The sequence below is a fragment of the Campylobacter showae genome (genome assembly GCF_963515975.1).
GTDB classification, from domain to species: domain Bacteria; phylum Campylobacterota; class Campylobacteria; order Campylobacterales; family Campylobacteraceae; genus Campylobacter_A; species Campylobacter_A showae_F.
In genome coordinates this window covers 1-55,114 of sequence record NZ_CAUPZM010000015.1, presented here as the reverse complement: position 1 = coordinate 55,114, position 55,114 = coordinate 1, and the positions used below count along the sequence as shown (strand labels likewise).

52 protein-coding genes, 1 other RNA gene and 1 CRISPR repeat array are annotated in these 55,114 nt (G+C 45.8%); of the genes, 33 read left to right on the top strand and 20 right to left on the bottom strand.

Going from position 1 to position 55,114, the window contains the following annotated elements; genetic code table 11:
- From RWM02_RS06765 to cas1, 3 genes are all read left to right on the top strand, one after another.
- Positions 1 to 264 (top strand): Dna2/Cas4 domain-containing protein (locus RWM02_RS06765; RefSeq protein ID WP_314070409.1); only part of this gene is annotated, 264 nt, incomplete at its 5' end.
- Positions 265 to 269: 5 nt separating this feature from the next.
- Positions 270 to 548 carry a CRISPR-associated endonuclease Cas2 gene (cas2, locus tag RWM02_RS06760; protein ID WP_314070415.1) on the top strand — a complete coding sequence of 93 codons (279 nt, stop codon included), beginning with the start codon at positions 270 to 272 and terminating at the stop codon, positions 546 to 548.
- 66 nt (positions 549 to 614) lie between these two features.
- A complete protein-coding gene (gene cas1 / locus RWM02_RS06755) occupies positions 615 to 1,613 on the top strand; it encodes a CRISPR-associated endonuclease Cas1 (protein WP_314070407.1) in 999 nt (332 codons plus the stop codon).
- A 388-nt stretch (positions 1,614 to 2,001) separates the two neighbouring features.
- Positions 2,002 to 3,669: a CRISPR direct-repeat array (repeat unit 30 nt; unit sequence GTTAAAATTTACTCCGTTGGAGTTTGAAAC).
- A 172-nt stretch (positions 3,670 to 3,841) separates the two neighbouring features.
- Here cas1 and RWM02_RS06750 read toward each other — a convergent pair.
- The 3 genes from RWM02_RS06750 to typA all read right to left on the bottom strand — a co-directional run bounded on the left by RWM02_RS06750 (position 3,842) and on the right by typA (position 6,406).
- On the bottom strand, positions 3,842 to 4,108 hold the full coding sequence (locus tag RWM02_RS06750) for a heavy-metal-associated domain-containing protein (RefSeq protein ID WP_009494797.1): 267 nt from the start codon (positions 4,106 to 4,108) through the stop codon (positions 3,842 to 3,844).
- Positions 4,105 to 4,365 carry a heavy-metal-associated domain-containing protein gene (locus tag RWM02_RS06745; protein ID WP_122862304.1) on the bottom strand — a complete coding sequence of 87 codons (261 nt, stop codon included), beginning with the start codon at positions 4,363 to 4,365 and terminating at the stop codon, positions 4,105 to 4,107. The genes RWM02_RS06750 and RWM02_RS06745 overlap by 4 nt, the downstream gene beginning before the upstream one ends.
- Before the next feature lie 232 nt (positions 4,366 to 4,597).
- A complete protein-coding gene (typA, locus tag RWM02_RS06740; protein ID WP_314070402.1) occupies positions 4,598 to 6,406 on the bottom strand; it encodes a translational GTPase TypA in 1,809 nt (602 codons plus the stop codon).
- 118 nt (positions 6,407 to 6,524) lie between these two features.
- On the opposite strand from typA, the gene fliK reads away from it, so the two are divergent.
- The 7 genes from fliK (at position 6,525) to RWM02_RS06705 (ending at position 13,216) form a co-directional block, all read left to right on the top strand.
- Positions 6,525 to 7,913: a flagellar hook-length control protein FliK gene (gene fliK / locus RWM02_RS06735; protein WP_314070399.1), complete on the top strand. Its 1,389-nt coding sequence runs from the start codon at positions 6,525 to 6,527 to the stop codon at positions 7,911 to 7,913.
- A gap of 47 nt (positions 7,914 to 7,960) precedes the next feature.
- A complete protein-coding gene (locus RWM02_RS06730; protein WP_314070397.1) occupies positions 7,961 to 8,665 on the top strand; it encodes a flagellar basal body rod modification protein in 705 nt (234 codons plus the stop codon).
- Between the two features lie 4 nt (positions 8,666 to 8,669).
- The gene (locus RWM02_RS06725) at positions 8,670 to 10,301 is read left to right on the top strand and encodes a flagellar hook-basal body complex protein (protein WP_314070396.1); all 1,632 of its coding nucleotides are present in this window, start codon (positions 8,670 to 8,672) and stop codon (positions 10,299 to 10,301) included.
- A 143-nt stretch (positions 10,302 to 10,444) separates the two neighbouring features.
- Positions 10,445 to 11,467 carry a ribonucleotide-diphosphate reductase subunit beta gene (locus tag RWM02_RS06720; RefSeq protein ID WP_002950951.1) on the top strand — a complete coding sequence of 341 codons (1,023 nt, stop codon included), beginning with the start codon at positions 10,445 to 10,447 and terminating at the stop codon, positions 11,465 to 11,467.
- On the top strand, positions 11,454 to 12,224 hold the full coding sequence (locus RWM02_RS06715) for a carbon-nitrogen hydrolase family protein (RefSeq protein ID WP_314070393.1): 771 nt from the start codon (positions 11,454 to 11,456) through the stop codon (positions 12,222 to 12,224). The genes RWM02_RS06720 and RWM02_RS06715 overlap by 14 nt, the downstream gene beginning before the upstream one ends.
- A complete protein-coding gene (locus tag RWM02_RS06710; RefSeq protein ID WP_314070390.1) occupies positions 12,221 to 12,853 on the top strand; it encodes a protein-L-isoaspartate(D-aspartate) O-methyltransferase in 633 nt (210 codons plus the stop codon). Before RWM02_RS06715 ends, RWM02_RS06710 begins: the two co-directional genes overlap by 4 nt.
- A 144-nt stretch (positions 12,854 to 12,997) precedes the next feature.
- Positions 12,998 to 13,216, top strand: coding sequence for a hypothetical protein (locus tag RWM02_RS06705; RefSeq protein WP_314070387.1), 219 nt, complete (start codon positions 12,998 to 13,000; stop codon positions 13,214 to 13,216).
- Positions 13,217 to 13,482: 266 nt separating this feature from the next.
- Here the strand turns inward: RWM02_RS06705 and RWM02_RS06700 are convergent, their stop codons facing one another.
- The 4 genes from RWM02_RS06700 to RWM02_RS06685 all read right to left on the bottom strand — a co-directional run bounded on the left by RWM02_RS06700 (position 13,483) and on the right by RWM02_RS06685 (position 19,325).
- Positions 13,483 to 15,480 carry a TonB-dependent receptor domain-containing protein gene (locus RWM02_RS06700; protein WP_314070384.1) on the bottom strand — a complete coding sequence of 666 codons (1,998 nt, stop codon included), beginning with the start codon at positions 15,478 to 15,480 and terminating at the stop codon, positions 13,483 to 13,485.
- 230 nt (positions 15,481 to 15,710) lie between these two features.
- Complete coding sequence (gene recJ, locus RWM02_RS06695) at positions 15,711 to 17,282, bottom strand: single-stranded-DNA-specific exonuclease RecJ (protein ID WP_314070412.1); 1,572 nt, start codon at positions 17,280 to 17,282, stop codon at positions 15,711 to 15,713.
- Positions 17,272 to 17,424, bottom strand: coding sequence for a hypothetical protein (locus tag RWM02_RS06690; RefSeq protein WP_314070381.1), 153 nt, complete (start codon positions 17,422 to 17,424; stop codon positions 17,272 to 17,274). Before RWM02_RS06690 ends, recJ begins: the two co-directional genes overlap by 11 nt.
- Before the next feature lie 236 nt (positions 17,425 to 17,660).
- Complete coding sequence (locus tag RWM02_RS06685; RefSeq protein ID WP_314070378.1) at positions 17,661 to 19,325, bottom strand: CTP synthase; 1,665 nt, start codon at positions 19,323 to 19,325, stop codon at positions 17,661 to 17,663.
- Positions 19,326 to 19,457: 132 nt separating this feature from the next.
- On the opposite strand from RWM02_RS06685, the gene RWM02_RS06680 reads away from it, so the two are divergent.
- The 5 genes from RWM02_RS06680 (at position 19,458) to RWM02_RS06660 (ending at position 23,677) form a co-directional block, all read left to right on the top strand.
- Entirely contained in the window at positions 19,458 to 19,673 is a 216-nt protein-coding gene (locus tag RWM02_RS06680; protein WP_314039462.1) for a DUF4492 domain-containing protein, read from the top strand.
- Between the two features lies 1 nt (position 19,674).
- A complete protein-coding gene (locus RWM02_RS06675) occupies positions 19,675 to 21,204 on the top strand; it encodes a cytochrome ubiquinol oxidase subunit I (protein ID WP_314070375.1) in 1,530 nt (509 codons plus the stop codon).
- Entirely contained in the window at positions 21,197 to 22,315 is a 1,119-nt protein-coding gene (locus RWM02_RS06670; protein ID WP_390887744.1) for a cytochrome d ubiquinol oxidase subunit II, read from the top strand. The genes RWM02_RS06675 and RWM02_RS06670 overlap by 8 nt, the downstream gene beginning before the upstream one ends.
- A gap of 8 nt (positions 22,316 to 22,323) precedes the next feature.
- Entirely contained in the window at positions 22,324 to 22,452 is a 129-nt protein-coding gene (locus RWM02_RS06665; protein ID WP_002943393.1) for a hypothetical protein, read from the top strand.
- Between the two features lie 79 nt (positions 22,453 to 22,531).
- A complete protein-coding gene (locus tag RWM02_RS06660; RefSeq protein ID WP_314070368.1) occupies positions 22,532 to 23,677 on the top strand; it encodes an iron-containing alcohol dehydrogenase in 1,146 nt (381 codons plus the stop codon).
- Between the two features lie 276 nt (positions 23,678 to 23,953).
- On the opposite strand, the gene ilvD is transcribed toward RWM02_RS06660, so the two are convergent.
- Both ilvD and RWM02_RS06650 read right to left on the bottom strand, forming a co-directional pair.
- A complete protein-coding gene (ilvD, locus tag RWM02_RS06655) occupies positions 23,954 to 25,627 on the bottom strand; it encodes a dihydroxy-acid dehydratase (RefSeq protein WP_314070366.1) in 1,674 nt (557 codons plus the stop codon).
- Between the two features lie 234 nt (positions 25,628 to 25,861).
- Entirely contained in the window at positions 25,862 to 26,680 is an 819-nt protein-coding gene (locus RWM02_RS06650) for a CsgG/HfaB family protein (RefSeq protein WP_314070363.1), read from the bottom strand.
- A gap of 113 nt (positions 26,681 to 26,793) precedes the next feature.
- On the opposite strand from RWM02_RS06650, the gene RWM02_RS06645 reads away from it, so the two are divergent.
- From RWM02_RS06645 to RWM02_RS06625, 5 genes are all read left to right on the top strand, one after another.
- Positions 26,794 to 27,204: a hypothetical protein gene (locus RWM02_RS06645; RefSeq protein WP_314070360.1), complete on the top strand. Its 411-nt coding sequence runs from the start codon at positions 26,794 to 26,796 to the stop codon at positions 27,202 to 27,204.
- Positions 27,205 to 27,288: 84 nt separating this feature from the next.
- Positions 27,289 to 28,629, top strand: a complete 1,341-nt coding sequence (locus RWM02_RS06640) for a Na+/H+ antiporter family protein (RefSeq protein ID WP_314070358.1) — start codon at positions 27,289 to 27,291, stop codon at positions 28,627 to 28,629.
- A gap of 284 nt (positions 28,630 to 28,913) precedes the next feature.
- Positions 28,914 to 31,265: a flagellar hook protein FlgE gene (gene flgE / locus RWM02_RS06635; RefSeq protein ID WP_314070356.1), complete on the top strand. Its 2,352-nt coding sequence runs from the start codon at positions 28,914 to 28,916 to the stop codon at positions 31,263 to 31,265.
- A gap of 89 nt (positions 31,266 to 31,354) precedes the next feature.
- A complete protein-coding gene (thyX, locus tag RWM02_RS06630; protein ID WP_314070353.1) occupies positions 31,355 to 31,975 on the top strand; it encodes an FAD-dependent thymidylate synthase in 621 nt (206 codons plus the stop codon).
- Positions 31,976 to 32,069: 94 nt separating this feature from the next.
- On the top strand, positions 32,070 to 33,086 hold the full coding sequence (locus tag RWM02_RS06625) for a DUF6892 domain-containing protein (RefSeq protein WP_314070351.1): 1,017 nt from the start codon (positions 32,070 to 32,072) through the stop codon (positions 33,084 to 33,086).
- A gap of 93 nt (positions 33,087 to 33,179) precedes the next feature.
- Here the strand turns inward: RWM02_RS06625 and ruvC are convergent, their stop codons facing one another.
- Entirely contained in the window at positions 33,180 to 33,653 is a 474-nt protein-coding gene (gene ruvC, locus RWM02_RS06620; protein ID WP_314070349.1) for a crossover junction endodeoxyribonuclease RuvC, read from the bottom strand.
- Between the two features lie 113 nt (positions 33,654 to 33,766).
- Here ruvC and dnaA point away from each other — a divergent pair, with 113 nt between their 5' ends.
- The 6 genes from dnaA (at position 33,767) to RWM02_RS06590 (ending at position 41,945) form a co-directional block, all read left to right on the top strand.
- Entirely contained in the window at positions 33,767 to 35,077 is a 1,311-nt protein-coding gene (gene dnaA, locus RWM02_RS06615; protein ID WP_314070347.1) for a chromosomal replication initiator protein DnaA, read from the top strand.
- A gap of 137 nt (positions 35,078 to 35,214) precedes the next feature.
- A complete protein-coding gene (dnaN, locus tag RWM02_RS06610; protein WP_314070345.1) occupies positions 35,215 to 36,282 on the top strand; it encodes a DNA polymerase III subunit beta in 1,068 nt (355 codons plus the stop codon).
- Between the two features lie 17 nt (positions 36,283 to 36,299).
- A complete protein-coding gene (gene gyrB, locus RWM02_RS06605) occupies positions 36,300 to 38,609 on the top strand; it encodes a DNA topoisomerase (ATP-hydrolyzing) subunit B (RefSeq protein ID WP_314070342.1) in 2,310 nt (769 codons plus the stop codon).
- Between the two features lies 1 nt (position 38,610).
- A complete protein-coding gene (locus RWM02_RS06600) occupies positions 38,611 to 40,002 on the top strand; it encodes an EAL domain-containing protein (RefSeq protein ID WP_314070339.1) in 1,392 nt (463 codons plus the stop codon).
- A 9-nt stretch (positions 40,003 to 40,011) separates the two neighbouring features.
- Positions 40,012 to 40,719, top strand: a complete 708-nt coding sequence (queF, locus tag RWM02_RS06595; RefSeq protein ID WP_122862276.1) for a preQ(1) synthase — start codon at positions 40,012 to 40,014, stop codon at positions 40,717 to 40,719.
- Positions 40,716 to 41,945, top strand: coding sequence for an HD domain-containing protein (locus tag RWM02_RS06590; protein WP_314070333.1), 1,230 nt, complete (start codon positions 40,716 to 40,718; stop codon positions 41,943 to 41,945). The genes queF and RWM02_RS06590 overlap by 4 nt, the downstream gene beginning before the upstream one ends.
- A 4-nt stretch (positions 41,946 to 41,949) precedes the next feature.
- Here RWM02_RS06590 and ffs read toward each other — a convergent pair.
- Positions 41,950 to 42,047, bottom strand: an RNA gene (ffs, locus tag RWM02_RS06585) — signal recognition particle sRNA small type.
- A 53-nt stretch (positions 42,048 to 42,100) separates the two neighbouring features.
- Between ffs and RWM02_RS06580 the strand changes: the two genes are divergently transcribed.
- Positions 42,101 to 42,535: a hypothetical protein gene (locus RWM02_RS06580; RefSeq protein ID WP_122863124.1), complete on the top strand. Its 435-nt coding sequence runs from the start codon at positions 42,101 to 42,103 to the stop codon at positions 42,533 to 42,535.
- Between the two features lie 100 nt (positions 42,536 to 42,635).
- A complete protein-coding gene (locus RWM02_RS06575) occupies positions 42,636 to 43,253 on the top strand; it encodes a DUF5625 family protein (RefSeq protein ID WP_314070330.1) in 618 nt (205 codons plus the stop codon).
- 40 nt (positions 43,254 to 43,293) lie between these two features.
- On the opposite strand, the gene RWM02_RS06570 is transcribed toward RWM02_RS06575, so the two are convergent.
- Positions 43,294 to 43,980 (bottom strand): anaerobic ribonucleoside-triphosphate reductase activating protein, encoded by a 687-nt coding sequence (locus RWM02_RS06570; protein ID WP_314070327.1) that lies wholly within the window; start codon positions 43,978 to 43,980, stop codon positions 43,294 to 43,296.
- Between the two features lie 17 nt (positions 43,981 to 43,997).
- The gene (nrdD, locus tag RWM02_RS06565) at positions 43,998 to 44,159 is read right to left on the bottom strand and encodes an anaerobic ribonucleoside-triphosphate reductase (protein WP_004321737.1); all 162 of its coding nucleotides are present in this window, start codon (positions 44,157 to 44,159) and stop codon (positions 43,998 to 44,000) included.
- Between the two features lie 148 nt (positions 44,160 to 44,307).
- Between nrdD and tpx the strand changes: the two genes are divergently transcribed.
- Complete coding sequence (gene tpx, locus RWM02_RS06560; protein WP_122862272.1) at positions 44,308 to 44,832, top strand: thiol peroxidase; 525 nt, start codon at positions 44,308 to 44,310, stop codon at positions 44,830 to 44,832.
- A gap of 269 nt (positions 44,833 to 45,101) precedes the next feature.
- Here tpx and RWM02_RS06555 read toward each other — a convergent pair whose 3' ends face one another.
- Together RWM02_RS06555 and purB are read right to left on the bottom strand one after the other, a co-directional pair.
- On the bottom strand, positions 45,102 to 47,477 hold the full coding sequence (locus RWM02_RS06555; protein ID WP_314070323.1) for a ribonucleoside-diphosphate reductase subunit alpha: 2,376 nt from the start codon (positions 47,475 to 47,477) through the stop codon (positions 45,102 to 45,104).
- Positions 47,477 to 48,820: an adenylosuccinate lyase gene (gene purB / locus RWM02_RS06550; RefSeq protein WP_314070321.1), complete on the bottom strand. Its 1,344-nt coding sequence runs from the start codon at positions 48,818 to 48,820 to the stop codon at positions 47,477 to 47,479. Before purB ends, RWM02_RS06555 begins: the two co-directional genes overlap by 1 nt.
- Before the next feature lie 124 nt (positions 48,821 to 48,944).
- Here purB and RWM02_RS06545 point away from each other — a divergent pair, with 124 nt between their 5' ends.
- Positions 48,945 to 49,853: a pseudouridine synthase family protein gene (locus RWM02_RS06545; RefSeq protein WP_314070319.1), complete on the top strand. Its 909-nt coding sequence runs from the start codon at positions 48,945 to 48,947 to the stop codon at positions 49,851 to 49,853.
- A gap of 10 nt (positions 49,854 to 49,863) precedes the next feature.
- Positions 49,864 to 50,457, top strand: a complete 594-nt coding sequence (locus RWM02_RS06540; RefSeq protein WP_122862268.1) for a hypothetical protein — start codon at positions 49,864 to 49,866, stop codon at positions 50,455 to 50,457.
- Positions 50,458 to 50,526: 69 nt separating this feature from the next.
- Here the strand turns inward: RWM02_RS06540 and RWM02_RS06535 are convergent, their stop codons facing one another.
- The 5 genes from RWM02_RS06535 to hisF are packed head-to-tail and all read right to left on the bottom strand — an operon-like array spanning position 50,527 to position 53,466.
- Positions 50,527 to 50,838 carry a hypothetical protein gene (locus RWM02_RS06535; protein ID WP_232037832.1) on the bottom strand — a complete coding sequence of 104 codons (312 nt, stop codon included), beginning with the start codon at positions 50,836 to 50,838 and terminating at the stop codon, positions 50,527 to 50,529.
- Positions 50,819 to 50,923 carry a cellulose biosynthesis protein BcsF gene (bcsF, locus tag RWM02_RS10615; RefSeq protein WP_390887743.1) on the bottom strand — a complete coding sequence of 35 codons (105 nt, stop codon included), beginning with the start codon at positions 50,921 to 50,923 and terminating at the stop codon, positions 50,819 to 50,821. The genes RWM02_RS06535 and bcsF overlap by 20 nt, the downstream gene beginning before the upstream one ends.
- Positions 50,920 to 52,011, bottom strand: a complete 1,092-nt coding sequence (rlmN, locus tag RWM02_RS06530) for a dual-specificity RNA methyltransferase RlmN (protein ID WP_314070314.1) — start codon at positions 52,009 to 52,011, stop codon at positions 50,920 to 50,922. The genes bcsF and rlmN overlap by 4 nt, the downstream gene beginning before the upstream one ends.
- Positions 52,008 to 52,673 carry a purine-nucleoside phosphorylase gene (locus RWM02_RS06525; RefSeq protein ID WP_314070312.1) on the bottom strand — a complete coding sequence of 222 codons (666 nt, stop codon included), beginning with the start codon at positions 52,671 to 52,673 and terminating at the stop codon, positions 52,008 to 52,010. Before RWM02_RS06525 ends, rlmN begins: the two co-directional genes overlap by 4 nt.
- 37 nt (positions 52,674 to 52,710) lie before the next feature.
- Positions 52,711 to 53,466: an imidazole glycerol phosphate synthase subunit HisF gene (gene hisF, locus RWM02_RS06520; RefSeq protein ID WP_314070309.1), complete on the bottom strand. Its 756-nt coding sequence runs from the start codon at positions 53,464 to 53,466 to the stop codon at positions 52,711 to 52,713.
- Positions 53,467 to 53,569: 103 nt separating this feature from the next.
- Between hisF and rsmA the strand changes: the two genes are divergently transcribed.
- Positions 53,570 to 54,433: a 16S rRNA (adenine(1518)-N(6)/adenine(1519)-N(6))-dimethyltransferase RsmA gene (rsmA, locus tag RWM02_RS06515; RefSeq protein ID WP_314070307.1), complete on the top strand. Its 864-nt coding sequence runs from the start codon at positions 53,570 to 53,572 to the stop codon at positions 54,431 to 54,433.
- Positions 54,381 to 55,114, top strand: a 734-nt coding sequence (locus RWM02_RS06510) for an MBL fold metallo-hydrolase (protein WP_314070304.1), incomplete at its 3' end; no start/stop codon positions are given. The genes rsmA and RWM02_RS06510, both read left to right, overlap by 53 nt.

Here is a 55,114-nt window from a genome sequence, read left to right as displayed (position 1 = left end):
AGCCTAAAAAACGAGCTTGCGGGCAAGATGCAGCTACTTTTTTACATCTATCTTTTAAAAACTGGCTTAAATTTAAAAGAGGTAAAAGGCAAACTAATCAGCGGTAAAAAGGTGATTTTAGTGGAGGATAGCAGCGAAAATTTCGCTCTAATCGAGCAAATTTTAAGCGAGATAACGGCACTCGTAAATCTAGAGCGACCGCCGAAATTTACGCAGGGCAAATTTTGCGCAAACTGCGCTTATAGCGGATATTGCGTGAGTTAGATTTGATGTACGCCATTTTATTTTACGACATCGCCGGCGCCGAGCAAAAAGAGAAAAACAACGCAAACCGCATCAGAAAGGCGGTCGAGAAGTTTTTGCCGCGCGTGCAGTTTTCCGTTTTTGAAGGCGAGATTCGTGAGAGCGATTTTAAAAAACTAACCGCGATTTTACAAAAAGAGTGCGCTAGCGAGCTCGATTCTATCGTGATTTACACGTTTAATTCGCTGAAGTATTCCAAGCGTATCGTAATCGGACAGGATAAAAGCGGCGCGCTGTTTAGTTAAATTTGCTCGCGTAAATTTGCCGAATTTGACGGCGCTTGAAATCCCGGCTAAATTTAAGGAAAAAAGATGCAAAAAAGCGACAGGACGCATTTTATTTTGAGTGCAGGCAGGCTTCGTAGGCAAGATAACAATATCTATTTTGACAAATTTGACGATACGGGCGCGGTCGTCGCTAGTAAAATTTTGCCGATAAACGCGATCGATGAAATTTACGTGCTGGCAAAAGTGCAGATCGACACCTACACTATGGCGTTTCTGGCGGATAACAACGTCCTTTTGCACGTTTTTAGCTCATATCAGAGCTTTCGCGGCAACTTTTATCCAAACACCTCAAACTCGGTCAATAAAAGCGGCTTTGTGCTACTAAATCAGGTTCGCGCCTTTGACGATCCCATTAAGCGCGCCTACATCGCCCGCGAGATCACTCGCGCGCACATCCTAAACGACGCGGCAAACTGTAAAAGACACGGCGTAAAATTTGACGTCTCGCCCCATATAGAGGCGCTAAACGCCGCCGCGGACGTGCCTGCGATAATGGCGGTAGAAGGGGCGTTTCAAAAGCTCTACTACGAAAAGTGGAATGAGATAATCGCGGATCAAAAAAGCTTTAAATTTACCGTCCGCTCCAAGCGCCCGCCCGCCGATAAAATCAACAGCTTCATAAGCTACGTAAATACGCGCATTTATAACGTCTGCCTTAGCGAAATTTACAAAACCGAGCTTGATCCGCGTATCGGCTTTTTGCACGAGCCAAACTACCGCGCGCTGAGCCTGCACCTAGATCTTGCGGAGATTTTTAAGCCGATTTTGGGCGATACGCTGATTTTTAGCATGCTAAATAAAAAGGAGATCACGGCAAAGGACTTTCAAACCGACGCCGGGCGGATAAAATTTAGCAACGACGCCGTGCAAAAGATCGAGCTAAAAATGATCGCGAGGCTTGGCGAAACGGTTTCGCTGGGCGGGCAAAATCTCACATGGCGGCAGGTGATCCGCCGCGAGGCTAATCAGATCAAGAAATGTATCTGCGAAGATGCGCCTTATGAGGGATTTAGGTGGGGGTAAATTTGATATTTTGTTGGTAGGGGCGTCATTTTAAAGTCAAATTTGACTTTTGCACCCTTGCTACGGTGTTTGTTTTACGTTAAAATGGCGTTTGCGATTTTGCTTTGGATGTTTGTGGTAAAATACAAAATGCGCCCAACTTATAAAATTTGCTTTTGTCGTTGCGGGCGGATTGGGGTTGTTGAGTTACCTTATCGCAGCGGGCCATTTGATTTCTATGCGTCATTTTTAAAATCTAAATCATCTCGATGAAGCTTTTTCTAAGATTTTATAAATAACGAAATTTAGGGTATTTCGTATCGATACTATTTTGCTTTTTATGCAAATTTAAGGCGTAAAAATATAGACTTTGAGTTTTAATAGCCCTAAAAATGTATATTTTGGTGCTGTTAAAATTTACTCCGTTGGAGTTTGAAACTGAACCAATACCTGCTTTTTACGACGGTTACTATTTGTTAAAATTTACTCCGTTGGAGTTTGAAACTAGCGTAAGATATAGAAAACTGATTAGATTTTTCGTTAAAATTTACTCCGTTGGAGTTTGAAACATGGCTGAGAAATTCGGACTCCCGATACTATTTTTAATGTTAAAATTTACTCCGTTGGAGTTTGAAACACCGTAAAAGCCAGAGCCGTCACCGTGACCAGGACTAGTTAAAATTTACTCCGTTGGAGTTTGAAACGAACTCACGATGCTAGGATTTTATCTCATACCGTGTTAAAATTTACTCCGTTGGAGTTTGAAACCGTTAGAAACGATGACGTATTTTTCAATGTTTCGGACGCGTTAAAATTTACTCCGTTGGAGTTTGAAACACGCGAGTTTAAAAATAACCTTAAGCTTTGCAAGGTTAAAATTTACTCCGTTGGAGTTTGAAACTTTCATCTACCAGCACGATACGAGCTTAACCCTTTCTAGTTAAAATTTACTCCGTTGGAGTTTGAAACAAAGATGGGAGTTTGTTTGAACAAAATATGACCGTTAAAATTTACTCCGTTGGAGTTTGAAACCGAATCCCACAATCGGCGTTGCGGCTAGAGCTAATGGTTAAAATTTACTCCGTTGGAGTTTGAAACAAACTTGCAAACATTTTAAAAACGCAAATGCCGTTTTTGTTAAAATTTACTCCGTTGGAGTTTGAAACAAAATAGAAAAGCTCAAGAAGAAATCAACGGCAATGAGTTAAAATTTACTCCGTTGGAGTTTGAAACTGATCCTTCCGAACCGGAAGAGGGTTGGGTTGAAGTTAAAATTTACTCCGTTGGAGTTTGAAACTGCAGAAACCGTAACGAAACAAGAAGTCGATGAAGTTAAAATTTACTCCGTTGGAGTTTGAAACTCGCGATTGACTACATCAAATTCTACGCCCTCTTGTTAAAATTTACTCCGTTGGAGTTTGAAACTTGATAAACCGAGTTTTTTGTCGTGAAAACCGAGTTGTTAAAATTTACTCCGTTGGAGTTTGAAACATTAACAATAGTAAGTATAGCTTGGTCCATATAAATGTTAAAATTTACTCCGTTGGAGTTTGAAACCTCTATGATAGCGGTTTCGGCTTTGTATAAAGACGGTTAAAATTTACTCCGTTGGAGTTTGAAACCTACCCGCCAACAACTACCATACAACCAAAAAATCGTTAAAATTTACTCCGTTGGAGTTTGAAACTTTAATTACTTCGCCCTATACCACAAATTCAAATGGTTAAAATTTACTCCGTTGGAGTTTGAAACTAATGCTTATAAGATAGAAAAAAAGACCGATAAAGTTAAAATTTACTCCGTTGGAGTTTGAAACCGTGCGTTTTTGGCCCGTATTTTAGGGGGCTTTTTAGTTAAAATTTACTCCGTTGGAGTTTGAAACAAAAGCAAATTTCTTTACCTGGTGGAAAATCTCAGTTAAAATTTACTCCGTTGGAGTTTGAAACGTTGGTGTGTTTTTACACTTGCCCCCTCGCTCTCTTGTTAAAATTTACTCCGTTGGAGTTTGAAACTTCCAAGTGTTGAGTCCATAGCCCAAGTATGTGTTGTTAAAATTTACTCCGTTGGAGTTTGAAACTAATTTTCGAGAAAATTGCTTGAGTGAATTAAATGCTAAAATTTACCCCATTGAAGCGATGCAATGTTTTAAAGAGGGTATCGTATAAAATTCGCAGATAAATTTTACGTTTTCAAAAAGCCGTATCCGAGATCAAAATCGTAAATTTAGCCTCAGATACGACCGATGAATGCTATTTAGCGGATTTTAAAATCGCCTGATAGCCTTGTTTTTTGAGCGCCTCTACGACCGTATTTTCCGCAAAATCGTCCTGGACGACGATGTCGGCCGTTTTAGCCTCCAAATTTACCTCGAATTTCTTCACGCCGTTAAGCGTATTTAGCGTCTGCGTGATGACCTCGTAGCAGCTCACGCAGGCCATATTGGGGATCTCGTAAACCAAAGTCTTGTCCGCAAATGCCGCCGCGCAAAGCGCCAGCGCTAGAGCTAGCTTTTTCATTCTTTGATACCGACTTTGTATTTTTTGGCTTGGATCGCATGCACGATATCCATCACATTCACGCCGCTATCTGCGGTGATGTTTACGTCTTTGCTTTTTAGATCAAAGCTCACTCCGGTGACTCCTTTGACGCCCTTTGCGGCATCTTCGATTTTCTTAGCGCAGCCGCCGCAGTTCATATTCGGCACGTTTAGTTCATAGGTTTGCTCCGCAAAAACAGCGCCGCAAATCGCCGCCAAAAGTAAAATTTTCTTCATCATCGCTCCTTGAAAATAATATTTGATGTGAAATTGTATCACTATATTTCTTATATATTTATTATTTTTATTTATATTAAAATGTAATATAATTTACTTTTTTCTTATATTTAAAACTAAAATTTGACGTCAAATTTTAGCTGATTTAAAGCGGATGGAAAAATATTGCGGGAAAATCAAGAGGGGAATTTAGCCCGCAAAAAGCATAACTTGCAGGCTAAATTTATAAAATTTATTCTTTTGTTTTTGCCATTCTGCGGCGCATAGTCGGATCTAGATAGCGTTTGCGCACGCGTATGTTTGAAGGCGTGACTTCGACTAGCTCGTCCTCCTCGATCCACTCCAGAGCGCGCTCTAGACTGAGCTTTCTAGGCGGTACGAGCTTGATAGCGTCGTCAGAGCCGCTAGCGCGTACGTTGGTTAGGTTTTTGCCTTTGATCGGGTTTACGTCCAGATCGTTTGGACGGCTGTGCTCGCCGATGATCATGCCTACGTAGGTCTTGGTTTGCGGATCGACAAAAAGGATGCCGCGATCTTGCAAGTTCCAGAGGCTATACGCTAGCGTCACGCCGTTTTCCATCGACACTAGAGCACCGTTGCTGCGGTGCTCGACGCTACCGATGAGCGGGCGAAACTCGAGGAAGCTGTGGTTCATGATACCCTCGCCTTTCGTATCGGTCAAAAACTGGCTTCTAAAGCCGATGAGACCGCGCGCAGGGATCTCAAACTCGATCCTCGTCTGCCCGTCGCCGGTCGGGTGCATCGAGACCATCTCGGCCTTTCTGCGTCCGAGCTTTTCGATCACGGTGCCGCTAAACTCGTCCGGTACGTCGCACACTAGTAGCTCAAACGGCTCGCAGCGCACGCCCTCGATCTCTTTGACAATAACTTCCGGACGTCCGAGACAAAACTCAAAGCCCTCGCGGCGCATATTTTCGGCCAAAATCGTTATCTGTAGCTCGCCGCGGCCGCTAACCTTAAATTTACCTTCGCCGATGTTTTCGTAGCGCATCGCGATGTTTGTTTTCATCTCGCCGGATAGTCGCTCGTCGATCTTGTTCGAGGTTACGTGCTTGCCCTCGGTACCTGCTAGCGGACTGTCGTTTACGCTAAATACGACGCTAAGCGTAGGCTCCTCGATTTTTAGCGGATCAAGCGGCATAGGGGAGTTTGGATCTACGACGCTATCGCCGACGTCCAGCGCCTCAAAGCCCGCTATCGCCACGATATCGCCCACCTGCGCCTCGTCTATATCGCGGCGCTCAAGACCCAAAAAGCCGATGAGCTTTGAAATCCTACCCGTCGTTTTCGTGCCGTCGGCTTTAGCGAGCATCACGTTTTGGTTTTTAGAAATTTTACCGTTAAAGATACGCGCGATGCCGATTTTACCGACGTAGTTGTCGTAATCAAGCGTGAAAACCTGAAGCTGCAAAGGGTTGTTTATATCGCCGCTAGGAGCCGGAACGTGAGACAAAATCGTCTCAAAAAGCGGCTGCATATTTACGTTTTCGTCGGCTAAATTTAACTTCGCGTAGCCGTTTCTAGCCGCCGCGTAAACGACGGGAAACTCTAGCTGCTCGTCGTTTGCCTCAAGCGCTACGAAAAGGTCGAAAATCTCGTTTATCACGCGATCCGGATCGGCTGCGGGTTTGTCGATTTTATTTACGACGACGATCGGGCGAAGGCCGAGCGAGAGCGCCTTTTTCACGACGAATTTAGTCTGCGGCATTACGCCTTCTTGCGCGTCTACGAGCAGCAAAACGCCGTCGACCATCTTTAGCACGCGCTCTACCTCGCCGCCAAAATCGGCGTGGCCCGGGGTGTCGATGATGTTGATTTTGGTGTCTTTGTAGCGGATCGCGGTGTTTTTCGAGAGGATCGTGATGCCGCGCTCGCGCTCGATGTCGTTGCTATCCATCACGCGTTCGCCGACGGCTTGGTGCTCGTTAAAAGTACCCGATTGTTTCAAAAGCTCGTCAACCATCGTAGTTTTGCCGTGATCGACGTGAGCGATGACGGCGATGTTTCGTATCTTTTCCAAAATTTTTCTCCGTTATTAAAATAGGGCTGATTTTAGCCAAATTTTCCTTATAAAAATAATAAAGCTATTTTGGAACGTTTCTTGCATGGCTCATGAAAGTTAAATTTAAAGGGTTTTTATGCAGACTACTCAAAACGATATTTTATCATTTGACGCGAGCATCAAAGGCGGCGTGAAAAAACAGAGCAAAAATGCGCAAAAAGGCGGCAAAGAGGACGGCGAGTTTCTCTCTATGGTGCTAGATGCGGCCGCTAAAAAGGGCGAAAATTTAAGCGAAAAAGATCTAAAAGAGATGGCAAAAGCGGTAAATTTATCCACCCAAACGGCTCAAAATCAGCAAACTAAAGCGCCCATCCAAAGCACGGACGTAAAAGAAATTTTAGGCGAGGAAGCGGCGGAAAATTTGTTTGAAAATGCGACCTTTATGCAGCTTTTGCAAATTTTAGAGATGCTTAGCGGCGGCGAGAAAATCAGCAAATTTCCAAATTTCGAAAATCGCCTAGCCAAAGCGCTATCAAACGAAACGACTCTAAACGAGCTAAGGGGAGCTAAAAATCTAAACGAGCTAATAGAGATTGCAAATAAGCTAAATTTGGGTCTGGAAAATATCGAAGTGACGCAGGTTCAGGCCGACGAGCTAGGCGAGAAATTTCCGAGTTTGGCGAAAAAAGATTTCTTTGAACCCGTAACTCCTAAGAAAAATTTTGCATTTAGCGAGCTAAAAAACAAGGTCGAAGAGGCCATAAACGCAAACGAGCCAGAGCCAAAAGATACGCTAAATAAGCTACTGCAAGAAGTTTCTAAACCAAAAACCCAGAGCAATGAAACAACGACCGTAAACAAAGTAGAAGAGGTAAGCGAAGAAAATATAAGCGCGCTAAACGCCAAGAACGTAAAAGAAAAGCCGGAGAACAATAGTGCGGCGGATGAAATTTTAAAAGCCGATAAAAAAGAAGAAAAACGGGTAAATTTGCAGTCTCTTTTGTATCCGGAAAGAGAGCAAGATCAAGGCGAGCAGACCGAACAAAATAGCAATCAAAATAGCGATAGCGAACTAAACGCGATGGTAAAAGACGTGATCTCAAACGCAAAGGCTCAAACTAGAAATTTCCAAGCCGTGCGCGAAACGTTTGATAACTTTAGCTCAAATTTAAAAGAGCAAGTCGCGGCCTACAAATCGCCGTTTATGCGCTTTAACATCACGCTAAATCCGCTAAATTTGGGCGAAGTTGAGATCACGATGGTAAATCGTGGCAACAATCTGCACATAAATTTCAACTCAAATACGCAGACGATGAACCTGTTTTTACAAAATCAGGCCGAGTTTAAAAACAGCCTCGTAAACATGGGCTTTACCGAGCTTGAGATGAACTTTAGCGATCAAAATCATCCTAAAAAAGAGCAAGGGCAAAAGAGCTACAAAGGCTCCAAATTTAGCTCAGACGACGCCGAGCAAGGCGAACCGACTGCGCCTCGTTTAGAGCTCGTCGTTCCACGCTACGTGTAAATTTGGAATCAAATTTGCTTGAGATATAAAAATTTAAAGGATAAAAGATGGCAAACGGACTAGAGACCAATAACTTTACGGTAAACAACCAGGCCGCCAAAAAATCAGCGGACGCCCTACAAAAGGCCGCAGGCACCAATCCAAACGCCCAGCTAGACAAGGACGCTTTTATGAAACTTCTTTTGACCGAGCTTCAGTATCAAGACCCGACAAGTCCTATGGACACGGAAAAAATGCTAACCCAAACTAGCCAGCTAGCCTCGCTTGAAATGCAAGAAAACACAAACAAAATGATGCAAAAGCTAGCCGACCAGCTAAAAAATAGCACAAATATGTACGCCGTCGGAGTGCTCGGCAAGATGGCTAAAATCGGCGACAGCGGCATCGTAAAAGAAGAAGGCGCGGGCGTCAAATTTGCAGGGTTTTTAGAAAGTGCAGCAAAAGGCGGCACGATAAACATAAGAGACAATAACGGCAAACTCGTAAGAACGCTAGAGTTTGGCGAAGCAAAAGCCGGCGCAAACAACTTCGAGTGGGACGGCAAAGATAGCGCAGGTAACGACGCAAAAGCAGGCACCTACTCGGTAGAGATAAACTACGTAGATCTCGCGGGTAAAGCCAAAAGCGGTGGCGTAGGCAACTATCTCGTAGAGGGCGTTAAATTTATCGACGGCATCGCGCAAGTAAAGGTCGGCGGACAATACGTCAGCATCGACAAAGTCAAAGAATTTACCGAGCCGTCAAAAGGATAAATCCATGGTAAGAAGCCTATATAACGGCGTTAGCGGCGTCAGAACGCAGGGGTTTGGTATGGACGTGTGGGCAAACAACGTCTCCAACATAAATAACGTCGGCTTCACCGCTTCGATACCCGAATTTAAAAGCATCTTTTATCAAACCTCCATCGCCGCGGGCAATAACCCGACGCAGGACCAAGTCGGCCTTGGCGCTACGGGCATGACGACGGCGCTTAGCTTTTATAAGCAAGGCCCGTTTATGAAAACCGATAACGACCTAGATATGGCGATCGGTGGCAAAGGATTTTTCGGCGTAACGAACGGCTCAGGCACCTACTATACGCGCGCCGGTAGCTTTGGCGTAGATAAAGACAGATATCTCGTAACAAATCAGGGCAACTACGTCCTAGGTACCCAAAACGCGCTAACCCAGGTCGCTCCTAGTCCGGGCGCGATAGAGGCTTTTGGTAGAGTAAACGGCACGGCTGCAGTCACGCAGGCCTACACGCCAAGCATTGACACGACCGACCTTGACCTTGGCGACATCGGCTCTCAGGGCAAGATTCGCCTACCGGAGTTTTTGTATCTACCGACCAAACCGACCTCAAAGCTAACTTTTAAAGGCAATCTCGACTCATCTTTTAAAACCGAGCCTATCACATTGCCAGTCGATGCGGCAACCTACAATAGCAACATAGATAACACCTCTAGAACCATAAATTTACGAGGACGAGTCACGGCTGATGCTACGATAACTCGCCCAAGAAAAGGCGATCTAATCACCGTAACGGCAACCGACGCAAACGGCAAAACGGCTGAATTTAGCGCTCCGATCGACGAAAACGGCAACTGGAGCATAAGTCAAAAATTTGAAAATGATTTTGACCTAGCCACAGCGCCAAATTTAACAGCCAAGATAAACACAACCAAAGAAGTAGCAAATCAGGAAAAATACGCAACCGAGCTTTTAAATGCGGACGGCACGAAAAATAAACTTGAACTAACGCTAACAAAACGCATACCTCAGGGCGCCAACGGTACAGTTTGGGACGCGGTAGCCACCGTAAAAGACGCAAGCGGCGCAGTGATCTCAAACTCTAACGGCGAGTTAAATTTCGATCACGAGGGCAGATTGGTTAGCACAACCCTGGCTTCGATAGATAGTAGCGGCTCTCAAATCGAGCTAGACTTCGGCACTCCCGTGGCTGCGGGTCAAATTTACTCAGGAGTCACCAGTACTGCGCAAGCAAAAAGCATCTCGATCGCCCAAGACGGCGTACCAGAGGGCATTTTAAAGGATTATCACACTAATAATTCGGGCAATATCTTGGCGCAGTTTACAAACGGCCAAGTCCGCTCCGTCGGCAAAGTCGCGCTCTATCACTTCCAAAACGAGCAAGGCCTTGCAAAAATGGGCGATAATATCTATTCGCAAAGCGCGAATTCTGGCGCGGCGTTTTTCTACAAAGATGCAGGCGGCAAAAGCATCTACGGCGCCCAAATCGCCAGTCGTACGCTCGAGCAGTCAAACGTCGATCTAGCGCAGGCCCTAACGGAGATCATCGTCACGCAAAAAGCCTACGACGCTAATGCCAAGAGCATAACGACTAGCAACGAAATGCTCCAGCGCGCAATCGAGCTAAAGCGCTAAATTTAACCCGCGAATTTGACGCGGGTTAAATTTAGTCTTAACCGTAAAAGCCAAATTTAACGCGATCAAATAGCTTGCTTCAAGATATCTAAATAAATTTTTAGCTAAAATCAGCCCCAAATTTTACAAAACAAAGAAAAGACATGAACCGAAAACGAATCTACAACCCAAGCTCAAACGAAAATTTGACCGATCGCCGCGTATTTAACGGCAATCCGCACGGCATTTTAAATTTCACCAAGGCAAAATACCAGTGGGCGCTCAAGCTCTGGGACCTGATGGAGGCTAACACGTGGTTTCCAAAAGAGGTCGACACCACCGACGACGTACGCGACTACGCCTACAACCTCACGCAGGCCGAAAAGCGCATGTACGATCTAGTTTGGAGCCAGCTCATCTCGATGGATAGCTTCCAGACAAACAACCTAGCCGACAACATCAACCCGTACATCACCGCGCCCGAGATCAACGCCTGCCTAGCGCGCCAAGCCTACGAGGAGGCTAATCACTCCAAGTCCTACGCCGTCATGGTCGAGGCTATCTGCGACAACACCGACCTGATCTACGAGATGGAAAAGCACGACGAGGTTTTGCGCGAGAAAAACGACTACATCTCAAGCGTTTACGAGGAGCTAGCGGGCGAAGTAACGGACGAAAAGCTACTGCTAGCCATGGTGGCGAATCAAATTTTAGAGGGCATTTATTTTTACAGCGGTTTTACGGCGATTTATGCTCTGGCGCGTGCGGGCAAGATGCTAGGCAGCGCGCAGATGATCCGCTTTATCCAGCGCGACGAGATCACGCATCTGTTGCTATTTCAAAACATGATAAATAGCGTCCGCACCGAGCGTCCCGATCTTTTCACGCCTGAGACGGAAGCTAAAATTTACGACATGTTCGAGCGCGCGGGCGAGCTTGAGATCAAATGGGGCAAATACATCACGCAAAACCAGATCATGGGCTTTACTGACGACATCATCGAGCAATACATCCGCTACCTCATCGATCAGCGCCTAGTCGCCATCGGACTGAAACGCCGCTACAACGTCCCTCACCCGATCAAATGGGTCGATGATTTTGCTAAATTTAACGACCAGAAGTCAAATTTCTTTGAAGCAAAGGTGACAAACTACAGCAAAGGAAGCATCAGTTTTGACGACTTTTAGTCCAAATTTATGCCCTATCGTCCTAACTGCGCCGACTTGCCGGCAAAGACAGGACGAACTACTAGAAAAAATCGCCGCCGCACCCGAAAATTCGGTTATCCTAGCTAGCGAGCTGTGCGTGAGCGGGTATGATTTCGACGGATTTTTTAGCGGGGCAAACCGAGCAATGCTGGGCGGTTCTATCGGTAGCTTTGATGCTATACTTTTTGAGGCTCTTCAAGAAGCGCTAAGTCCCGATAAACTCCTCGGACTAACGCACCTAACGAGCCTAAACCGCGCCAAAGGACTCGCGCAAATTTCGATCACGCAGGCGCAAAAAAACGAAATTTACAACGAATTTATCCTGCTAAACAGCCAAAACGTCTTTTATACGCAAAATAAATCAAAGCTTTTTCGCCCAAATTTAGAGCACGAAATTTTTGCTGCGGGTGACGACGGGACGATAAAGCCGTTTGATTTTAAAGGGCTAAAAATCGGCGTTTTAATTTGCTTTGAGCTTAGATTTGCCCATCTTTGGCAGCAGCTAAAGGGCTGCGATATCATCCTCGTGCCCGCGATGTGGGGAAAGGCGCGCGAGGACGCATATCTTACGCTTTGCAAGGCTCTAGCGATTGCCAATAGCTGCTACGTCGTAGCCGCAAGCTCGCTTGATTTGGAGTTTTCAGGAGTATTTTTGCCGAGCGGCGAATTTGCAAAAGAGGCTCAATTTGACTCAAATTTGATCCTTGAAACCAAACGGAATTTGGGGCTTTTATGACCGCTCTTGAAAAATCAAAATGCACAAACATGGCCGACGAGATCGGCGATATACTCACTCTGACGCCCTCGCTTTATAAGGCTCTTTGCGACACTCCGCGCGAGATCTTTGCGCCCGTCACTCGCCACGCGTACAGCCTAGACGCTCAGCCTATCGGCGGAAATCAATGGATCAGCTCGCCTCTAACGGTAGCCAAAATGACGCTGGCGCTTGAGGCCGAAGATATCGACAACGCCCTAGAGATCGGCTGCGGTAGCGGTTATCAGGCGGCGATTTTATCGCATTTGGCACACAGGGTTTTTAGCGTCGAGCGCATCGAAAAGCTCGCAAGCGAAGCCAAAAAACGCTTTGAGGTACTTAAAATCCACAACGTCCACGTGCGCTTTGACGACGGAAACGTCGGCTGGAAAAGCTACGCGCCCTACGACAGGATCTTGCTTTCAGCCGCAGCGCAGCAGGTGCCGCAGACGCTTTTTAACCAGCTAAAAAACGGCGGCATTTTAGTAGCTCCTATCAAAAAAGACGGCAAGCAGTTTATCGTCAAATTTACAAAGGATGCTCGCGGCGAGATAACGCAAAAAGCGCTTGACGAGTGCTTATTCGTACCGCTTTTGGGCGGGGTAGAGTAGCGCGGAGCGTCAAATTTGACGCCGTTACTTTACGAGCGCCGCCTTTAAATTTAACTACGCAAACTCGTTTATCACGTAAATTTAGCCATACGTTAAACCTAAAACTGTATAATCATCGCACAAATTCTTAACAAAGGAGCTAAAATGGCAACAGATTGCGAGTTGGTTAATTTCTCAGAGGAACACGAGCTAAACACGGTGCTAGCAAGACACGGCAAGGCTCAAAGCATCGCAAACCGCGAGGTACTTTGCGAGCTCGGTAAAGAGTGTAAGGAAAAACTAGGCAAAAGAGTGCTAACGCAAGATGAATTTGACGAGTTTTTAAAACCCGTTTTAAATCGCCTAGAGAATAAAAGAGCTTAAATTTCGGGGGATTTCCCCGAAATTTCTATTCAAATTTCCCGCTTTTTAAATACTTATACTATTTTCTCGTTTTCAAATTTACATTCTCAAAATTTAACTTCAAATTTGATTGCCAAGCGGCAAAAAACGCACGCAAATTTGCAAACCCCAAAACCGGCAAGATCCATAAAAGCCTGGCGCGTCAAATTTGACGTTAGTATAAATTCGGAGCGGCTTAAAAACAAAGCATAAAGCCAAAACCGCGCCGAATTTAACCGAGCTACGCCCTAAAAATGTACCTTAAATTTTGCCCAAAAGCTTCTGCCCGGCTCATAAAGCCTCGTGCCGTTCGGGATAGTCTCGTAGCCTGCGATACCGCCGCCGTAGCCGCCTTTTGAGTTATGATAGGCGTATTTGGCGTCGTTTAGATTTTCCGCCGCTAGCAAGAATTGATAATTTTTGTATTTATAGCCCGCGCTTAGCCCCAGCGTCCAAAAGCTATCGCTCTTGCCCAGGTCCATGCCGCCCACGTCGCCGTAGCCTTTTTGCGCGCGGTTTTGCGACGCATTAGCGTAGAAGTCGGCTTTGACGAACCAGTCTGGCTTTTCTAAGCCGGCGCTTAGTTTAAACGCTAGAGGCGAAACCTTAGGCAGCGCGTCGCCGTCTTTTAGGCCGCCCGCGTTTTTAGTCACCTTGCCGTAGACGTAGGATACGCCCGCCACCAGCCTAAACATATCGGCTAGCAGCGTAGTGCCCTCTATCTCGCCGCCGTATAGCAAGGCGTCGGTATTAAAGGCGTCTGAGGACATGCCCATAGTATTATATTTTAGCATGATATAATCATCCATCTTTGAGACGAAGAAATTCGCGTTTAGTTCGTAGTTTTTATCTTTTAGCACTGCGCCAAAATCCAGCTGCGTGTTTCTTTCCTTATGTAGCGCTAGGTTTGCGTCCTTGTTCGTTTCCCAGTGATCGGGCATCCTTTGCGCGTGTCCTAATCCCGCATAAAGCGTTAAATTTTGCAGATATTTTTCGTATCTAAAAAAGCCTGAGAATAAATTTTCTTTCCTACTCTTATGCGTTTTTAACAGTTTTCTCTCGCCCGCGTCCAGCCTAAGTCCGCCAAAAAGCCCGTAGTCGTTTTCAAGGACGTATTCGTTTTGAGTGTATATCGTTTTATACGTTACCTTACGCTCTTTTACGTGCGGCTTTGATACGGCGGCGTCCATTTCGGCTTTAGATACGCCGGCTCCGCCCGTTCCGGCGCCTCGCCATTTAAAGGAGTCTTGCGAATAACCCGCGCCGATGAAGCTGGTTAGATTATCGAAATTTAACTCGCCTTCTAGCTTAAAGCCGTACATATCGCGTATCGGATGACTGATGCTATATCCCTTGCCGGGCCCCGTACCCGGCACCACCGGACGCATGGTGAAGTTGTCCATTATATGGTCGATTTGATGATAATACGAGCTTAGCCTGATCTTGTGCTCGCCGACGTCTTGTTCAAATTTGAGCCCGAAAGATTTACGGTCAAACTGTATGCCGTCCCTCATCCTATCGGCATACGCCGCTTCGCCCTCCCCCAGATCCGCACTTAACTGCAATGCGGTAGTTTCCGTGGGCGTTAGCGTACCCACGAGCGAGACGCTGTTGCGTTTATAGTGCGTATGCATTTTCTGCCCGCCGCCGCTTTTATAATCGCCGCTTTCGTAGTGTCCGCCGGAAACCTCTATGCTGCCTAGCTCGTTACCGGCTGCTACGTCCGCGGTAGTTTCAAACCGCTTAAAACTGCCGCCCAGCACGCTTACGTTTCCTCCGAAGCTCGGTTTTGACAGCCTTGCTATCTCTCTATCGAAAAATATACCGCCGCTAATGAGCGCGCCGTATCTGACGTCTTGCGGGCCTTTTACGATACGAACCGAGCTGTAGTTTTGCGCCGAGATGTAGGTGATGGGCGTATCCATACGCATGCCGCAGCCGCCGTTTAGCGTGCTACCGTCGATCAACACCGGCAGCCTAGCCGCCGTCTGCGAACGATAATAAACCTCGCTACCGCCTCCGCCCTTACGCTCCATCGTAAAGCCGTTCAAATTTGAAAGCGATTTGGCGATGTCACTGTTTTCCAGTATCGCGTCCTTGCCGACTATTTGCGCATTAGTCGGCTCGTCGAGGGCTGATTTTTGCATTTTTGACGAGACGGTAACGGGACTCAGGCTTACCGCTTCCTCGGCGCTAAGTATCAAATTTGACGCCATGGTCAGCGCCAAAACGTAAGAAATTTTCATTTTCGCTCCTGCAAAATTAATATTTAATATTGAAATTGAAGCAAAAATCGACTTAAATAAAGTATGAATATTTATGTAATGTTAATTATTTTGTGTGAAATTTAGCTCAAACTCTGATATTTCAGTCGTTTGCGTTAAGTGTATAGAAAAGTAACTTCAACGGATTAGAATTATAAATTTAAGTAATCTCGGTTTCATCAAATTTGAGTTTAACGAAACCGAGATTAAATTTACAAAATCTCTTTTACCAGTAGCTGCGGCGTGACGAGTCCGCGAAATGAGTTTTTCGATACCGAAAAAACTAGGTCTATGCTCTCGCCCGCATGCGGCTCGCGAGTGAAGTTAAAAAACAGCGCTTCAAGGCACTTGCCATCTTTTTGCAGGATGAGTTTTAGGTGATTTTGCTCCCTGCCGATTAGTTTTTTATTTTTGACGACGGCGGATTTGATCTCAAAGAGCGGGCGCGGATTTTTCTGTCCGTAGGGCTCAAAATGCTCTAAAATTTCAAGCAGCTCAAAGTCCACTTCGCCGGCTTCTATCTCGCCTAACGGCTCGTCAAACGCGCTAAATTCGTGCAAATCCATCAGCATGCACGAGCTATTTATCGCGTTTTTAAACGCTTCTAAATTTGCCGGATCTATCACGATACCGGCTGCCCCCTTGTGTCCGCCGTAGCCCGCGAGCAAATTTTCGTGGCTAGCGATGAGCGAGAGGATGTCTAGCTTGCCCACGCTTCTAGCGCTGCCTTTGGCGCGGTTTTCGTCGATGCTAAAGACGATGGCGGGCTTTTTAAACTGCTTTGCAAGACGCGATGCGACAATACCGATGACGCCCTCGTGCCAGCCCCTGCCCCACGTCACGATAATATGCTCGTCCTCGCGCACGTCCTTTAGCGAGCACTCAAAAAGCGTGCGCTCCTCCTCCTTACGCGAGTTGTTAAAGCTCACGATGGTGTCGAGGCACTCGCAAGCTCGGTCTAAATTTTTGGCGCGCAAAAACTCAAAAGAAACGCTCGCATCGTCCATACGGCCCGAGGAGTTGATGAGCGGCGCGATGAGGAAGCTGATGTCGTCGCACTCGAATTTATCCTTGCCGTAGAGCTGCTTTATCGCGGTAAATGCGGGCCTGCGCGAGCTATTTAGGCGGTTTACGCCAAGCTTAACCAGGATGCGGTTTAGGTCGCGAAGCTCCATCATATCGGCGATTATCGCGATAGCCAGGAGGTCGAGAAATTTACCCATATCGTAGTTGATGCGGCACACGTCTTTTAGTGCGCCGACTAGATACCACGCCACCTGAGCGCCGCAGATTTCGACGTTTGGAAAGTGGCAATCCTTTTGCTTCGGATTTATGATCGCATAGGCCTCGGGCAGGACATCAGGGGGCATGTGGTGATCGGTGATGATGAGATCGATGCCCTTTTGCTTGCAAATTTGAGCCGCGTCGTTTGCCGAGATGCCGTTATCTACGGTCACGATGAGGCTGGCGTCTGCGATCTCCTCGACGATTTGCGGATTTAGCCCGTAGCCGTCGCTAAAGCGATTTGGGATACGCACGAAATACTCGCTAACGCCTAAATCGTCGAAAAACTCGGCCATTATGACGCTGGCGATCACGCCGTCCACGTCGTAGTCGCCGACGATGACGATCTTTTCGTTTTGCTCGATCGCGCGTTTTATACGCTCGGCACCCTTAAATACATCCTTTAACGCATCGGGCGTAGGAATTTCTGAAAGTTTTTTGTGAATGTCATTTTCAAATCTTTGGCTCAGTAATTCCTTTATCTTTTCCTTATTTAACATCGTTTTGACGGGCTTTTGCGTAAGCCTCGCCGTCAAATTTCGCCGCCTTACTACCGTTTTTGCCTAAATTTTTGCTCGCCTCGGGGGTCAAATTTACCCCTGTCGCGCCGCAAAAAAGGCTAAATTTTGGTTCAAATTTCATCTTTTTCCTTCTTTTTTATTTTCTAATGCGCAAATTATAGCTTTTTGAAATTTAATTTCTTATAATTGTAAACAAAGCGGCGAAATTACAGGTCTGATGCGGGTTTAAGAGCTTTGTAGAATTGATACTCTTTACAAATTTAACGTTTTTAAAAAGGTGAACGCAAGCGTAAAATTTTAAATTTAATGGAAGTAAATTTATGAAAGAAATTTAGAGCCGTGCGGCTCTAAATTTGATTATTTTGATTTTTCCAGACTAGCTTTGATAAAACCCAAAACTACGGGATTTGGGTTTGTTAGGCGACTGGTGAACTCCGGATGAAACTGCACGCCGACGAACCACGGATGCGAGTTTTTGGCGCCTGCTGCAGGCGAGCTAAGCTCGACAGCCTCAATCAGTCCGTCGCTCTCGCCGCTAACTATCAGGCCGTTTGCTTCAAATTCGGCTCTATATTTCGGATTTGCCTCGTAGCGGTGGCGGTGGCGTTCTTTGATACATTTAGCGCCGCCGTAAATTTGGCTTAGCAATGAGCCTGGCTTCACGTCGCAGGCGTAAGCGCCAAGCCTCATCGTGCCGCCGATCGGGCTTTGGTGCGTGCGTATCTGCGCCCGTCCGTGCGCGTCGATGAAACTATCGATGAGGTAGATGATAGGATTTACGCACTCTGGCTTAAATTCGACCGAATTTGCGTCCTCTAGCTTTAGCACGTTGCGAGCAAACTCGATGAGCGCTAGCTGCATGCCCAGACAAATGCCAAGATACGGCACGCCGTTTTCGCGGGCGTATTTTATCGCTTCGATCTTACCGCTCACGCCGCGCTCGCCAAAACCTCCCGCGACAAGCACGCCGCCCACGTCTTTTAGTAGTTCATCGACGTTTGAAGGCTCGATTTTTTCGCTATCTATCCACTTTAAATTTACTCTCGCATCAAGGCTCGCGCCCGCGTGGATGATGCTCTCGGTTAGGCTCTTGTAGCTCTCTTTTAGATCGACGTATTTGCCCACAAATGCTATCGTGGTTTCTTTTGTCGGAGCGATGATGCGCTTAACTAGGCTGTCCCAGTTGCGCATATCAAGCTTTAGTTCGCCCAAATTTAAAATTTCGGCGATCGGGGTTAAAACATCTTGGTTATAAAACGCGAGCGGCACCTGATAGATGCTGGCCGAGTCGATACTCTCGATGACGCAGTTGCGCTCTACGCCGCAGCTGGCAGCGATTTTATCTTTTAGCTCGCGGTTTAGCGGCTGCTCGGCGCGGCAGATGATCATATCGGGGCTAATGCCGATACGGCGCAGCTCGCCGACGCTGTGCTGAGTAGGCTTGGTTTTTAGCTCGCCCGCAACCTTGATAAACGGAACGAGGGTTAGGTGGATATTCATCGCGCGTTTGCGGCCTACCTCGACGCGAAGGGCTCGGATAGCCTCCAAAAACGGCAAGCCCTCGATGTCGCCTACCGTGCCACCGATCTCGACGATCAGTATGTCGCGACCTTCTCCCGCCTTTTTAATGCGATCAACGATCTCGCCCACGATGTGCGGGATGACTTGGATCGTTTTGCCCAGATAGTCGCCTCTGCGCTCTTTTTCGATGACGGAGCTATAAACGCGGCCGGTCGTGAAGTTGTTATCTTGGCTTAGGCTCTCGTCTAAAAACCTCTCGTAGTGTCCAAGATCCAGATCGGTCTCCGCGCCGTCGTCGGTGACGAAAACCTCGCCGTGCTCGAGCGGGCTCATAGTACCCGGATCCACGTTGATGTAGGGATCTGCTTTTAGCATGCTTACTTTTAGGCCGGTATTTTTAAGAAGCGTGGCGATAGAAGCCGCCGCGATGCCCTTGCCTAGCGAGCTTAGCACGCCGCCCGTTATGAAAATATACTTTGTTTCGTTTGGATTTTTTTGCATATCGCGCCTTTTAAATTTTTAGCGAGATTATACCTTATTTAAAATTTATAAACGCTTGTGAACATAAATAATTTTGCAAGTCTAAAACTTTAAAATGATATTTTAAGTTAAATTTCTGTAGTATGTTAAGTTATGATTAAAAAATATATTAAAAACATCTCGTCTTTGTATATCGACGGCTTTAGGAACATGAAGCTTGGAAAGAGCCTGTGGCTCGTGATAGCCATCAAGCTGCTTATAATGTTCGGGATTTTAAAAGTATTTATATTTAATGAAAGTTTAAATTCGAAATTTGAGAGCGACGAGGCTAAAGCGAACTTCGTCATTTCAAATTTGACAAAGGAATAAAATGTCTGAAATCGCTTCGGTCGATTGGTCTAGAGCTCAGTTTGCGCTCACCGCCATATACCACTTTTTGTTTGTTCCGCTCACGCTGGGACTTAGCTTTATCATCGCCATTATGGAGAGTATCTACGTCAAAACCGGCAGCGAGCAGTGGATAAAAATCACCAAATTTTGGCTCAAACTCTTCGGTATAAACTTCGCCATCGGCGTAGCAACCGGTATCATAATGGAATTTGAGTTCGGCACAAACTGGGCGAACTACAGCTGGTTCGTAGGCGACATATTCGGCGCACCGCTAGCTATCGAGGGCATACTCGCGTTCTTTATGGAGGCGACTTTCTTTGCGGTTATGTTTTTTGGTTGGGATAAGGTTAGCAAGAAATTTCACCTCATCTCGACCTGGCTTGTCGCTATCGGTTCAAATTTGAGCGCACTTTGGATCCTCATCGCAAACGGCTGGATGCAGTATCCGATAGGTATGAAATTTAACCCCGCAACCGCCAGAATGGAAATGGAAAATTTCTTTGAAGTAGCGCTTAGCCCGGTAGGTATCATCAAATTTTTACACACCGTAACTAGCGGCTACGTCGCTAGCGCGCTTTTCGTAATAGGAATTTCAGCGTGGTTTATCCTAAAAGGACGCCACCTGATCATGGCTAAAAAATCCATCATCGTAGCGGGAAGCTTCGGTCTCGTTACGTCGCTATTTTTGATGTTTAGCGGCGACGAGAGCGCATATCAGGTCGCACGCACTCAGCCGATGAAACTAGCCGCTATGGAAGGCCTTCATAAAGGCGAAACAAACGCCGGCCTAGTCGCGATGGGCGTGCTTGATCCGTCTAAAAAAGTAGGCGACGACAAAGATCCGTTTTTATTCGAGATAAAATTTCCTTACGCGCTCGGAGTTATGGCTACGAGAGGTTTTAACAACTTTACGCCCGGTATCGACGACCTAGTGCACGGCAATGAAACTCACGGTATAGAAGGCGTCGCAAGTAAGATGGCCAAAGGCTCGTTAGCCGTTAGCGCGCTAACAACCTATAACGCCGCTAAAAAATCAGGCGATAAAGCCGCGATGGAGCAAGCCGAGCAAACTCTAGCTCAAAATATGAAATTTCTAGGCTACGGCTATCTTGAAAAGCCTGCCGACGCCGTGCCGCCCGTTGGCCTAACATTTTATAGCTTCCACGTGATGGTTGCTCTTGGCACTTACTTTTTAGCGCTATTTTTCGTCGTGCTTTATCTTTGCATGGCGAACAATATCGAAAATTTCAAAAAGCTGCTGTGGGCGTGCGTATTTAGTATCCCGCTAGGGCTAGTCGCAATCGAGGCGGGCTGGATAGTAGCCGAAGTAGGGCGTCAGCCGTGGGTCGTGCAAGACCTCATGACGGTGGGCGTAGGAGCGACGAATTTAGCCGACACCAACGTCAAAATTTCGTTCTGGCTATTTGCCGTTTTATTTACGGCGCTTTTGATAGCCGAGATAAAAATCATGCTAAAACAGATAAAAATAGGATTTGAAAACCATGCTTAGTTTAGAATTTTTACAAATTTACTGGTGGTGCGTAGTTAGCTTGCTAGGCGGTTTGCTAGTGTTTATGATGTTCGTTCAGGGCGGGCAGACTCTGCTTTTTGGGCTTTGCAAAAACGAGCTTCAAAAGGACATGGTGATAAATTCTATCGGGCGCAAATGGGAGCTTACTTTTACTACGCTCGTAATGTTCGGCGGTGCGTGCTTTGCGGCATTTCCGCTGTTTTACGCGACAAGCTTCGGCGGCGCGTACTGGGTGTGGCTGGCGATTTTGTTTTGCTTTATCCTTCAAGCCGTTAGTTACGAATACCGCAAAAAACCGGATAACTTCCTAGGTCAAAAAACCTATGAAATTTTCCTTTTCATAAACGGCTCTTTAGGCGTTATACTGATCGGCATGGCCGTTAGCACGTTTTTTTCGGGCAGCGATTTTCTACTAAACGAGCACAACTTCGTACAGTGGCGCACGCCGTTTCGCGGTCTTGAAGCGCTGGGCAACATCATGCTCTATCCGCTAGGCATAGCGATGTTTTTCCTAGCTCGCGTAGGTGGAGCGCTCTACCTCATCAATAACATCGACGATGCGGAGATAAGAGCCAATGCTAGAAAAGCGGCGCTAAAAAATACTATTTTCTTTTTACCGTTCTTTTTAATCTTCATCGCTTGGATATTTACCAAAGCCGGTTTTGCCTACGACGAGAGCGGCGTAGTGAGCTTAGTTGGCTTTAAATACGCTCTAAATTTACTCCAGATGCCGCTTGTGGCTGCGATGATAGTTATAGGCGTCGGACTCGTGCTTTTTGGTATATTTAAGGGCGCGTTTACGACAAGCATCTACGGCGTAGTGCCTTACGGCGCGGGCGTAGTGCTAACGGTTACGGGACTATTTTTGATATCAGGCCTTGCGGACACGGCGTTTTATCCGTCGTTTTCAAATTTACAAAGCTCGCTCACGATCAAAAACGCAAGCTCTAGCCACTACACGCTAAACGTCATGGCCTACGTGAGCCTGCTAGTGCCGTTTGTTTTGGGCTATATTTTCGTCGTTTGGCGCGCGATGGATAGCAAAAAGATTACGGCCGATGAGATCAAGCACGATCATCACGCATATTAAGGATAAAAATGATAGAAGCGATAGTTTTTCTTTTTCTTTGGGTTTTGGCGCTTTTTGGCGGATATAAATTCGTCCATTTTAACATCAAGCACGTCGAGAAAAACGACGACAAATACTTTGGAAATTTGCGCGAATAAGCGCTGATCCATAAATCTCGTTCTACTTAAATTTTAGCTTTTGTCGCTATAATGAAGCTAAAATTTTAAGGAGAACGAGATGTTTGACTTCACTTTTCACAACCCCACAAAAATACGATTCGGCAGAGGTAAAGAGCGAAATATCGGGCTTTATATGCGCGAATTTGACGCTAAAAGAACCCTACTGATCTACGGCAGCGACCGCATCAAAAAAGACGGACTCTTTGACAAGGTCACGGCAAGCCTAAAAGAAAACGACATAGAGTTTATAGAGCTTGGCGGAATAATCAGCAACCCCGTGCTAAGCAAAGTTTACGAAGGAATCGAGCTAGCTAGGAAATTTAACGCCGATAGCGTGCTAAGCGTAGGCGGAGGCTCCTGTCTAGATAGCGCCAAAGCCATCGCTGCGGGCGCGCTATACGAGGGCGACGTGTGGGACTTTTTCACGGGCAAGGATCCAAGCCGCGCGCTAAAAATTTTTGACGTCATCACCCTTGCGGCAACCGGCAGCGAGATGAACTCGGGCGCAGTCGTGACAAACGAAGCTACGAAGCAAAAATTCTCCATCCACGGCGACGTCCTATATCCGCTAGTCTCGGTCGTAAATCCGCAACTACAAAAGAGCGTAAGCCGCGAGTACCTAGCATACTCCGCCGCCGACGTCATAGCGCATAGCATAGAGGGGTACTTCACCGCAAGCGTACAGCCTGGCATCATCAATCTCTACATCGAAGCCAACATCAAAACCGTGATAAAAACGACTGAAATTTTACTAGCTGACCCCGACAACTACGATGCTAGAGCCGAGTTTTCCTGGGCGGCGACGATGGCGCTAAACGGCCTAACATACGTCGGTACGCACGACTACTCCTACCCCAACCACATGCTCGAGCACGCCATGAGTGCGGTCGTAAACTGCGCGCACGGAGCAGGTCTAGCAGTCATAATGCCTGCGTGGATGAAGTGGTATAAGAACCGAAATTTGGGCGCATTCGAGCGTTTTGCGCGGGAAATTTTCGGCGTAAACTCGGCCGATGAGGGTATCGCCGCCTTTAAAGCATGGCTTAGTAAAATCGGCGCTCCGGTTAGCCTAAAAGCCGTCGGCATAGAGGGCGAGACGCTAGACGAGGTCATAAATTTAGCCTACGACTATGCGGCAAACTGGCGTAAAGATAAGCTCTATACGAAGGAAAATATCAAAGAGATTTTTGAGCTGGCGAAGTAAATTTGAGAAAATATATTTGATCAAATTTGCCGACTGCTACCTTTGCAAAATGTTCGTAAATTTACGATTTGATTTTTACTACGCTATCGCTCGGCGCGTAAAAAGATAAGCGGAGGTAACGAAAAAATAGTGTGCTAGCAACGGCCCGCAAACACTCGCTATCGTAATATTGCGGCGTAAATTTGAGGCTCTTAACGATAAAATCGCGCGTAAATTTAACAAAACCGCCGCAAATTTAGTCAAATTTACGGTGGCATATTTAAAATTTAAGGCGCATCACGCCTCCAAAATCGCTCCGTTGCTCGCATTCGTTACCAGCTTGCGATACATTCGCAACCAGCGATACGGCAGCGGTTTTTCGATCGGCTTAAATTTAGCTCTGCGTTCAGCGATTTCGGCTTCACTTAGACGCACGTTGATCGCGTACGTATCCACGTCGATGTCGATTATATCGCCGTCCTCTAGCAATCCGATCATGCCGCCCTCGGCAGCCTCGGGGCTCACATGCCCGACGCTTAGCCCCCTCGTCGCGCCGCTAAATCTGCCGTCCGTGATTAGCGCCACGTCTGCGCCAAGCCCTCGCCCCATGATTAGGCTCGTTGGACTTAGCATCTCCTGCATGCCGGGACCTCCGCGCGGCCCTTCGTAGCGGATGACGACCACGTCGCCCTTGTTTACCTTGCCGCTTGAGATCCCCTCTATCGCCTCGTCTTGGCTGTTAAAGCAGACCGCCTTGCCGCTAAATTTACGCTCGCCGATGATGCCCGCGGTCTTGATGACGCAGCCTTGCTCGGCTAAATTTCCAAACAAAATCGCCAGCCCGCCGACCTGCGAGTAGGCGTTTTCGACCTTGCGGATGACCGATTCATCTTTTATGGCGCTAGCTCCGACGCGCTCGCCCAGGCTTTCGCCGCTTACCGTTAGCGCATCTAGACCCAGTAGTCCGTTATCGCGGCGCGAAATTTCGTTTATCACGGCGCTTAGTCCGCCCGCGCGGTCGATGTCCTCCATATGCACGTTTGGCAGGCTCGGGCTGATTTTGGCGATGTGCGCGATCTTGCGGCTGATCTCGTTGAGTCCTGCGATCTGTAAATTTACCCCCGCTTCGCGCGCGATAGCCAGGATGTGCAGCACGGTGTTGCTGCTGCCGCCCATCGCCATATCGACGACTAGGGCGTTTTGGATCGATTTTTCGTTCACGATGTTGCGGATTTTATATTTTTTATCCAGCGCGATTTGGCAAATTCGTCGCCCCGCCTGCCTGATGAGCTCCTCGCGCTCGGGCGTGAGCGCCGGCACGGTGCCGTTGCCTTTTAGCGCGATGCCCATCGCTTCGCACAGCGTATTCATCGAGTTTGCCGTAAACATCCCAGAGCAGCTACCTCCGCTCGGACAGGCGGCGCACTCAATCTCTCTTAGCTCCTCGGCGCTGATCTCTTTGGTTTCAAATTTACCCACCGCCTCAAACGCAGTCGCAAGGTCGATCGGCTCGCCTTTTTTAGTGTAGCCCTTTTTCATCGGGCCACCGCTAACGAAAACCGTCGGTACGTTTACGCGAAGCGCGCCCATCACCATGCCTGGCACGATTTTATCGCAGTTTGGTATACATACGAGAGCGTCCAGGGCATGCGCGTTCATCACCGTTTCGATCGAATTTGCGATCAGCTCGCGGCTAGGCAAGCTATAGAGCATACCGCTGTGTCCCATCGCGATGCCGTCGTCCACGCCGATGCAGTTAAACTCAAAGGGCACGCAGCCGTTTTTACGGATCTCGTCTTTTAAAATTTCGGAGTATTTGTTAAGGAAAAAGTGCCCCGGAATGATCTCGATGAAGCTATTTGCTACGCCGATGAAGGGCTTTTCAAAGTCCTCGTCCTTTAGTCCGGTCGCTCTTAGCAAGCTTCTGTGCGGTGCGCGCGTATAGCCTTTTTTGATGATGTCGCTTCTCAAATTTGATCCTTTTAGTGGAATTTAGTCGATTTTATCAATTATTTAATTACATAAGTATAAAAATTTGAAAGGGCGTACACGGCACGGCAATCATATGTACAATAACTAAAATTTACGTTTTATCGTGAGAAAATTTGAGCCCGAAAGCTCAAATTTAAGCGCAAAGCGGAGCTTGCCTCGCGCTTATAAAATAGCTAGAGCGATTTTAGTCGCTCTAGTCTAGCGAAGATAAAATCAATCCGCTACTTTCATCGTGCCGCCTGCACCAAGACCGCCTTTTACGGTTTGCATTTTGTAGTTTCTGACGGCATCTATTAGGTTATTCATCGAGTCGGTGAAGGCCGCGACGATGACTTTACCCTCAGGAGTGTTAGCATATGCACCTAGAGATCCGCCTGCTCTACCGCCGAATAGTCCGCCAAGTCCTGCAAAATCAGTATTTCTAGCGCTTCCCTCGGCTGCCGCTAACTGTACGCCGGAGCGGTTTTCGATGAGAGTTAGCATCGTACTGGCATCACTCGTGCTAAATCCCCCGGCTACCGCGCCGGCTACGCCGCCAAAAAATGCACCGACTACGCCACCGATACCGCTAGTATCGCTTGCGCTAAAAGTTATCGAAGGCGTTAAAGTGTAGTCTGCGGCAACCATCTGACCTTTTTTAAAATTTGAAGTCTTTCTAAGTTCGCCCGACTGCATCAAGGCGCGCTCTTCCATCATTTGGTTAAATGCCTTACCGCGCTCGACGACGACAAAGCAGTTTGATTGTTGCGCTAAAAGCCTAAGAACCGGAACGGTGGAAGGAAGCCTATAATCTCTTGTAAGTACGGTATACCAGTCAGAATCTCTATCTTCGTAAATCACCATGGTGCCTAAAGATTGAGAACATTTTTGAAGTTGAGCGTTTGCGTTTTGAGAATTTGAACCGCCTGCAGAGCCCGTAGCAGTCGTTTTGGCGCTGCTTGAGCCCATATTCATCGATGACATACAACCCGTCAAAAGAAAAGGCAAAGCCAAAGCCGCAATCTTCGACGCGCCAAAAAGCGATTTTATCATTACTTACTCCTTGAAAAAATTTCGAGAGATTGTATTATATTTGCGCTAAAAATTTACTTTACTTTAAATTTTATATTATAAAATGATTAAAAATTAACTAGAAAGGATTTTTCATGAAGAAGTTTGCTTTAATAGGTCTTATCGTTGCTCTTTTTATAAACTTTGCAGACGCTTACGACAGATATTCAAACGAATCTTTAATTATCGTACCAAACGGAAAAGCTTATAATAAAAAACGCTGCAAAGATGGATATTGCAACGATATGCTTTCAAATTCCGACGTTATTTTGATGCTAGACGACCGTTACGACGATGGATACAGAAGAAACTATAAAAGAAAAGATTACCGCAGGGAAATCACCGATCAATACATGAGACAAAACGGTATCGGCAGATATGACAGATACGACGACGGAGATAGGGGTTATAATAGAGGTTATAATGACGGATACGATGACGGATATAACGACCGAGACAACGAATACTATAATAACAAGCCGAGACTAGGTATCCGCGTTAGATAAATTTGACGCCCGTTCGCCGCTAGTCGTTAAATTTGGCCGGCGGCGAAATTTGATTTACGAATTTGATTTACAAAAAGGAAAATAATGCTAACCAACCCCGTCGTGATAAGTATCCTAGTGATGACCGCGCTTTGTTTGCTGCGATTTAACATCCTGCTTTCCATCCTCGTCTCCGCCCTAGTCGCGGGACTCATCTATCACGGCGGATTTACCGGCGTAGGGGCCTTTTTTGGCGCATTAACGGCCACCACCTCTACGCTGATAACCGGCATGAAAGGCAACCTAGAAACCTCACTCAGCTATATCTTGCTAGGCGCTCTCGCAGCCGCGATAGCCAACACGAACCTAACCGCGATCCTCATAAACGCCGTTAGCAAGGCTCTAGCAAAAACCAGCACCTATTTTGCTTTGATAATCGCCTCCATCGCGTGTTTCTCGCAAAATTTGATCCCGGTTCACATCGCTTTCATCCCGATTCTCATCCCGCCGCTTTTGCCGCTGATGAACCGCCTAGGTATCGACCGCCGAGCCGTCGCGTGCGCTCTTACTTTCGGACTAAAGGCGCCGTACGTGAGCCTTAGCGTGGGCTTTGGTCTTATCTTTCACGGCATTATCAAAAAAGAGCTTGCAAACAACGGCGTAGAGGTGCAGATGAGCGAGATCTCAAGCGTGATGTGGATCGGCGGCCTTTCTATGCTAGTGGGCTTGCTTTTAGCGGTTTTCGTCTTTTACCGCAAAAGACGCGACTACGCGCATACCAAATTTGAAACGAGCGAGGAACAAGAGGTACAGATGGCCGCAAGCCTAAAAATGACGAAAAAAGAGTGGGCGGTGCTAGGCGGCGCGGTAGCGGCGTTTGGAGTGCAAATTTACACAGAAAGCATGCCGCTTGGCGCGCTTTTAGGACTACTAGTTATGGTGGTTTTCGGCGGTATCGAGTACCGAAAAATCGACAAAATCATGGACAGCGGCCTAGCGATGATGGGCTTTATCGCATTTATCATGCTCGTTGCCGCGGGCTTTGGCTCGGTTTTGCGCGAGAGCGGCGGTATCGAACAGCTGGTGAGCTTTGCTAGCGCGGTCGCCGGCGGCAAAATGGGCGGCGCGATACTGATGTTAGCTATCGGTTTGCTCGTTACTATGGGCATCGGCACGAGCTTTGGCACGATACCGATCATCGCGGCGATCTACGTGCCGTTTTCGCTATCGCTGGGTTTTTCTCCGGCAGCGATCATCTTGCTAGTTGGTATCGCGGCGGCTCTGGGCGATGCGGGCAGTCCTGCTAGCGATAGCACGCTAGGGCCTACGAGCGGTCTAAATGCCGACGGACAGCACAATCATATTTACGATACGTGCGTACCGACTTTCATATTCTTTAATATACCGCTGTTAATCGGCGGCGTTATAGGCGCGATGATTCTCTGATCTAGTCTCGTCTTTTGAGTGCTTTTTGCAGAGTTTGCTAAAATTTTGCTCGGCAGACTACATGTCTAGCCTATGCAAAATTTTAGCCGCACAGCCCCAAAAATCATCTCAAAATACTTCGCCTTAACTTTTTTTACTTAAATTTGAAGCCAAATTTACAAATTTGACTGATATACTCTTTTTCGCCGCTATCTTCGCAAATACTAAACTAAAATCAAATCTAAAATTTGGAACGTCTTTTGCTTAAGTGATCTCAAAATTTACTTTTCAAAAAGGATAAAGCTATGATGAGATCACTTTGGTCGGGCGTTACCGGACTTCAAGCCCACCAGATCGCTATGGACGTCGAGGGCAACAACATCGCCAACGTCAACACAGTCGGATTTAAATACAGCCGCGCAAATTTCGACGACCTTATCTACCAAACTTCACGCATCGCTACCGGCCCGCAAAATCGTCACGGCGGCGTAAATAGCATGCAAGTTGGCCTCGGTACGCAGATAAACTCGACGACTAAAATTTTTAAACAAGGCTCCCTGCAAACTACCGACAAACAAACCGACATCGCGCTTCAAGGCGACGGATTTTTCATGGTTAGCCCGGACGGCGGCAAGACGACCTACTACACCAGAAACGGCGACTTTTCAAGAGATAGCGTAGGAAATTTCGTCGATAACGGCGGCAACATCGTGCAAGGATGGATGAGAGACGAAGAAACCGGGGAAATCGATCCGACTAGACCTATCAGCGATATAAATATCCCTGCAGGCCTAACCGTTCCGGCTCGCGCCACGACAAATATCACACTAAAAGGAAATTTAGATAGCGGTAACGACGTTGGCGCTAAAAAAATCCCTATCTACCAACTCGATCAATACCACAACTGGGCCGATACGGGCAAAGACGGCATAAAAGTTGACGCAGAAAAGCACGAGGAAAACAACGTCGGAGAAAATAGATTTTACGTGAACAAAAACGGCGAACAAAAGATGACGGAGCGCGGCGCAGATCTTGGAGTATTATTTAACAACAATGGCGACGCATATAACCTCCGCACCGGTCAAGGTATCTGGGCCAGCTATGCAGATGCTAAAACCAAGGCTCTAAACGTAGGCGCTCAGCCGGACGGAAGATTTGGCGGGACAAAGCAGCTTGATATCACGCTAAACGGCGAAAAGATAGTCGCAAGCGTAACTAGCGTCAGCGAACTAGCATCGGCTATAAACGAAAAATACACTAAAACAGGCGTAGAAGCAAGCGTTATCAACGGTAATCAGCTCGTATTAACGAATAGAAATAATTTAGGAACGACCGTTAATACTAAAAATATAAAGATGACTGTAAACGGCGCAAATAACATAGGAAACGACTTCGTAACGACTAATATCATCACGGCGTATCAATATACCTATAACAAAACTCAAGTCAATGCCACTCATACTTATAATGACTCTATGGCTAGAGAGGTAACGACTACCGAAGACCTTCGCGAAGCTATGCAAAGAGACGCGAGACTCTGGACGAACTACACCGGAACAGTCGTAGGAAATGCTGGAACGCCTCCTAACATAACTCCTAATCAAGGAACTTTTACGGGTGCTTTAAACGATAACAAAAACGACGGCGTAGAGGTAACCGTAAACGAGCACGGACAGTTTCAGATCAAAAATCCATCCGGCGACGCATTTAACTCTGACGACGGCGACGATACAGACGATACTACCGGCAATGCAGGCACAGCCAACACAAACACCGATCCCAACGACCACAATATGAATTTAACAATCACGGGTCTTAGTAATGCTGCAAACAACATAACCGAAAACGTCAAATTTACGGCATCTATGGCGCCGCTTTCAGGTTCTATAAGCCCGGGTAACGCCGCAAGGGTAACAGATAGCCTAAACATGGCCGCTCATAGCTCTAGCACCGATCTTTTCGATAGCTTAGGTACTAAGCACAACATCAAAATGGACTTTGTAAAACGCGGCTACACGCCAAACGGCGGAACCGAGTGGACGATGGTTATCCAAGTAGCCGAACCAAACCGCATTAATCAAAACGGCGAGCCTGCAAACGTGATAACGGGCTACGTGAGATTTAACCCGGACGGCTCGCTCGCGACCTATAGCCCGGCTAGCATTACCTTCGGCGCGCAAAACGGCTCGGCCGACGGCCAACATATCGAGCTAAAACTAGGAACTACGGCTCAGATGGACGGTCTAGCCAGCACCGATAACGACTCAAGCACCGCCGATATCAGCCAGGACGGCTACGCTAGCGGCGAGCTAAACGGCATCAGGATAGATCAAAGCGGAACCCTAGTTGGCTCGTTTACGAACGGCCGAAGCCTAGGACTAGCGCAAGTGGGCGTGGCTAAATTTGCCAACAACGAGGGATTGGCTAGCGAGGGCGGAAATTTATTTTCTCGCACGGCAAACTCCGGCGATCCGATCATTGGCGCGGCTCAGACGGCTGGACGCGGCAAGATCTCGGCCTCGAGCCTTGAGATGAGTAACGTCGATCTATCTCGCTCGCTAACTCAGCTCATCGTCGTACAGCGCGGCTTCCAAGCCAACTCAAAGACGATCACAACTAGCGACGAAATGCTAAACACGCTACTTCAACTAAAATAATTTATTTCTTCGGGCTTTAGTTTCGTCTAAAGCCCTTTTTATTGATTTTTAGCTAAATTTACCGCTAAATTTAACTAAAAGAGTCAAAAATGCAAGTAACGCTTCTAAACTACACCCCGCTAAACATCTGCTCGCATGCTATCCGCACATGCTGGCAAAGCTTTGAAAAAGGCGACAACGGCGGCGAAAAAGATGTCGAGCTCATCGAACGCGTCGGCAATAAATTTAAACACGCTAGCACGCTTGAACACCTCTCCTACAACTTCTACATCCAAGGCATCTCGCGCGCCCTGCTACAAGAGCTAGCCCGTCACCGCGTAGCGAGCCTCAGCGTCAAATCAACGCGCTACACGCTAAAAGAGCTAAAAAAAGAGGCTAAATTTGAGCTTGGCGATTTTGATCGAGCGGCGAGATTTATTGTATTAACGGGCGACGAAACGGTCGATAACGCAAGCGTCAAAGCGCTAGAAAACCTGCGCGAAATCCTCGCAAACACCACAAAAAGCCTCGACATCGTCAAATACTGCCTGCCAGAGTGCTACAAAACCGAGCTCACGTGGAGCGTAAACGCGCGCAGTTTGCAAAATTTCCTCTCGCTTCGCAGCTCAAAATCGGCGCTTTGGGAGATCAGAAATCTCTCGCTAAAGCTTTACGAGTCGCTGCCGCAGGAGCATAAATTTATATTCGAGGATCACGTAAATCAGGAATAATAAAGCGCTTTGCGCTACCAACAAGATACAAACAATGCCGCGTGTAAATTTTACGTATTTTTGGAAAATTTGAGACAAAATCAGGAGCGATAAAATGGGGCTATTTGATATTTTTAAAAAGGATAAATTTGACGTCGATGTGCGCTCGGACGGCGTTTTCATCGGTGGCGTAAACTGTGAGTTTGATCTGGCTAAATTTAACGAAGCCTTGGGACAGCCGCGCGTGATCGATGACGGAGAGGGCAAAAGCCGCTATTTTTGGGATGAGGCGGGGATTTTCGCCTTTGTGCGCGCAGGCGAGCTCACAGAACCGAAGATTGCCGAGATAAATTTGATGCTTGAGGTCGCAAAGGGCGTGCAGCACGAGGTTCCGCGCAAGCTATACGGCGGCGCGTTCACGATAGATGGCAGATCGCCGCTTGAAGCTGTGCCTGAGCAAGAGCTGCGCGGCGCATATATATTTTTGGAGCTTAGCCTAGGCAAATTTGAAGTATCGCTAGCTCTCGCGCAGGCCGTGCAGGAGCGCATAGGCGCGATGGACTTCGCCGAGCGCTTCGCTAAGCGCGACACCGACGAGATCGCAGATATCGTGCGAGCTACGAAAATGCCGATAGGGCGCGTCTGCATTAATCAAAAAGAGAAAAAGACAAAACGAAAGCCGAGCGATAAATTTAAGCTTCCGCGCGCGGCCGGCGAGACGCTAGCGTTTAAAAATTTCAATTTCAAAATCGCCGTGATGAATGAGCTGATGTATGAAAAATCCCTGTTACAGCCCAAATTTGACGTGTTTGAGTACTGCGAGGAGCGCGGCATCGATCCGTATGCGGATTTTGGTGCCCTGCCGCAAGCCAAAAAGTGGTTCAAGGACTATCCGGTTCCCGCAAATTTGGCGGAGCAGGTGAGTGAGCTCTATCTTGACGGAGGAAACGAAATTTACCTGCAAATCGCGCCTGATTGGGACGGCGAGGACGAGCTTTTCGACATTAAAAACATTGACGCCGCCGAGCTTGCGCCATTCGTTAATCTTAAAAAAATCGAAACGACCGGCATCGGCATATCCAAAAAGGCGCGAAAAGTTTGCGCAGATGCGGGGATTACGGTAATTGATTAAGTGCGAAAATAAAATTTAAGCCATCAAATTTTGAGCTAAAAAAGGGCAAAATTTGACTTCAAATTTTACTAAATAACAAGCAAAAAATTAAACTTATTTTAAGCATAAATTATTCGCATGCGTTAGCGCGATAGCGATGGCATCGGTGATGTCAAGAGGCTTGATCTCCTTCGTGATACCGAGAATTTTCTTAACCATAAAGGCCACCTGCTCTTTATCTGCCTTAGCTTTGCCGGTGACGGTTTTTTTAACCTGAAGCGGCGTGTACTCGGCAAAATCTCCGTGAAGCTGCAAAATTTTAAGACTCAGCGCCCCTCGAAACTGCGCAAGCTTCAAAACCGTTTTTGGATTATAAGCGAAAAATATGTCCTCGATCGCCACTTCGTCAAATTTATGATTTTTAAAAATCAGGTCAAGTCCCTCGCAAAGTTCGGTGATTTGATACTGCAAAGAATTCGATTTTATTTTGATTAGTCCCGCCTCGATCAAAACAGTTTTCACGGGCGTCTTTTCGACGATCGCATAGCCGCAATTTCGCGATCCCGGATCGATTCCTAAAATTTTCATCTCGTCCTTTTCAACGGTTTTTCACGCTTTTTTCACGGCGTGAAAAACGAATTTCAACGCCATTTTAACAAATTTAAGATAAAATCTAGCGAATTAATCTTAAAGGCAAAAATTTGGTCGCAAACGAGGTTTTGGAGCTACTTTCCAAAGAAATTTTACCATCGGAATTTGAATGCTACATCAAGCAGCTTAAATTTAACGAAAAAAGCTCAAATTCGACGAACGTCGTATTTAACGCGCCAAACGAGATTATCGCCAAATTTATCCAGACCAAATACGCCTCCAAAATCGCTCATCTTTTTGAAGTAAAAACCGGACAAAAGCCCGTAATCAACGTCCTAGCCGCGACCAAAATGCAAAGCAAACCGGCTAAAAAAGTGGACGTCAAAGAGATAAAAGCACAAAGCAGTCTGCTAAATCCAAGCTACACTTTTGAAAATTTCGTCGTCGGCGACTCGAATCAATTCGCATTTTTAAGCGCGAAAGCCGTATCCGAGCAACTGGGTAAAATTTACAATCCCCTTTTCATCTACGGCCCGACGGGACTTGGTAAAACTCACCTTTTACAATCGGTCGGAAATTTTTGCTTAAACAGCGGCAAAATGGTTATTTGCGTCACGAGCGAGCAGTTTATCACGGATTTTACTTATAACCTCAACAACCACTCGATGGAGCGATTTCGCGAAAAGTACCGAAACTGTGATGTTTTACTCATCGACGACGTGCAGTTTTTAGGTAAAACGGATAAAATCCAAGAGGAGTTTTTCCATACGTTTAACGAGCTTCACGCTAAAAACGGACAGATAGTGATGACCTCGGACCGCCAACCAAAGCTGCTAAAAGGCTTTGAAGATAGGCTAAGAACGCGTTTTGAGTGGGGTATCATCGCCGATATCACGCCGCCAGAGCTCGATACCAAAATCGCAATCATCAAGAAAAAGTGCGAATTTGATAAAATTTATCTTGGTACCGACGTCATAAACTATATCGCTACAAACATGGGCGACAACATCCGAGAAATCGAAAGCGCGATAATAAATTTAAACGCTTACGCAAGGCTGATGAGGCAGGAGATCACGCTAGAATTTGCTAAAAACATCCTGCGCGATCAGATAAAAGAGAAACGCGAAAATATAAACCTAGAAAATATCGTTGAAATCGTAAGCAAAGAGCTAAACGTAAAACCAAGCGAGATGAAAAGCAAATCGCGCTCGAAAAATATCGTCGAGGCTAGACGTATCGTGATATATCTTGCTAAAAATTTGACGCCAAATTCGATGCCGCAAATCGCGCAGTTTTTCAACATGAAAGATCACTCGGCCGTAAGCCACAGTATAAAAAAAATAAACGAACTAATAGAAACTAATGAATATTTTAAAGTTCGCGTCGAAGAACTAAAGAATAAAATTTTAACCAAAGAGTAAAAACGTGAATAAAAGTGAAAAAATAAACCGTTTTTTTAACGACGAAAATGTCCTATTTAAAGCAAATAAGAGCTGTTTTAAACTTTTCACGCCACCTACTAATGCTACTAAAAGAAATTTAAAAACAAAGGAAAAAAATGAAAGTCGCAATTAACAAAAATGCTTTAGAAAGCATCGTAACAAATACCAATCCTTACTTAGAAAAAAAGGATCTAAGCGCTATAACCTCGCATATATTTATCGGAGCTAAAGACGGTATCCTAAATATCAAAGCAACCGACCACGAGATCGGCCTAGCCTATAAACTCTCAAACGTCAAAATCATGGACGAAGGAAACGCTACCGCAAACGGTAAAAAGCTGCTTGATATTATAAGAAGCCTAAAAGACGAGGAAGTAACGCTAGAGACACTAAATAACTATCTCTACATAAAACAAAAAAACTCAAAATATAAACTTCCGATGTATAAATTTGAGGATTTTCCAAATTTTCCAACGATAGAAAATAAAAATAAATTTGAAATCGACGCAGTAATGCTTGGAAGAAGTTTAAAAAAAATTTTCCCAAGCATCGATAATAACAACCCTAAATTTGAGCTAAACGGCGCATTTATAGATATCAAACAAAATTACATAAATATCGTCGGTACCGACACGAAAAGGCTTAGCGTATTTAGATTTGAAACGCCAACTCAGAGCGAATTTTCGCTAATAATCCCAAAAAAAGCCATCAGCGAGATACAAAAACTATTTTTTGATAAGATCGAAATTTACTACGACGATACGACTCTGATCGCTCAAAGCGCAAATTTCGAGTTTTTTACAAAGCTGATAAACGGCAGATTCCCAGACTATAACAGAGTAATACCGCAAGAGATAAAAAGAAGACTAAGACTAAGCAGGGATAAAATGATAGAGGGCATCAAAACCGTCTCAATCATCTCCGAGAGCACGAAAATCGTATTTGCTCCTCAAACCATAAGCTTTGAAAGTATCGTCGAAGATAACTCGGAAGCTAAAACAACGATAGAATTTGCAACCGGACTAGAAGAAGAGATCTACGTCGGCGTGAAAAATAGATACTTGCTTGATTTCTTACAAAGCATCGAAGAGGAACATTTCGAATTTGGATTTAATGACTCGAATTTAGCCTTTACGGTGAGCTCAAACGAGCTAAAAACGGTAATCATGCCGATAAATTTATAAAAATAAAAAGGTAAATAATGCAGCAAAATTACGGCGCGGAAAATATTAAAGTTTTAAAAGGGCTCGAAGCGGTTAGAAAACGCCCCGGCATGTATATCGGAGACACTAACATAAGCGGCCTACATCACATGATCTACGAGGTCGTCGATAACTCCATAGACGAGGCGATGGCGGGCTACTGCGATACGATTGATATCGAGCTAACCCGCGAAGGCTCGGCGATCATCAGCGATAACGGACGCGGTATACCCGTCGATATGCACCCTACGGAGAAAATTTCAGCCGCAACGGTCGTTTTAACGGTACTTCACGCAGGCGGTAAATTTGATAAAGATACTTATAAGGTTTCAGGCGGTCTGCACGGCGTCGGCGTTAGCGTCGTAAACGCGCTTTCAAAAAAACTGGTCGTAAATATCAAACGCGACGGCAAACTACATAGACAAGAGTTTTCAAAAGGTATACCGCAAAGCGACCTAGAGATCATAAAAACGACCAATAGAACGGGAACTCAGGTTGAGTTTTGGCCAGATGATAGCATTTTTGAAGTTACGGAATTTGACGATGAAATTTTAACTAAACGCTTTAGAGAGCTAGCCTATCTAAACCCGAAAATCACTATAAATTTTAAGGATCAAAGAAACGGTAGAAACGAGAGTTTTCACTACGAGGGCGGACTTGAGAGTTTTGTAACCGATTTAAATAAAAACGAAGCCGTAAGTAAAGCCGTATCGTTTAGCGGCGGAGAAGAGGACGTTTTAGTCGATTTTGCGCTGATGTACAACGATACTTATAGCGAAAATTTACTAAGCTTCGTAAATAACATCAAAACCCCTGACGGCGGTACGCACGAGGCGGGATTTCGCGCGGGTCTAACTCGCGTGATAATAAACTATATCGCAGCAAACGCCGCAGCACGCGAAAAAGACACGAAAATCACGGGCGAAGATATCCGCGAAGGTCTAATCGCAGTTATAAGCGTAAAGGTACCAGAGCCACAGTTTGAAGGCCAAACGAAAGGAAAACTAGGCTCAAGCTACGTAAAACCGATCGTTCAAAAGATGGTTTTTGAGGTACTTAGCAAGTATTTTGAAGAAAATCCGATAGAAGCTCGCGCGATAATGGAAAAAGCGCTGATGGCGGCGCGCGGACGCGAGGCTGCCAAAAAAGCTCGCGATCTAACGCGTAAAAAAGAGGGTCTAAGCATAGGAACTCTACCTGGTAAACTAGCCGACTGTCAGAGTAAAGATCCTACTATCAGCGAGCTTTATCTGGTGGAGGGCGACTCAGCGGGCGGCTCGGCCAAACAAGGACGCGATAGAGTATTTCAGGCGATTTTGCCGTTAAAAGGTAAAATTTTAAACGTCGAGAAATCGCGCTTAGATAAAATTTTAAAATCGGACGAAATAAAAAATATGATAACCGCGCTAGGTTGCGGTATCGGCGACGAATTTGACGCCGAAAGGCTTCGCTACCACAAGATCATAATCATGACCGATGCCGACGTCGACGGTAGTCATATCCAGACGCTGCTTTTAACGTTTTTCTTCAGATTTTTGCATAAAGTCGTAGAAAACGGTCACATCTATCTAGCTCAGCCACCGCTTTACCGCTATAAAAAGGGTAAAAAAGAAATTTATCTAAAAGACGAAAGAGCGCTGAATGAATTTCTAATCGAAACTGGCATCGAAGGGGTCGAGTTTGAAGGTATAGGAAATGCTGATCTTATAGACTTTTTAAAGATAGTCGCGGCTTACAGAAGCGTATTAAAAGAGCTTGAAAAACGCTTTAGCGTGATCTCTGCGGTTAGATATATGATCGAAAATCCAGATATAGTTTCAAAAAGCTACGGCGAAATTTATGAAATTTTGAAAAATTATTTAGAAGTGCAGGGACACAATATCCTAAACTCATACGTCAGCGAAGAAGAAGCTAGAATTTACGTACAAACTGAAAGCGGTTTGGAAGAGCTTTTAGTAAATGAAAATTTATTTACAAATCCGCTTTACGAAGAGGCGCTTTATATCAGCCAAAAGATAAAAGAGCGCGGCATCGAGCTAAAAGGCGACGTGATAGACGTGCTAGACGAGATCGAAAAAAATGCCAAAAAAGGTGCCTACATACAGCGCTATAAAGGCCTTGGCGAGATGAATCCCGAGCAGCTGTGGGAGACGACGATGAACCCTGAAAACCGCCGTTTGCTAAAAATAAACATAAACGATGCCGTAAGCGCGTCGGATACGTTTAATCTCTTCATGGGCGACGAGGTCGAGCCGCGAAGAAACTATATACAAGAACACGCAAAAGACGTGAAACATTTGGACGTGTAAAATGCTAAAATCAGAACTAAAAGAACGATCAAACAGGTTTAAAACCGCGCTCGAGGTGTCCTCGATTTTTATCTTAACCATTATCATTTTGGTGTATATTTTTATTAAAAAAGACGATATAGATTTTGGTACCGACGATATTATTTTGATTGCGATTTTGGTTTTGTGTCAGGTTTATTTTACGGCTTATAAAATTTATCAGAGCTTTAAAACAAGCGTACTTGATCAAGTAACAAAAGCCTATAATAGAGATGAAATTTTAAGACTTTTATCAAAGCAAGCCTTCAAATTTAAAGGCAAAAGCGGCGGCAATATGCTAATACTAAAGATCGAAAATTTAAACGATCTAAACGAACGTTACAGCTTTGTTAGCACCGATATTTTGCTAAAACGACTAGTCGAGCGGCTGGAGAAATTTCTAAACGAAAAAGTGTCTAAAAACACTCTCATCGGTAGATATTCAAATGAGTATTTTCTAATATTTTGCGAGAGTAAAAGTACCGAGCTCATCCACCTTTTAAACGTTTTTGAAAAGAGCATTTTAAGCGACGGAATCTATAATATCGAGCTAAAGATCAAATTTGACGCTATCGACATAAATCACTCCGCAAGCCTCAAAAACTCGGTCTCATATCTCATCCAAAAGCTAAACGAGAGCGATAACGAGGATAAAGTAGATATTACCGACGATCTTGAAAAAGACGTCTGTAACTGCATCGATATGCAAAGATTTATCTTCCAAACTCAGCTCGTAAAAAGCCTTCGCTTCGGGCAAAATTTAAAAAATATCATCGTAAAAGTCTATACCGATAAACAAGGGCTCGTCTCAAAAGCAAAGGTGCAAAATATCGCGAATAAAAACGGCTATGAGGTGCTTTTTGACATAAACGTTATCAAAAAGCTATCCGAGCTTAAATTTAAAGACGAAGATCCGATCGTGATTGAAATTTCGTCGGTTTCGATTAGAAATTTAAAATTTACTAATTTTATAAAAGAGTTCGTGCAGCTAGGTAAAATCGATCCAAATCGCGTTATTTTCGAGTTTAGCGAGAAGCTAGTTTATGATGAGATAAATAGATTTAGAGAAATTTTGACGGAGTATAAAAACCTTGGTTTTCGCTTTGCGCTTAATAAATTCGGCGGTAACAACGCGGGCTTTGAATATTTTAAATATTTGCCGATAGATTTTGTTATTTACGACATCGAATTTAACAAAAATATCAAAAACGACAAATTTAAAACGCTGTTTGAAAATCTAAATTTGACCGCAAAAAGAGTAGGCGTAAAATCTATCGTGAGATTTGTGGAGGACGACGAGTTTTACAACATCGCGGAGCGTTATCAGACCGACTTCGCGCAGGGCTTTTTCATAGAGAAGCCAAAAGAAATTTAAAGGAAAAAAATGCAAGAAAATGAGGTCGTAGAGCCAAAATACGGCGAGAAAATAATAAACGAATTTGACGTAGAAAAAGACCTGGAAATCTGGGAAAACAAGCACGAGCGCGACTATAAGATCAAGATCACGCTGCCGGAGTTTTGTTGCTTATGCCCGCGCTCTGGGTATCCAGACTTTGCGACGATATATCTTGAGTACGTGCCTGCTAAATTCGTCGTCGAGCTAAAGGCGATCAAACTCTACGTCAATAGCTTCATGACGCGAAACATCAGCCATGAAGATAGCATAAATGAAATTTACGAAGTTTTAGAGCGAAAACTGGCGCCAAAATGGATGAAGATCACAGGCGACTTTAACCCGCGAGGCAACGTCCATACGGTGATCGAAATTTGCTCGGACGAGATAATCAAAAAAACGCAAGAACAAAGCTTTGAATCGTCTAAATTTGAGAAATTTACGCGAGATAGCGATCGAAGTTTCGATAGAGGCGGTTACGGCGGACGCGAGTCTAAATTTAGCAAAGACGGCTCTCGCGGTAAGAGTTTCGGAGCCGATAGAAGAGATACAAAAACCGGCGATAGAAAACCTCGTGCGAGTAAAGATAAATTTGACGATAAACCGCGAAGAACGGGCAGTAAAGAAGGCTTTAAAAAGCCTGAATTTGCCGGCGAAAAGCGCGCTCGCGTCGTGAAAAAATCATCGGAAGATAAATGATAAGCGCGCAGCTGATCGAGCACATCTTTAAAGCCGCGTCCATCTCGCGCTGGAACGACTATCCGAAGATGACGAATTTAGTCGAGCTTGATAAGCAAGCGCATAAATTTATCATCGCGTATTTTATCGCAAAACTCGAGCATAATGCCGATATGAACTACATCATCGAGGCTGGTATTTTCGAGTTTCTCGCGCGCGTCGTGGTTACGGATATACGCCCGGACGTGTTTCATCAGATGCAAAAAACCAAAAACGAGCAAATCAACGCCTGGGTCCTAACGATCCTAGAAGGGCTTGTAAAAGACGTCGAGGGCGGTAAATTTTTAGAGCGGATGCGCCGCTATCTCACGCACAAAGACAAAGCTCACGCCAAAGAGCGCCTGATCCTAAAGGCTTCTAGCTACCTAGCAACGCGCTGGGAGTTTTCGATCGTTTATCAAACGAGCAAATTTTTAAGCGACATAGACGAGCTAAAAGCGCGCGTGGAGGAGGAGCTGGAGGATTACTACGAGCTAATAGGCGTGCGCAAAATCGTGATGAATCAAAAGCTAGCTAAGCTAGTCGATCTAGCCGGCAGACTGCGCTTTCAAAAGCGCTGGGCGCAGACGCCGCGCATCCCTGAAACGGCAGTGCTTGGTCACATGTTAGTCGTGGCGATTTTGAGTTATTTTTATTCGCTTGAGGTTAAGGCCTGCAAATCAAGGCTAGAAAATAACTTCTTTTGCGCGCTCTTTCACGATCTGCCAGAGTCGCTAACGCGCGATATAATCAGCCCCGTAAAATACGGTATCGAAGGGCTAAACGAGATAATCAGCGAATACGAAATGCGCCTGATAGACGAGAAAATTTTGCCTTTTGTACCTGAAAATTTTAGAGACGAGTTTAGCTATATCCTGGGCATCCGTATGGAAGGCGGCAAATTTATCAAAAACGAGTTTGAAAACAGGATCTGTGAGAAAAAGCCTTTGCATCACGAGGGTACGATGGAAAACGTAAATGAGGATAAATTTAACGCCATAGATGGAAAAGCTCTTAAATTTTGCGATAAACTCGCGGCGTTTTTCGAGGCGGGGATCTCGATCAGCTACGGCGTAAAGTCAAACGAACTAACCGAAGGCTTTAATAATATGGATAAATTTTTTCAGAAAAATCAGAGCTTGGACGGAGTGAATTTTTTAAAAGTTTGCGATGATTTTAAGGAGCATTTTTCGCTTTTGCAGGTTTAAAAACCCTCTCTCAGATGACTGCGGCACACGCCTAGCCTAAGTGCTCTGCTGTGTTCCCACCCTGAAGCGGTGCCTAGAAAAGACATTGCACAGGTCTAAGAAAGGGCAAGAGCGATTTTACTCAAATTTTACTTAAATATATTTTAGGCGGCAACATGGGATTTGATATAAAATGTAAATTTTTGTCGTTGTTTAGGGAGTTTTTGGTCTATCACCACCGCTCGCTGGAGTTTCGTGCGAAGGTCTTTGCGGCTATCATCTCGGCCAAACTCAATCCCGAAGAGGACGATTTTGAAAATTTATACGATATCTCGAGCGAAATTTACGGCGGCGACGAGAACCGCAAACGCGTACTTATAGAAACCACCAAAGAATACGTCTCCCGTATCAAACGCAAAGACCCTATGACGCTTGATAGCTTGCTCTTGGCGATCGACCAGGCCATCAGAGCGAACAAAAACTACGCGCTAAAGATCGACTTTGAGCACCTGCGCAGGCTCATAGACGCCGACGAATACGAAGGTCTAGTGCAGCAGCGCGTGTATGATTTCTTGTTATACGAGGTAAAAACCTACGCGCCAAATAGATAAAACTTCAAATTTTAAGGTCAAATTTTGCCTATTTTTGCTGCTTTTTTGCGGCGTTTTTTATACGGCTTTTTATTGCGTATCTGATTTTTTTGCCGAAGATGTGCTTAATGACGGCATTTACAAAGAGGTCGATATGTCGGAGGCCGGCAGCGCGACCGATATAAATTTTACCGTTAAAAAGGCCGGTATCTACGAGATAAGTTTCATCTACGCGCAAGATCCGCAAACGCAAAAAGAGGAAGAAAAGCTCAGCGAGGAGGTCTTCCCGGGATACGGCAGCGACGAGTTTACGAAGTGGTTTTGCCAGAAAACTACAGCTGCTAAGCTAGCCGGCTACTACGGTTATACGACGCAAGGCGTCCCTGAGCCCATTGGCACGAGCGAAGAGGAAAAAGAGGCCTGCACGGGCGAAAAAATATTACTAAAAGTTATGCTCAAATCTCTACAAAACCGCAAAATAAGCTACGTAAAAGGCGGCGAGGCGAACGAACTAAAACAAAATTTAAGTGCCATAACCGAAAGCTTTGATCTGTCAAAATACGGCGCGACTTCATGGTACAGCGCGCCAAACGGAGGCTTTGCGCACGATAAAGTTTTGCTCCGCGCAGAGCTCGAAAAAGGCGAATATAGCGTAAAAGTACAGGCTGTAAGCGACGCGCCTGAGCTAAAAAAGATCATGACGTTTATTAAAATTAGCAGATATCACAACTGGAAATGATGATTTGAGAGATTTTGCACGTCAAATTTGACTAAATTTACTAAAAATTCCTAAGTCCTATTTCTAAATTTGAATGGATCAAATTTGGATCAAATTTAGACTTCGCCTGCGTCAAATTTCCGAAATTTTCGCCCGTGTCGAGGAAATTTTGTAGATAGTAAACGCCTCTATATCCGTGCTCGTACAAAATTTCGCTCATGGCAGAGATATCGGCCTCGTTTAGCAAGTCCGCATGCACCGTAGTTCTAACCTCAAATTTAAAGTCGGTTTGCAACAAAAACTCAAGCGTTTGCAAGAAGTTTTTATACAAATTTGAGCCCGCAACCTTGAGAAATTTTTCCTTCGTCGCTTTAAAATCAAGCGCGATGTAGTCGATCAAATTTAGCGAAATAGCCTGCCCAATCGCGGTCAAATTTGAGCCGTTAGTATCGACTTTGAGCGAAAAGCCGCGCGACTTTACTTCGCGAGCTAGCGGCAAAAATGCCGGGCTAAGCGTGCATTCGCCGCCGCTAAAAACCACGCCGCTAAGCTTACCTTTGCGCTTGTCTAAAAACTTGATAAACTCTACGCAGCTAATCTGTCCGGCGCCCGTGACGATAGGAACGTTGTAGCAGTAGGCGCAGCGCATGTTGCAGCCCGCAAACCACGCTATACAGGCCGTTTTGTCGGGGTAGTCGAGGGTCGTAAATGGGGTGAGCGAGTAAAGCGGAAAATCAGCGTCTTTCACGTTTTACTCGCAGGTGTTTAGCGGGATTTTGGTTCGCAAAATTTTACGCGCTCTTTGTGCTCGCCTTTTTTGCCGAGGTTAAAGCTCTCTACAGGGCGGTGGTAGCCCATCACGCGGGTGTAAACGACGCATTTCGTGCGCTTTGCCTCAAGCGAAGCTAGGATTTCTTTGTCGCTCATTTGTCACTCCTTGATAATTGATGTCAAATAGTATAGCACTTTGTAGATAACTAGCGTCTTAAATTCCGCTGCATGCTTTTGTTTTTCAGCCGTTGTTAAAAGTATGGTAATATCCGAGTTACGATTAAATTTAAAACAAAGGAAAAACATGACGAAAGTCAAATTTCACGGCGCGGATATCGCGCTAAAAGGCGAAGAGGTATTCGTGGGCTCATATGCGCCCGAAGTAGCACTTGTCGGACAAGATCTAGGCGAGTTTAAGGTCGGCGGCAACAACGGCATCGAGATATTAGTCGCCGTTCCGTCGCTAGATACGGGCGTTTGCGCGACGGAAACGCGTAAATTTAACGAAAAAATGGCAGCCAAAGCGGCGATCAAGCTAAGCGTGATCTCGATGGATCTGCCGTTTGCGATGGGTAGATTTTGCTCCACGGAGGGTATCAAAAATTTAAAAGTCGGCAGCGATTTTAGAGCTAAAGAGTTCGGCGAAAAATACGGCGTAATCATCGGCGAAGGGCCGCTTGCTGGGCTTTTAGCCAGAGCCGTTTTCGTCATCAAAGACGGCGTTATCATCCACAAACAAATCGTCCCTGAGATCACGGACGAGCCAAACTACGACGCGGTGTTTGACGCGATAAAATCAAGCGGAGGTTGCGGCTGCGGGTGCATGTAAGCCGCTACATTTAAAGGCCGCGAGAGCGGTCTTTTCTGCATAAATTATTAATTTTTTACGCTTAAATTTACTTCTCATCTTTTAATATAGCGATAGTTTTTGTCTCAAATTTTAACTCATATCCATAAATTAAAATCGTCTTTGCTTGTGCTTGTGATTTAGCAGCGCAAAAGTTAGGTAAATTTAAATGCAGTAAAAGCGAGTCGTGCTTAAATTTGCCAAAAATCCAAGCAAATTTAAGCACTCGCCAGTAAAATTTGGTCTAAATTTTACTGACACCCCTCACACTCGATCGAGCGATCGGCGACGTTGTTTAGCTTCTCGCTATCAGGGCTTTCGGAGCGTAGATAGTAGGTAGATTTTAGTCCCAGCTCCCACGCAAGCGTGTAAATTTCGCTTAGATATCCGCCGCTAGCCTTGTCTAGACTCATGAAAATATTTAGGCTCTGTCCTTGGTCGATCCACTTTTGGCGGATGGCGCCGGCACGCACGAGCACGCGCTGATCTAGCTCATAAGCAGGCGTGTAGAACTGCCACGTCTCAGGGCTGAGATTTGGCACGACGTTTGGTATCATACCGCTTAGGTTGTGCTCGAACCACTTGCGCTTATACACGGGCTCGATCGTCTGTGTGGTGCCTACGAGTATGCTGATGCTCGACGTCGGCGCGATCGCCATCAGATAGCCGTTTCGCATACCGTCTTTTTTGACCTTTTCGCGCAGTTTGCCCCAGTCGCAGGCATTCTCGTCAAATAGCCCGCCTCTGTCGTTTAGAAGCGCTTTGGCGTTTGCGTTTGCCGTGTCGATAGGCATCACTCCCCTACTCCACTTCGAGCCTTCAAAAAGCGGATACACGCCCTTTTCTACCGCCAAATTTGAGCTGGCGTAGATGGCGTTGTAGCTGATATTTTCCATCACGCTATCGATTAGCGCTAGGTGCTCGTAGCTGCCCCATTTCACACCCCGTTCGGCTAGCATCTGCGCCTCGCCCATGACGCCAAGGCCGATCGAGCGGGAGGCTAGGTTAGTGTGTTTGACCTTTTTGTGCGGGTAGAAATTTAGATCGATGACGTTGTCTAGCATGCGTACGGCGATCGGCACGACGCGCTCGATGTCCTCTTTTTTGTTGATTTTGCTTAAATTTATACTCGCGAGGTTGCATACGGCGGTTTTGCCCTCGACGCTTTCTTTTTCAACGATGAAAATTTGCTCGCCGCCGATGCTATCTAGCGCGCTTAGCTTTTTGGCTTTTTTGGTTATGCCGCTATCGACGGTGACGTCTTCTTCCTCGTCAAATAGCCGCTCGGAGCCGTTATCAAACGTGATCTTGATCTTGTAATAGTTTGGTTGCGTATTTTGGAAAATTTCGGTGCATAAATTTGAGCTTCTGATTATGCCGTCGTGGTCGTTTGGATTGGCTTTGTTTGCGTTATCTTTAAAGCACAAAAACGGCATGCCCGATTCAAAATAGCTAGTTAAAATTTTCTTCCACAGTTCTTTTGCCATGACGACGTTTTTTTGGATCTTTTCGTCGTTTTCGTATGTTATATAGCGAGCCTCGAACTCATCGCCGTATAGATCGCACAGATCGGCGACCTCTGCGGGGTCAAATAGGCTCCAGCGCGCGTTTTCTTTTACGCGTTTCATGAAAAGGTCGTTTATCCAAAGCGCAGGGAATAGCTCGTGCGCTCTGCGGCGCTCTTCGCCCGAGTTTTTGCGCAGATCCAGGAAGTCGCTCACGTCCATGTGCCACGGCTCGACGTAGACGGCTATCGCGCCCTTTCTCGTGCCTAGCTGATCGACGGCGACGGCGATGTCGTTGGTTACTTTTAGGAACGGGATGATGCCGCCGGCTGCGTTTTTATGTCCGTCGATGCTACCGCCCATAGCGCGCACCTTGCACCAGTCCCAGCCGATACCGCCGCCAAATTTGCTTAGTAAGGCCATCTCTTTGTAGCTATCAAAAATTCCCTCGATATTATCGGGCGTACTTCCCACGTAGCAGGAGCTCAGCTGATGGCGCGTCGTGCGGGCGTTTGAGAGCGTCGGAGTGGCGAGCATGACTTCAAATTTAGATATGAGGTCGTAAAATTTCTTCGCCCAGCCTTGGCAGTCTAGCTCGTTTTGCGCGAGGAACATTGCGATCGCCATAAACATCTGCTGCGGAAGCTCGATCGGCGCGCCGCTGCGGTCTTTGATCAGGTAGCGGTCGTATAGCGTCTTGATGCCTAGATATGCAAACTGCAAGTCGCGCTCGGGCCTTATGTAGTCATTTAGATCGTCCAGGTCGTATTTTTCTTTTAGTCCAGGTATGATACGGCCCGCTTTTTCGCCTTTTTGCAGATAGTCGCGTAGGTGGTTGTAGCCGCTAAAGCCCGTGACCTTGTGATAAAGGTCGTACAGAAATAGCCTCGCCGCTACGAAGGTCCAGTTCGGGCGGTCGATGTCGATCTTTTCGACGGCTGTTTTTATGAGGGTTTGTTGTATCTCCTCGGTCGTTATCATATCGCGAAATTGAATTTTTGCATCCACCTCAAGCTCGCTTAGGCTCACGTTTGCCAGCCCAGCGACCGCCTCGCTCGTGTATTTTTTGATCTTGCTTACGTCAAGCTCTTCCGTACGTCCGTTTCGTTTGAGTACTTTCATTAAATTTCGCCCTGCTTTCCGAATACTCTTTTAAATATCCCGTCCACGTGCCTGGCATAATACGCATAATCAAAGCACTCTTTTATCTCTGCTTCGCCCAGGCTTGCGCGTAGCTCCTCGTCGGCGAGCAAATTTTGTAAAAATAGGCTCTCTCCGTTTTCGTTTATCGCTTTTTTGCCCTCTTGTAGATCCGCCCAGACCTTCATCGCGTTGCGCTGCACGATCTTATATGCGTCCTCGCGAGAGATCCCGCGTTGTGGAAGCTGCAGAAGCACGCGCTGAGAAAAGACGAGCCCGCCGGTCAAATTTAGATTTTTCATCATATTTTCCGGATAAACTACCAAATTTGCGATCAAATTCGTAATGCGCGCGAGCATGAAATCAGCCGTGATGAAGGCGTCGGGTAGGATAAATCGCTCGACCGAGCTGTGACTAATATCGCGTTCATGCCAGAGTGCGACGTTTTCGAGCGCAGGCGTCACGTATGAGCGCAGCATCCTGCAAAGGCCGGTGATGTTTTCGCTAAGCACGGGATTGCGCTTGTGCGGCATCGCGCTAGAGCCTTTTTGACCGGGGCTAAAGTACTCCTCTGCCTCGTAAACTTCCGTCCTTTGGAAGTGGCGCACGGCGACGGCGATCTTTTCGCAGGTGGCGGCCAGGACGGCGATCGCGCTGATGACGTGGGCGTAGCGATCGCGCTGGATGACCTGATTTGACGCTGGAGCGGGCTTTAGACCGAGCTGCTCGCAGGTTAGCTCCTCAAACTCGAGCGGTGCGTGAGCGAAATTTCCCATCGCGCCGCTTAGTTTGCCGTAGGCGGCGACCTCTTTGGCGTCTTGCAGTAGCTTTAGCGCGCGCGCGACCTCGTCGTACCAGACCGCAAGAACTAGTCCGAAGGTGATCGGCTCGCCGTGGATGCCGTGGCTGCGGCCGACCATCATCGTGTTTTTGTGCTCCTGTGCTCTGGTTTTGATCGCGCTCATTAGGCTTTTTACGTCCTCTATGATGAGCTCCATGCTGCTTTTGATCTGAAGCGCGACGGCGGTGTCGATGCAATCTGAGCTAGTCATGCCGTAGTGCACGAAGCGGCTCTCGTCGCCCAGACTCTCGCTCACGCTCGTTAGAAACGCGATCACGTCGTGCTTGGTCGTCTTTTCGATCTCGTCGATGCGCGTGACGTCAAATTTTGCGTTTTTGCAAATTTTCTCGCAGTCCGCATCGCCGATGAAGCCTAGCTTATTCCATGCCTTGACCGCAGCCCTTTCGACCTCCAGCCATGCGCCGTATTTTGCCTGCGTATTCCACTTTTGCGCCATCTGTTCGCGCGAATATCTCTCTACCATTTTTAGCCTTTTTTATGTGAATTTTTGTATAATTTTTTAAGAAAAGATTATATAAAAACTGGGCTGAAATCGCGGTTAGTATCCGCTAAATTTGCCCTTAAATTTTAGATTTAAAGAGTGAAAATTGCCTTATATTCATAAATTTATCGCGCATGCCGAAGGGCAAAAAGCGTATGAAATTTTGCTGCAAAACGGCTATAAAATGCGCGAAGCCCAGCGCCTAATTGACAAAGGTAGACTCATCTGCGACAGCATGGTCGTCAGCGAGAAAAATGCCTTGCTAAGCGGCGAAATTTGTCTGATAGAGTATGAGACGAATCCGCGCGGGCTAAAGCCGATTTTTGAGTGCAATAAATTTGCGGTTTTTGATAAACCTAGCGGCGTGCTCAGTCACCCAAACGGTAGACATTGCGAGTACTCGTTAAACGATGAAATTTGGTCACTCTACGATCGCGAAGCGTCAGTCGCACATCGTCTAGACTGCGAAACGAGCGGACTCATCGTCGTGGGTAAAGACAAAAAAGCGGTCGTAAATTTGAAAAAACTTTTTGAAAATCGGCAGGTTTATAAGAGCTACGTCGCGCTCGCGCAGGGAAAGATAAGCGAAAATTTGCGTATCGAAGCAAATATGGATCTAGCAAACGACTACGACGACGTAAAAATGCGAATGCGAATTTGCGAGGACGGTAAAAGCGCTGTGACAGAGATTTCGCCGATAGAGTATTTTGCTGATATTGATGCGACTCTGGTGCGAGCCGTACCTCTCACGGGCAGACAACATCAAATTCGTTTGCATTTGTTCCACGTGGAACATAAGATTTTAGGCGAACCGCTCTATGGTCTCTCGCGACCACAAATCGAAAAAATTTTAGATAAAGAGATGAGCGAAAGCGAGCGAATTTTGATAACAGGCGCGCCGAGGTTACTGCTGCATTCGGATGAAATTTGCTTTAAATTTGACGGCGTAGAGTACAAAATAAAATCCAAATTTGACGCTAGAAACGAGTTTTATAACCTCGTAAAGTCAAAGTAAAAGATAAGCAATGAAGTTAGATATCAAGCAGTTAAAATCAGAATTTGAAAGCGGACTAAATACGCAAAATTGGTTTAAAAGCGTTGGCAAGCACTCGTTAGACGCCGATAAAATTTTCGCTCCGTTTAGCGTTAAATTTGTAAAATTTGAGCAGCTACCAAAGCTGTTAAAATCAAACGAATGGAACAATATCGACCTTGATATATTTGCCGAAATTTGTCGTTTTAGCGATCAAATTTTACGGCAATACTCGCTGATGGATGAGCTCGCAGGCGCGGCTAGGGAGATTTTATCGGTTAAAAAAGATCATTTGATCCAAGATATCCGGGCGTGCGGCTTGCCGGCTGAAACTTATGATTATTCGGTGTTTCCGATTGTTCTGCGTGCGTTTCAAGAGTACGGCATACGTAAAATTTGCCCGAATTTCCGCATTGATTTCAATACAAATTTGCTAAAAATATTAATTTTAGGCTATCTTCCTTGCGGCTGGAAGCATAATGTACCAAAGCTCCGGGAGGCTTATAACCCAATTACATTTGTGGGCGATAGCGTAAGGTGGCAGAATAAATTTAGCTACGGTGACGGAGTGTTGTATGTTTATTAAAAAATAAAATTTAACCACAATTAATAAAATCTAGGGTTTTACTTTTAGCGCTATTGTGTTATAAATTTTCTACTGATTTGCCTTATAGTTTGAAAAATAATCTCCGAATTTTTCTTCTACTTTTTTGAAATTTTTTATCTTATACGCATCTTTTTTGTCGCGATGATAGAGCATCAGATAGGTCGTAAAGTGTAAAATATCCAAAATTTCGGCACGCAAATTTTTATCTTTTATCTCGGTTTCTAGGCAAATTTTTAGGATTTTCTTAAAAACTTTCTTATCGAAATAGCAAAAATCATAGAGCAAAACGAAAAACGAGTCGTCGTTATTTCTGTCTATTTGCTCTCTTAAAAATGCTATATCATCGGTTTCGTTCGTCATAAAAAGCCGTCTTTATGATTAGACCGAGCCCTATAAAAACCACAACGCAGACAAAAACTATCTGGCATATATCAAGTAGCGTCATTTTGCCGTCTTGGCTATCGTTTTGCCGCTTGTTTGATTGTCGCGCTCTTTTAGCTGACCGCACGCCGCGCTGATGTCAAGGCCCTTGCTTTGCCTGATGGTGCAGGTCACGCCGTGATCGCGTAGGTACGTCTGAAATGCCTCCATATCGGCCGTGTTCGGGCGTCCGTATTCGCTGCCTTCGTGCGGATTAAAGTAGATCAAATTTACCTTCGCCTTGATGCCGTGCAGCAGCGAAATGAGCTTTTTAGCGTCTTTTATACCGTCATTCATGTCTTTTATGACGAGATATTCAAACATCACTCGCTTGCGCATATCTATCGGAAAGCCCCTCACAGCCTCCATAACGGACTCGATTTTGTAGGCGTTATTTATCGGCATCAGTTTGCTGCGAAGCTCGTTAGTAACGGCGTGCAAAGATATCGCTAGCAACACGCCCAGATCCATCTCGCCGAGCTTTTTTATCTGGCTACCTAGCCCGCTCGTGCTAACGGTCTGGCGGCGCGGAGCGATAGCTAACCCGTCGTTTTCTTTTAAAATTTTTATAGCCTTACTAACGTTTTCTAGGTTATCCAGAGGCTCGCCCATACCCATATATACGACGTTTACGCGGCGTTCGTAGGGGATTTTATTTTCTCTTTTTATCCACAAAATTTGCCCTACGATCTCGCCCGGCGTTAGGTTTCTCGTTAGTCCGCTCTTACCCGTTAGGCAAAACGAACAGCCCATGCGGCAGCCAACCTGCGAACTAACGCAGATCGTATAACGAGCGTGGCGCGCCACCTCGCCGTTTTCATCGCTGAGCTCCTCTTTCATCGGCAGCAACACGCTTTCTATCCGTAGTCCATCTTTGAGCTCGAAAAGATACTTGATCGAGCCGTCGCTGCTCTGCTCAAATTTGACGCATTTTAACGGGTCGAGGTAAAACTCCTGCGCCAAATTTGCGCGCAAATCCTTCGGCAAATTTAGCATCTCGTCAAAACTCGTTGCGTTTTTTTTGTATAGCCACTCGAAAATTTGCTTTGCGCGAAACGGCGGCGAGAGCTGTTCTTTTAGCTCGTCTAATGTAAAATCAAGCAAATTTTTCAAATGATTTCCTTTTGTTTTAAATATTTTTCGAGCTCTCTTTTGGCTTGCTCGTGGTTTTTTATAAAATCGGCATGCGCGTTTTTATCGCAAAAATTCGTCGCTACAAATATACCATAAGCCGGGATTTGAAATTTTTGCGCAACTTTAAGGACGGCAAAAAACTCCATATTTTCTAAAAAATATCCGCGATTGAAAAGCTTGTGAGCCAAATTTTGATCGGTCGTGATGAAATTTGATGAATTAACCTTGTATGTTCCACGTGGAACAACAGAAGCGATTTCACTCTCTATAGGTGAATAGCTCTTGTTTTCAAGGCCTGAAATTTCGATGTTTGCCGCGGCCGAGCTTTCGTAAATTTCAAGAACTTCGCCATCTTTGTAAAGTCCTGCCGAGCCTACAAAAATGATTTCGCTCGGCAGTGCGTTTAAAATTTTATCCGGATTTTGTGAAGTTTTTGCGCTTTGCAAAATAGGCGAATCTATCAAATTTAGCCTCTCGTCAAGTTGCCGGCTAGTCGTCAAATTTTGCCCGTATCTGCCGCAACCATCAACCATAGCTCGCTTTTGCAAAAGCGCCGTCAAATTTATGCTCATATCCACTAGTCCCACGCCCATAGGTAGAGCGAATGCAAATACTTCATTTCGTCCGGCTGAAATAATCATGCCACACCCTTTTGTGCACTAAATTTGAGTTTAAATTTCACAGCCTAACCTCGATACCTTGCTCCCGCAAATATGTCTTAAGTGCCTTTATCTCAATTTCTCTAAAGTGAAAGATAGAGGCTGCCAAGCACGCGTCCGCACCCGCTAAAAACGCATCTTTAAAGTGCTCCATTTTGCCCGCGCCGCCGCTTGCGATGACGGGGATACCAAGCTCGCTAAAAATACGCGTCAAATTTAACTCAAAGCCGTTTTTAACGCCGTCGCAGTCCATCGATGTGAGTAAAATTTCGCCCGCACCGCGCTCTTGCGCTTCTTTTGCCCACGCTAGAGCGTCTTTGCCGGTATCTAGCCTGCCGCCGTTTATAAACACGCTATAGCCCTCGTCCGTTTTCTTCGCGTCGATCGCAACTACGACGCATTGCGAGCCGAATTTATTCGCCGCTTCGTCTATCAAATTTGGATTTTTTATCGCAGCTGAGTTGAGGCTGATTTTGTCGCAGCCGACGTTTAGCAGGCGCGAGATATCGTCGATCGTGCGTATGCCGCCGCCCACGGTCAGCGGGATAAAAAGCTCGCGCGCGACCCGCTCTACGACGTCCACGATCGTATCGCGCTCAAGGTGCGACGCCGTGATATCGAGGAAGCACAGCTCGTCCGCGCCCTCCTCGTTGTAGCGCTTGGCTATCTCGACCGGATCGCCCGCATCCACGAGACCTACGAAATTTACGCCTTTTACCACGCGTCCGTCTTTGACGTCTAGGCACGGGATTATGCGTTTTGCAAAATGATTCATCGCTCTTCTTTAGCTAAAATTTGGCTTTATTTTAGCTAAATTTGACTTATCTAATCATTACATAAGATATTTTTGGGTAAAATCGGCGAAATTTAGGAAAAAAATGGAAAATATTAAAGCAAAAAAATACTTCGGGCAAAATTTTTTACACGACGAAGCGACGCTAAACAAAATCATCCAAGCGATTCCCAAAGATACGCAAAATATCGTTGAAATTGGGCCTGGCTTAGGTGATTTGACATTTAGAATTTTGCGGATTTGCGGCGTAACTAGCTATGAGATAGATACCGAGCTTTTTGCGCTGCTGCAGAAAAAATTCGCAAACGAAATTCAAAACGGACGATTGAAACTTTTTTGCAAAGACGCGCTGGATCAATGGAGCGAAGACGGCCTAAGCGATGAGCCGTATTTTTTAGCGGCAAACCTGCCCTATTACGTCGCTACGAAGATGATCCTAAATGCAATCGAAGACGAGAAATGTCGCGGCCTGGTCGTGATGATACAAAAGGAAGTCGCGCTCAAATTTAGCGCAAAAAGCGGCGATAGAGATTTTAGCTCTTTGGCGATTTTGGCTTCGCTTCAAGGTAGCTGCGAGCTGCTTTTTGACGTGGATGCGAGCTGCTTTAACCCGCCGCCGAAGGTGACTTCCTCGGTTATAAAACTGCAAAAAAGTAAAAATTTAATAGGCGAAACCGGTGTATTTGAGAGTAAATTTGAATACGAAAAATTTAAAACTTACCTCAAAATCGCCTTTAGCGCGCCTAGAAAAACGCTGATGAAAAATTTGAGTTCAAGCTACGAGAAGTCTGAACTCGAGCGAATTTTTAGCCTGCTAAATTTGAGCGCAAATATCCGTCCGCACGAGCTAAATGTCGATCTTTATCTAGAAGTATTTAAAAATTTAAAGGAAGATAATGAACGACAAGAACGAAGAAAAAGCGGTGGTTTCTCAGGGCAAGAGCAATAAAAAGCGCAGATTTCGCCCGAGAAATAAAAATAAACAAGAAAATTTGGACCAAAACGCGCAAAATGGCGAGCAAAAAGCCAGCCAAAGTGTGATAGATAATTTCTTTTTAGAGCCTTTTGACGGCGGCGAACAGCCTAACGCTAACAAACAAAACGGCAAAAAAAATCGCAGTAAAAACAACAAACAAAACTCTCAAAATAGCGCGCAAAGCGAAAATAAAAACGCTAACAAGCAAGCCGCTAACGCCGAAAATCAAACAGCCGAAGCTAAGCCTAAAAAACAGAGAAAGCCGAAGAAAAATTTACCTGCCAAACTAAACGGAAACGAGCAGTGGCAGCAAGATATCGCCGCGTCTATGGAAGCGAACAAAGCCGTCCACGAACTACGCCTCGAACCGATGAAATACCTAAACTCGACCGATCATAGGATCCGCATCACGCCTCTTGGCGGACTAGGCGAAATCGGCGGAAATATGACGATATTTGAGACCGACACGAGCGCGATCATCGTGGATATCGGCATGAGCTTTCCTAGCGAGAGCATGCACGGCGTGGATATCCTGATCCCCGACTTTGACTACGTGCGCAAGATAAAAGATAAGATAAAAGGCGTCGTCATCACGCACGCACACGAGGATCATATCGGCGCGGTGCCCTACTTTTATAAAGAGTTTAAATTTCC

Bases quoted from the DNA above. Each gene is read 5' to 3' on its own strand.
- recJ (WP_314070412.1), bottom strand. From the start codon at position 17,282: ATGTTAAATAAGGAAAAGATAAAGGAATTACTGAGCCAAAGATTTGAA.
- RWM02_RS06650 (WP_314070363.1), bottom strand. From the start codon at position 26,680: ATGATAAAATCGCTTTTTGGCGCGTCGAAGATTGCGGCTTTGGCTTTG.
- thyX (WP_314070353.1), top strand. From the start codon at position 31,355: ATGCAAGTAACGCTTCTAAACTACACCCCGCTAAACATCTGCTCGCAT.
- RWM02_RS06710 (WP_314070390.1), top strand. From the start codon at position 12,221: ATGACCGCTCTTGAAAAATCAAAATGCACAAACATGGCCGACGAGATC.
- RWM02_RS06525 (WP_314070312.1), bottom strand. From the start codon at position 52,673: ATGATTATTTCAGCCGGACGAAATGAAGTATTTGCATTCGCTCTACCT.
- rsmA (WP_314070307.1), top strand. From the start codon at position 53,570: ATGGAAAATATTAAAGCAAAAAAATACTTCGGGCAAAATTTTTTACAC.
- RWM02_RS06535 (WP_232037832.1), bottom strand. From the start codon at position 50,838: ATGACGAACGAAACCGATGATATAGCATTTTTAAGAGAGCAAATAGAC.
- RWM02_RS06590 (WP_314070333.1), top strand. From the start codon at position 40,716: ATGATAAGCGCGCAGCTGATCGAGCACATCTTTAAAGCCGCGTCCATC.
- RWM02_RS06675 (WP_314070375.1), top strand. From the start codon at position 19,675: ATGTCTGAAATCGCTTCGGTCGATTGGTCTAGAGCTCAGTTTGCGCTC.
- RWM02_RS06580 (WP_122863124.1), top strand. From the start codon at position 42,101: ATGGGATTTGATATAAAATGTAAATTTTTGTCGTTGTTTAGGGAGTTT.
- RWM02_RS06555 (WP_314070323.1), bottom strand. From the start codon at position 47,477: ATGAAAGTACTCAAACGAAACGGACGTACGGAAGAGCTTGACGTAAGC.
- RWM02_RS06720 (WP_002950951.1), top strand. From the start codon at position 10,445: ATGAACCGAAAACGAATCTACAACCCAAGCTCAAACGAAAATTTGACC.
- RWM02_RS06725 (WP_314070396.1), top strand. From the start codon at position 8,670: ATGGTAAGAAGCCTATATAACGGCGTTAGCGGCGTCAGAACGCAGGGG.
- RWM02_RS06665 (WP_002943393.1), top strand. From the start codon at position 22,324: ATGATAGAAGCGATAGTTTTTCTTTTTCTTTGGGTTTTGGCGCTTTTT.
- fliK (WP_314070399.1), top strand. From the start codon at position 6,525: ATGCAGACTACTCAAAACGATATTTTATCATTTGACGCGAGCATCAAA.
- queF (WP_122862276.1), top strand. From the start codon at position 40,012: ATGCAAGAAAATGAGGTCGTAGAGCCAAAATACGGCGAGAAAATAATA.
- hisF (WP_314070309.1), bottom strand. From the start codon at position 53,466: ATGAATCATTTTGCAAAACGCATAATCCCGTGCCTAGACGTCAAAGAC.
- RWM02_RS06660 (WP_314070368.1), top strand. From the start codon at position 22,532: ATGTTTGACTTCACTTTTCACAACCCCACAAAAATACGATTCGGCAGA.
- bcsF (WP_390887743.1), bottom strand. From the start codon at position 50,923: ATGACGCTACTTGATATATGCCAGATAGTTTTTGTCTGCGTTGTGGTT.
- purB (WP_314070321.1), bottom strand. From the start codon at position 48,820: ATGGTAGAGAGATATTCGCGCGAACAGATGGCGCAAAAGTGGAATACG.
- RWM02_RS06700 (WP_314070384.1), bottom strand. From the start codon at position 15,480: ATGAAAATTTCTTACGTTTTGGCGCTGACCATGGCGTCAAATTTGATA.
- ruvC (WP_314070349.1), bottom strand. From the start codon at position 33,653: ATGAAAATTTTAGGAATCGATCCGGGATCGCGAAATTGCGGCTATGCG.
- RWM02_RS06540 (WP_122862268.1), top strand. From the start codon at position 49,864: ATGAAGTTAGATATCAAGCAGTTAAAATCAGAATTTGAAAGCGGACTA.
- nrdD (WP_004321737.1), bottom strand. From the start codon at position 44,159: ATGAGCGACAAAGAAATCCTAGCTTCGCTTGAGGCAAAGCGCACGAAA.
- dnaN (WP_314070345.1), top strand. From the start codon at position 35,215: ATGAAAGTCGCAATTAACAAAAATGCTTTAGAAAGCATCGTAACAAAT.
- RWM02_RS06705 (WP_314070387.1), top strand. From the start codon at position 12,998: ATGGCAACAGATTGCGAGTTGGTTAATTTCTCAGAGGAACACGAGCTA.
- RWM02_RS06645 (WP_314070360.1), top strand. From the start codon at position 26,794: ATGAAGAAGTTTGCTTTAATAGGTCTTATCGTTGCTCTTTTTATAAAC.
- RWM02_RS06670 (WP_390887744.1), top strand. From the start codon at position 21,197: ATGCTTAGTTTAGAATTTTTACAAATTTACTGGTGGTGCGTAGTTAGC.
- gyrB (WP_314070342.1), top strand. From the start codon at position 36,300: ATGCAGCAAAATTACGGCGCGGAAAATATTAAAGTTTTAAAAGGGCTC.
- RWM02_RS06685 (WP_314070378.1), bottom strand. From the start codon at position 19,325: ATGCAAAAAAATCCAAACGAAACAAAGTATATTTTCATAACGGGCGGC.
- RWM02_RS06625 (WP_314070351.1), top strand. From the start codon at position 32,070: ATGGGGCTATTTGATATTTTTAAAAAGGATAAATTTGACGTCGATGTG.
- RWM02_RS06750 (WP_009494797.1), bottom strand. From the start codon at position 4,108: ATGAAAAAGCTAGCTCTAGCGCTGGCGCTTTGCGCGGCGGCATTTGCG.
- cas1 (WP_314070407.1), top strand. From the start codon at position 615: ATGCAAAAAAGCGACAGGACGCATTTTATTTTGAGTGCAGGCAGGCTT.
- RWM02_RS06690 (WP_314070381.1), bottom strand. From the start codon at position 17,424: ATGAAATTTGAACCAAAATTTAGCCTTTTTTGCGGCGCGACAGGGGTA.
- RWM02_RS06640 (WP_314070358.1), top strand. From the start codon at position 27,289: ATGCTAACCAACCCCGTCGTGATAAGTATCCTAGTGATGACCGCGCTT.
- tpx (WP_122862272.1), top strand. From the start codon at position 44,308: ATGACGAAAGTCAAATTTCACGGCGCGGATATCGCGCTAAAAGGCGAA.
- RWM02_RS06745 (WP_122862304.1), bottom strand. From the start codon at position 4,365: ATGAAGAAAATTTTACTTTTGGCGGCGATTTGCGGCGCTGTTTTTGCG.
- flgE (WP_314070356.1), top strand. From the start codon at position 28,914: ATGATGAGATCACTTTGGTCGGGCGTTACCGGACTTCAAGCCCACCAG.
- RWM02_RS06680 (WP_314039462.1), top strand. From the start codon at position 19,458: ATGATTAAAAAATATATTAAAAACATCTCGTCTTTGTATATCGACGGC.
- cas2 (WP_314070415.1), top strand. From the start codon at position 270: ATGTACGCCATTTTATTTTACGACATCGCCGGCGCCGAGCAAAAAGAG.
- RWM02_RS06600 (WP_314070339.1), top strand. From the start codon at position 38,611: ATGCTAAAATCAGAACTAAAAGAACGATCAAACAGGTTTAAAACCGCG.
- RWM02_RS06730 (WP_314070397.1), top strand. From the start codon at position 7,961: ATGGCAAACGGACTAGAGACCAATAACTTTACGGTAAACAACCAGGCC.